Origin of the sequence: Marinobacterium sp. xm-d-579 (assembly GCF_013282935.1) — a bacterium.
Taxonomy (GTDB): Bacteria; Pseudomonadota; Gammaproteobacteria; order Pseudomonadales; family Balneatricaceae; genus Marinobacterium_E.
On the sequence record NZ_WBYP01000002.1, the window covers coordinates 57,672 to 115,342 of the forward strand.

Genomic DNA, 57,671 nt, shown 5'->3' on the forward strand with positions numbered 1-57,671 from the left:
CATCTCAACTGAGCCCAAACCAAATTGCGATAGGTACTGGCTTGATGAGTAGCTTGTCAGCCTATTGGCGATCACAGAGATAAGGTGTTGAAGGTATCGATCATAGTCGAGAACTTCATGCCCCTCTCTGTGTCGAATAATGTCCAATTTATCTGACATTAACTTTCAAACGCAGCCTGAGGTTTTTCTCCCATGACTGTTGTGCGATGCAGTTCACGACGGAATCCGTCGTAATCATTAAACGCGCGGTGAAGACAGATGCGGTTGTCCCAAATGGCGACAGTATCCTCTTCCCAGCGTAAACGACAACAGAAGAACTCCTGCGTTGCGTGCTCGTGTAGGAATTTAAGCAGAGGTTCTGACTCGCGGCGTTCCATGCCTTCGATATTGACCGAGTAAACCCCATCAACATAGAGTGACACTTGACCTGACTCTGGATGCTTGCGAACCATCGGATGGAAGTTTCCGCGCATCATCGCGTCGATATCAATTTCTAACTCGATATCGGTCATTGAAGTCATGTTCTTTGTCTGTTCAACCACTTTTTTCATAGAGCCTATAACGCGGTCAGCAGCCATATGAACCTTTAGCGGCGCTAGCATCTTTTTCATGCCAGCAGACAGGCTCTCATACGCCATCACTGAGTTGTACCAGATGGTGTCACCACCATAGGGTGGAATTTCGATGCCGTGAAGTACACTGATTGATGGTGGTCTTTCTAGAAAGGCTGAATCGGTATGGTGACCACCGCCAAAGATGATTTTAGATTTGGTATCAGCCTCTTTGATAACAGGTTGTACATCTGGGAAGCCAGGAAGACCTGTGGTGTAAGCATCGGTACCTAACTCGCCAAAGCGCTTTGTAAACTCCAACTGATCAGCAGGGGAGAGATTCTGCTTACGCAAGAAGATCATCTTGTGGTGCCAGAGTGCCTCTTTGAGCTCTTCAAAGGCTTCGTCATCAAGATCTTTTAACTGAACATCCAGTACCTCAGCACCCATTGATGAAGCCAGTGGTAGTGTTTTGATCTGTTTACCTTGATATGGATGGTTTTTGTAAGGCTGATCGTCATGAATTAGATCGGTATCCATTGAACTCATTGCTTCTCTCCGATGGTGTTATTTATTGTGAAATGAACAATAGATCCAAAAAGTTGATATGTCAACTTTTTGGTTTTTACATAATGAGGGCAGATAAAAGTGATCTCTTTTTTTGTGCATTGCGAAAGCTAAATTTAATTCCCCGCAGGATCCGTTATAATCCGCATCTGATTTTAAGATAGAGGCTTTGAATAATGTCGACTCAGGCACTTATTTCGCAGTTACAAACCATTGTTGGTAAGAAGTACGCAATAACCGAATCTGATCGTGTGGCGCCTTACGCTACCGGTTTTCGTCTGGGTGGTGGTAGTGCATTAGCTGTCGTTCGTCCTGGAACCTTGGTTGAGGTTTGGCACTGTCTGCAAGCCTGTGTCAAAGCGGATGTGATCGTCATTATGCAGGCCGCGAATACCGGTTTGACCGGTGGCTCTACCCCTAATGGTGACGATTACGATCGTCCTATCGTGATCATCAGTACCATGCGCATCGACTCTATTCACCTGATTGATCAGGGCAAACAGATTGTGGGTCTTGCGGGTTCTACGCTTTTTGGTCTGGAAGATCGCCTGCGTCCATACGGTCGTGAGCCTCACTCTGTCATCGGTTCCTCATGTATTGGTGCGTCTATTGTCGGTGGTATCTGTAACAACTCTGGCGGTGCGTTAGTTCAGCGTGGTCCTGCTTACACAGAGATGTCTATCTTTGCTCAGATCAATGCCGACGGTGAGTTGGAGTTGGTGAACAATCTAGGAATCAACTTGGGTGATACACCTGAGGAGATGCTCGAAAATCTTCAGTACGAGCGTTATCGCGCTGATGATGTCCAGTACCCAGATCTGCTGGGTTCCGATAACGAGTACAACGATCGTATTCGTGATATTGATGCTGAGACACCCTCTCGCTACAACAATGATGGTCGTCGTCTGCACGAAGCGTCTGGTTGTGCCGGTAAATTGGCCGTCTTTGCTGTGCGTATGGATACCTTCGAGATTCCAAAGAAACAGCAGGTGTTCTACGTTGGTACTAATGACCCTGCGGTTATGGAGCAGATGCGTCGCGATATCTTGTCGACCTTTAAGAATCTGCCTATCGCCGGTGAGTACATTCACCGTACCTGTTATGACGTCTCTAAGAAGTACGGTAAAGATTCGTTCATCGTGATCGACAAACTCGGTGCTTCCTACATGCCTAAGATGTTTGCGATTAAACGCACCGTTGATCGTTGGACCAATAAGCTAGGCTTTTTACCGAAAAACTTCTCGGACAAGATGCTGCAGTGGATGAGCTACCTATGGCCAAATCATCTACCCGCTAGCATGGAAGAGTATCGTGATCGCTTTGAACACCACTGGATTCTCGAAACAGGGAATGAGTGTGTCGATGAGATGCGCGCTTACCTTAATGAGTTCTTTAAAACGAACGAAGGTGAGTATTTCGAGTGTACTGAGCGCGAAGCAGAGCAGGCCATACTGCACCGTTTTGTTGCGGGTGGTGCGATTGGACGTAATAAAATCATGGAAGGCGATAAGCTAGGTGCGGTCATGACCATCGATGTGGCCTTTCCTCGTAATGAGCGCGACTGGTTTGAAACGCTGCCACAAGAGCTAGCGGATCAAATTGCCGTTAAGGTCTACTATGGTCACTTCTTCTGCCACGTCATGCACCAGAACTACATCATGAAACCAGGTGTTGATGCCAAAGCGGTTAAGAACCAGATTTTGGATACCTTTGATGCGCGTGGTGCTGAATACCCAGCGGAACATAACGTTGGTCATGAGTATGCTGCGAAAGAGGCGCTTAAAGAGTTCTACCGTAGTCTGGATCCAACCAATGGATTCAACGCAGGTATCGGTCAAACCAGTAAATTGAAATACTGGGGTGAGTCATCTTGTGGTTGTGGCAGCGATCATCACTGATCCGCTGAAATGAAAAAGGGAAGCGTAACCGCTTCCCTTTTTTGTATCCGATCGATGCTTATCGAGTTTTTAGAATCTCAGCAAGCTGATCATTCATCTCAATCAGTGAGCTTTCGGTCGTCTCCCAGTTGATACAGGCATCCGTCACCGATACACCGTATTTCAATTCACTGAGATCTGAAGGGATCGACTGGTTGCCCTCATTAATGTGCGACTCGATCATAAGACCGATGATTGAGCGGTTGCCCTGAACGATCTGATGCATTGCATCCTTAGCCACCAGTGGCTGGCGGTTGTGATCTTTGTTTGAGTTAGCATGGCTACAGTCGATCATAATGTTCTGTGGCAGCTTCGCTTTCTCTAACGCTTGCTCTGTTAGATTGACGCTGACGGTGTCGTAGTTGGCACGTCCCGCACCACCACGAAGTACGACATGACTGTATTGGTTACCACGAGTGCGGACGATGGATACCTGACCTTCTGAGTTGATCCCCAAGAAACTGTGAGGGTGGCTGACCGATTGCATCGCATTAATAGCAACATCTAAGCTTCCGTCAGTCCCGTTTTTAAAGCCAACGGCACAAGATAGGCCTGAGGACATTTCACGGTGGGTTTGCGATTCAGTGGTACGCGCGCCAATGGCTGACCAAGTAATAAGGTCCTGCATGTACTGTGGTGAGATTGGATCCAATGCTTCAGTCGCCAGAGGAAGGCCCATCTCAGCTAGATCAAGCAGTAACTTACGACCAATGCGAAGACCCTCTTCAATCTCAAAGCTGTCGTTCATATGAGGGTCGTTGATCAACCCTTTCCAACCGACGGTGGTACGTGGTTTTTCAAAGTAAACTCGCATCACTAGGTAGAGTGAATCTTTTACTTGCTCTTGCAGCTTCAATAGGCGACGACCATATTCGATCGCGGCTTCTGGATCGTGAATAGAGCAAGGGCCTACCACGATGAACAGGCGCTTATCTTCGCGCTTAAGAATCTGTTTGATGGTGTTGCGGCCGGCCATCACGCTCGCGGCAGCTTTATCAGACAGAGGTAACTCTTTTTTAAGCTGATTGGGTGTGACCAGTGGGTCATTTGATTCGACGTTTAAATCGTCAATACGAGTATCGGTCATGGGTTAAATCCGAATAATCCTTTGAAAGAAGAGCGTTTGTAACACAGTCAATGGTCTGGTTTAAGGGCTCTGTCAGTATAAAATACGAATTTTAGTGATCTATGACCGACAAAACGGAATAATAGCTCTAACTGTGTAATTTAAATCTTCGTTATTGCGATAGATAAGTTTTAATGCGAGGACTTTGTGCGTTCTATCAAATTCACACTCAGCCTGTTAATGGCGTTCATATTGTCACTGTCAGGCGCCAATGCGTCTCTGTTTGGTGGTAACAGTGATGAGCCGTTAGAGGTTGAACAGGCGTTTAAATTCAGTGCTCAGCAACTGGATGCTAACCGCTTTCTATTGGTATGGGATATTGAGCCTCGTTACTACCTCTACCAAGATCGAATCGAGTTAACCCTTCCAGAAGGGGTTAGCCAAGTTAGCCGATCCGATTCCGCGACTGATACTAAAGAGGATCCTGTCTTTGGTGTTGTAGAGGTGTTTCATGATCGCGCTGAGGTGACCGTTGAGCTGGCGCGTCAAACCACTGCAGCGGCTGACGGTCAATTTGATGTCAGCTACCAAGGTTGCTGGGAAGGGGGGATCTGTTATCCACCGGTGACCGGTGTGGTTGCCTATACTGGTCTAGCGGAGGCTTCACAGGCTGCAAAAACAGCTTCAGCTGACGCAACTACGACAGAGATTGTCAGTGAGCAGGATCAGTTCTTACAAACCCTATCAGGTAGCTCCTCTTGGACTTTGATTGGCGTCTTCTTTTTAGCGGGTTTGGCTCTGTCGTTGACGCCCTGTGTATTTCCGATGATTCCCATTCTGTCGGGCATTATTGCCGGTCATGGTCACAACACTAATGCTAAGCATGGATTAGCCCTGTCGATCATCTATGTGCTGGCTATGGCGGTGACCTACACAATCGCTGGGGTGCTGGCAGGAGTGTTTGGAGCGAATCTGCAAGCGGCACTTCAGGCTCCTGCCGTAATTGCTCTCTTCAGTCTTCTGTTTGTGCTGTTGGCAGGCTCTATGTTTGGCTTTTACGAGCTGCAGATGCCGTCCTCTGTTCAAACCTGGTTGAGTCGCAATTCTGATAAACAGAAAGGTGGCAGTTATGTTGGTGTGGCTGTAATGGGCTTCCTCTCTGCACTGATTGTGGGTCCCTGTATGGCTGCTCCGTTGGCGGGCGCTTTGATCTATATTGGTCAAACGGGTGATCCTGTTATTGGCGGGTTAGCACTCTTTTCACTGTCGATTGGTATGGGTATTCCTCTGATATTGATCGGCACCTCTGCAGCCAAGTACATGCCACGTGCGGGTCTTTGGATGGAGAGTGTCAAAGCCGGTTTTGGTGTCGTTCTTCTTTTGATGGCGGTTTGGATGTTAGATCGCATCGTGCCGGTTGAGGTGACGATGGGGTTAGTCGCGTTGATCCTTATCATCACCTCTGTCTTTATGGGGGTCTTTGAAAGTCACGCCTCGGAAGTTCATGGTGTTAAGAAGATCGCCAAAGGGGTAGGGGTTATCCTGCTCGTTTACGGTGCCTCTTTAACCCTAGGGCTTCTGTCCGGTGGTAAGAGTTTGATCTACCCATTGAAAGGCCTCGTATCGACAAGTGAAGCCACGACGGCAGCGAAGATTGAGTTTGTAACCGTGACCAATCCAACCGATTTAGACGCTCAATTGAGCCTGGCTAAATCGAGAGGACAGGCTGTTTTACTGGATTACTACGCGGATTGGTGTGTCTCCTGTAAGGAGCTGGATTACGTCACTTTCGCTGACTCAGCCGTTCAGAACAGGATGGCGCAAATGTTGCTGGTAAAAGTAGATGTGACGGCTAATGATGAAGCGTCGAAGCAGCTTACAAAGCGCTATGAAGTACTTGGTCCGCCAACGCTTATCTTTTATGATGGACTTGGTCAGTATCGAAAAGAGTTAACTCTGGTGGGTGTACCCTCGCCAGAACAGTTTTTACAAATGAGCAATCAACTTTAAGCAATAACTGAGCTTAGGCAAGACAATTGTCCTGCTCTTTGGAGTGATGAAAATGAAAAAAAGTACTCTGTTTGCAGCCCTTCTGTTGACCCCTGTCGTAGCACTTGCTGCCGACGCGGATAACGGCAAGGAGCTTTATGATGAAACCTATTTTGAGCGAGAGATTAACGGCGAAATGCGTGATGATGTGACCTGCGCAACCTGTCACGAACCTGCCTTTTACACTCGTTCAGACCGTATGGCTTCCAGCTATAAAAATCTTGAACAGGCCTGGGTTCAGGGCTGTAACGACAAGATGAATGTCGGCTGGTTCCCGGAAGAGGTTGCCGATGTTACGGCTTACCTCAACAAGACCTACTACAAGTTCCCACAAGAGTAGTCATTAATTTTAGTTGCTAAAGAGCCAGCAAATAGCTGGCTCTTCTGTTTCTAGCTATCTATCGAATGAACTCTCTACTGATCTCTTTAAACTTAGGATGATCGGCACGCTTTAACCACTCAAACATCACCATCTCTTTTGAAACCAGGGTCACTTGGTTTTGTTGCATTCGCTTAAGAGCCAGCACTTTATCCTCGGCCTTTCGTGAACTGACAGCGTCTTCGACCACAAAAACCTGAAATCCCATTTCACTAAGTTCTAAGACTGTTTGAAGAACACAGACATGTGTCTCCATGCCTGTAATGATGATCTGTTTGCGCTCCCACTGATTCAACGCGGTTTTTATCTGTGGTTCACTTACGCATGAAAAGCTCTGTTTTTCGAACCGCTCAGCCTTACCTTCAAGAAGCGATAGTAGCGACTCTTCAGTGGCTCCAAGACCTTGTGGATACTGTTCAGAGTAGGCGATGGGTATCTCAAGAAGTTGCGCCACCTCAACCAGTGCGACGGTATTAGCGAGGGTCTGTTCTGGTGATTGCACAGCCGGTAGCAACCTCCCCTGAACATCAATTACGAATAGCGTGCAGTTATCTCTGTCGATCAGTGCCATACTGGTTAACCTTTATAGAGTTCGGGCCAATATTGTTCGACGACAGGCGAGTCTTCAGCGTAGGTGTGGCAGCTGTTGAGTTGCGCGGAAACCGGTGATTCAGCCGTGCTTTTTGCTAATCGATGGCGCTCTTGAAAGGTGACTTGTATGGCCGTTGTCGCTACTGGACCTAATAGCTCAACCAGGTGTGTACAGCCTTGAATGCCGCCAAACAGATCTCTCACCTTTTTGGTAAAGCCGGGTCTAATCGACTCTCCCTCTAACTGTTTATATACCGGTGCGATACCTGGACACATTGTGTAGGGGGTGGCATCCATCGTGGTTTCAACGGCGTGTATGTTCAGATCAAGATCAACAGTCAGGCGGATCGCCATATCGTGCAGTGGGTCGCCCGCTTTTAAGATAAATTCACTTAATGGCATCTCATCAGCTTTGGTATCGACGAGATGGCCTTCAATATCCCAAAGCCCATCCTCACGCTTATAGCCAGTGCAGGTGACCTGTCGTGTATGGCGATGCGTCCTCGCAGCCGGTGTGGGTAGTGGCATGATAGGCTCCTAAACAATGCGTCGATTGAGATTAGCATCGGCCATGATGCGTGTACTGATCTCTTCAATCGAGAAGTTGGTGGTATTGATCGATTGCATATTGTTCTGGCGGAAATAGCGCTCAGCCGTGCGAGTCTCAAGATCGCATTGGTCGAGTGACGAGTATCGGCTGTTTGGGCGTCTCTCATTACGAATCGCGGCAAGCTGGAACGGATCGATGGTCAATCCATACAGCTTTTCACGGTGTTGCTTAAGAATATCGGGTAGATCTTCACCGCCCATATCCTCTTCGGTCAGTGGGTAGTTGGCGGCGCGAATACCGTACTGCAGTGCCATGTAGAGGCAGGTGGGTGTTTTACCGCAACGGGAGACACCGACTAGGATAATGTCAGCCTCTTTGTACTGCTGAGTTCTGGCGCCGTCATCGTTATCCAACGCAAAGTTAACCGAATCGATACGGGCCTTGTAGCGATCAATTTGGTTAATCGCGTGTGATTTACCAACCGTGTAGGTCGATGCGGTATCGAGCTCGGATTCAAGCGGTTTTAAAAAGGTCGAGAAGATGTCGATGTTGTAGGACTCAGCATCAGCGATCATTGCGCGGTACTCTGCATTAACAAAGGTATCGAACACAATTGGACGATGTCCGTCTTGTTTGCCTGTCTCGTTAATGCGTTGAATAACGGCTTCGACCTTTTCGGGTGTATCGATGTAGGGAAGGGTGATCTCTTCAAACTTTACCGACTCAAATTGGCTAAGCAGACTGTTACCAAGAACTTCAGCTGTGATGCCGGTTCCGTCCGATATAAAGAAAGCGGTGCGCTTCATTTTGGATACTCAATTCGACTAAATTCAATGCCCTATACTAGAGTTTTTGTAGCGAAATTACATTTTTAAAAAGGGGTTTTATTTCTCTTTTCTTCCTCTAGTATGGCGTGTATTGGGTAGTAAATACTCAGTTTAACGACCAAAGTTTAGGAGATAGTGCTTTGACAGAATACGTGATTCGTCTTGATCAGGCGCGCATGACCGATGTGGAAAAAGTAGGTGGTAAGAATGCCTCTCTTGGTGAAATGATCAGTCAATTGAGTGAAGCCGGAGTGCGTGTACCGGGTGGCTTTGCCACGACTGCCGAAGCGTATCGAGAGTTCCTAGCCTATGGTGGTTTGGCGGATCGTATTAATGCACGTCTTGATGAGCTGGATGCAGATGATACGCGTGCATTGGCGGAAACTGGCGGTCAGATTCGTCAGTGGATTATGGATGCGGATTTTCAACCTGAATTGGATGCTGCGATCGAAACAGCTTACGCAGAGATGTTGGATGGCCAAGCTGAGATCAGTGTCGCAGTGCGCTCATCGGCGACTGCAGAAGATTTGCCAGATGCCTCTTTTGCTGGCCAGCAAGAGACCTTCCTAAATATTAAAGGCCTAGATAATGTTAAACACGCGATCAAAGAGGTGTTTGCTTCCCTATATAACGATCGCGCCATCTCTTACCGAGTTCACAAAGGATTTACTCACGCTGAAGTAGCGCTATCTGCGGGTATTCAACGCATGGTTCGCAGTGAGACCGGCGCATCGGGCGTTCTCTTCTCATTGGACACAGAATCAGGTTTCCAGCACGTTGTCTTCATCACCGCCGCGTACGGTTTGGGCGAAACCGTTGTTCAGGGCGCAGTTAACCCTGATGAGTTCTACGTCTACAAACCCACTCTAAAGCAGAACGCTCCTGCGATTCTTCGTCGTACCATGGGCTCTAAAGCGATCAAGATGATCTACACGGATGAGCACAGTGCGGGTAAGGCGGTAGAGACGGTCGATGTCTCTTATGCGGATCGCAACCGTTTCTGTGTGACGGATGAAGAGGTAGAAGAGTTGGCGCGCATTGCCGTCATCATTGAGAACCACTACGGCCGTCCAATGGATGTCGAGTGGGCTCGTGATGGGGATGATGGTCAGCTTTACATCGTTCAGGCTCGTCCAGAAACGGTTCGCAGTCAGACACAAAAAACCGTGATCGAACGCTACCTGATGAAAGAGAAGGGTCAGGTCCTCGTTGAAGGTCGTTCGATTGGTCACCGAATTGGCGCCGGTGTTGTTCGTCTTGTTAAGTCACTTGATGAGATGCACACCGTTCAGGATGGTGATGTGTTGGTAACGGATATGACCGACCCAGATTGGGAGCCGGTTATGAAACGTGCATCAGCGATCGTAACGAACCGTGGTGGTCGTACCTGTCACGCGGCGATCATTGCACGTGAGTTAGGTATTCCTGCTATCGTGGGCTGTGGTGATGCAACCTCTGCACTGACTGACGGCCAAGAGGTGACTGTTAGCTGTGCAGAAGGTGATACAGGCTACGTCTACGCGGGTTGTCTAGACTTTGAACACACTACAAACAATGTTGAACAGATGCCATCGCTGCCGTTCGACATTATGATGAACGTGGGTAACCCAGACCGTGCCTTTGACTTCCAATCACTGCCGAATGCTGGTGTTGGTCTGGCGCGTTTAGAGTTCATTATCAACCGAATGATTGGTGTTCACCCGAAAGCGTTGATTAATCTAGAGGAGCAACCACGTGATGTGCGTCAGGTTATTGAACGCCGCATCGCAGGTTACAAATCGCCTGTTGATTTCTACGTTGATAAATTGACTGAGGGTATCTCAACGCTTGCGGCCGCTTTCTACCCTAAGAAAGTGATCGTTCGTATGTCGGACTTCAAATCTAATGAGTACGGTCACCTGATCGGTGGTCAATCGTTCGAACCGCATGAAGAGAACCCAATGCTAGGTTTCCGTGGTGCTGCTCGCTACATCTCTGAAGACTTCCGTGACTGTTTTGAGCTGGAGTGTCGTGCATTGAAACGTGTCCGTGATGAGATGCGTCTAACCAATGTTGAGATCATGGTGCCGTTCGTACGCACACCAGGCGAGGCAAAACAGGTCGTAGATCTGTTGGCGGAGAATGGGCTTCAGCGCGGACAGAACGGTCTTAAGTTGATCATGATGTGTGAAATCCCATCCAACGCACTACTCGCTGACCAGTTCCTTGAGTACTTTGACGGCTTCTCAATTGGTTCGAACGACCTGACTCAGCTGACACTCGGCTTGGACCGTGATTCGGGCCTTATTGCGCATCTGTTCGATGAGCGAAACGAAGCGGTTAAGCGTCTTCTTGAGATGGCGATTACCGCCTGTAAGGCGCAGGGTAAATATGTGGGTATCTGTGGACAAGGACCTTCGGACCACCCTGATCTTGCCCGTTGGTTGATGCAGCAGGGTATCGACAGTGTGTCACTCAACCCTGATTCAGTCATGGATACCTGGTTCTACTTGGCGAATGACAAAGTCTAAAAGAGGCTAAATCCTTAAAAACGGTCAGGATTCACTCCCTGGCCGTTTTTCGTTCTGGCCTAACCGGTTATCATAGGGTTTTTAATATTGGGAGAGAGGCGTGTTTGAACTCGGTAAGCGCAATCAATTAACGGTGTTGCGAGAGAGTCCATACGGTGTCTATTTAGAGACAGGTGATGGTGGCGGCATACTGCTCCCTCGAAGTGAAGTGCCTGAAGGTACTAAGCCTGGCGATAAGCTGCGTGTGTTTGTCTACCTTGACTCCCAAGATCAAGAGATCGCGACCTTGGCGCATCCCAAAGCGGAAGTGGGTCAATTCGCTCGACTGCGTGTTAAAGAGACCACGCCGATAGGTGCTTTCCTGGATTGGGGACTATCTAAAGATCTGCTGCTGCCTTTCTCAGAGCAGCAGCGTGATGTGACGGAAGGTCTGTGGGTGAATGTCTTCATCTACATTGATAACTCGAACCGTATCGCGGCCTCAATGAAAACGGATCGTTATCTTGAGTCCAACCCAACCGACCTAAACAAAGAGATGCTGGTTGAAATGCTGCCCTGGCGTATGACTGACTTAGGCATGCTCTGCATCATCAATGATCGCTATGAAGGCCTTATCCATCGTCAAGACCTCACTCAGCATTTGAAATTGGGTCAGCGTCTGACGGGCTATGTTAAGCAGGTTCGTGAGGATGGACAGATTGACCTTATGCTGACGCCACCTGGTTATAAACGAGTCGGGTCTGTTGCCGATAAGCTGTTGGCTGAGTTGGAGGCGAACAGCGGCTTCTGTCCACTGGGTGATAAGAGTCCGCCTGAAGCGATTAATGCCCGTTTTGGTTGCAGTAAAAAAGCCTACAAAATGGCGATTGGTCAGCTGTTGAAAGAGGGCAAGATCCAAATTGAAGCGGATGGCCTTCGTCTAAAATCTTAAAATCTATCAGGAGAAATCGATGGAAGATCTACTACCCGAACTGTGCGATCGCTATGAAGATGATGTGCGCATTCTTGAACCGATGTTTGGTAACTTTGGCGGTCGTGAACGCTTTAGCGGAAAGATCGTGACGATCAAAGCGTTTGAAGATAACTCCTTGGTTCGTGAACAAGTTGCGCTACCTGGTGAAGGTCGAGTGCTGGTAGTTGATAGCGGTGGCTCTATGCGTCGCGCGATGTTGGGTGACATGCTGGCTGAGAAAGCAGTCAAGAATGGCTGGTCGGGTATTGTTATCTACGGCTGTATCCGTGACGTGAATGCCATTGGTGATCTTGACCTAGGTGTTCAAGCGTTGGGCTGCCACCCGTTGAAGACCGAGAAAAAAGGGGCGGGGGAATTAAATGTCACGCTTCGTTTTGGCGGTGTTGATTTCATTCCGGGTGAATATCTCTACGCTGATAACAACGGTCTGCTGGTTAGCGAAAAAGAGTTAACGATTGATTGAAAATTGACCAGCATAGGTCTATTATCCACAGCCCGTTCTTAGTTGAGCGGCTGTAATTTTTTCTATTTTATAAGTTGTTGTTTTTAAACAGATTTAAAATTTTTTCAAAAAAAGTTACAGATTCACGGAACTAAAAGACTTCACAGAGGGTCTACTGTTCTACAAGCAGGGCATTTTTTAAGCCCTATTTGGTAAATCACCAGCTTGAAAGCCTCTAAATGAGCAGTTATTACTGCTGACCGCAGCCTGGAACTCCCCCTTTATCCGGCCTGCGGTTTTTTATTGCCTTAAAGAACCTTGTCGTAGCGTGCTTTAAGAATCATTACACGTTCGATGTAGCGCTCTGTCTCGGGATAGGGTGGTATGCCTTGGTAACGTTTTACAGCCGTTGGCCCTGCGTTGTAGGCTGCTAGGGCCAATTTTGTGTCACCAAACTGCTCTAGCTGCTCTTTTAGGTATTGGCTCCCGGCAAAGATGTTCGCGCTAGGATCCTGTCGGTTCTCGACACCTAGGGAGAGTGCTGTCTTTTTCATTAGCTGCATCAAACCCATTGCCCCTTGTGAAGAGAGCGCGTTGCTTTTGAATGCCGACTCCGCATGAATCACGGCGCGAATAAGAGATTCGTCAACCTTGACTTGGTTGGCGGCGATTTGTGTAATGCTGCGAAAGTCTCGAGTGTTTAGAGGCACAGTGTGCCAATCGATTGATGGGTTTGACCGGCAGGCATAACAGTCAAATTTGAGTATTTCATAATGAGTGGTCTGTTTAGGGCGTCGATCGCCGAACGAGAGCACGCCTGACTCGTTGCGAAATTTATAGATGGTCTGCGAACTCTCACTTTTCGCAGAGGTGCTGTAGACTGAGCTGACTATCAGCAGTGTCGACAGCAGTGTTAGACGCTTGTTTAAATACATAATGCTCAAACTTTGAGGTTTACGTGAAGTATAGGCTACTTATTTTCGATTGGGATGGAACTTTAATCGATTCTCAAGCGCGTATCGTATCCAGTTTTCAGGGCGCTACGCGTGAGCTAGGTCTAAGAATCCCCAGTGATGAGTCAGTGCGAGATATTATTGGCCTTGGCTTGCCAGAGGCTATTCTTAAAGTCATGCCTGAATGTGATGCCGCAACGCGAGAGCTCATTCGGCAGGGTTACAGTAAACACTATCTAGAGGTTGATCAGACACCCACGGCGCTATTTGACGGTGCATTTGATGGACTGGGGCTACTCAAACAGCATGGCTATCGACTCTCGGTCGCGACTGGAAAAAGCCGCCGTGGTTTGGATCGCGTCCTGTCTGATACAGAGTTGGCGGGCCATTTTGAACTGACCAAGTGTGCTGATGAGACGGCATCCAAGCCAGATCCTTTGATGCTGCATGAGATCCTAGAAGAGACAGGTTTGGATGCTAGCGAAGTCCTTATGATTGGTGACACCAGTTATGATTTGGAGATGGCGCGCAGTGCGGGTATTGATCGAGTGGCTATGAGCTATGGGGTGCATGAGGTGGATGATCTGCATGCCTTTGAACCGTTGCAGGTGTTTGATCATTTTAATGAGTTAGTGGATTGGTTAAGGAGTTAATGTGGAACACAATCCTTGGGGTGAAAAGCCTAGTGATTCAAAAGAGAGTATTGAGCAGGCTAGTGGAACGGTTGTGCAAACTAATGAGAAGAGTGATCAGCCTGCTGTAGACAGTACCGATTCAAAAAGCTGGCGCTTGCTTGAAAAGCTGGTTGATAACGTCAACCGTGAGCAGCGCCGATCTCGCCGTTGGGGCATCTTCTTCAAGTCTCTGACCTTTATCTATCTGTTTGGTATCGCAGGCTTTTTTCTGTGGAGTGAGAAGTTCGCCTCCATTGAGGAGATCTCTAAGCCACATGTGGCAGTGGTTCAAGTGCGTGGCGTTATTTCAGACAGCAGCGAAGCCAGTGCTGATCTGTTGATCACCTCTCTGCGCGATGCGTTTGAGGCATCTGACAGTCTCGGTGTTATTGTGCGTATTAACAGCCCGGGTGGTAGTCCTGTTCAAGCCGGTTACGTCTATGATGAGATTGTTCGACTCCGTGCACTCTATCCTGATAAGGCGGTGATGGCCGTTATTACCGATATTGGCGCCAGTGGCGGTTATTACCTAGCCAGTGCCGCGGACGCTATCTATGCGGATAAAGCCAGCCTGGTAGGTTCAATTGGGGTCATTTCAAGTGGATTTGGTTTTGTCGATTTGATGGAGAAGCTAGGGGTTGAACGCCGTGCTCTTACCGCAGGCGACAGCAAAGCACTGCTAGACCCTTTCCAGCCGCTCTCGGATCAACAGAAGCGCTTTTGGCAATCTGTGTTGGATACTACTCACCAACAGTTTATTGACGCTGTGAAGCAGGGTAGGGGTGATCGTCTTGCTGATAACCCTGAGCTGTTCTCTGGACTAATCTGGACAGGTGAACAGGCCGTTGAATTGGGTTTGATTGATGGGTTAGGCAGTGCTAGCTCTGTTGCTCGCGAACAGTTTAATACCGATCATCTAATTGATTACAGCTACCGTCCAAACGCGGTTGAACGCTTGGCAGAGCGTCTAGGTGTTGGGGTGGCCAGTCAGGTTATGAACACTCTCGGTATAACGAGCTCTATCCAGTTCAAATAGATCGCTAATAGCGTCTATTTTAGAAGCGGGTTGATGCCCGCTTCTAGTAATAGATGGTTTAACCGAATCAGTGGTAGGCCAATTAGAGTATTAGGGTCTCTGCTCTCAATCGACTCAAACAGAGTGATACCTAACCCCTCGCATTTAAAACTGCCTGCGCAGTCCAGCGGTTGCTCGCGATCAATGTAAGCTGTGATCTCTGCGTCTGACAGTTCTCTAAAGGTCACGACAACCTCTTCTAGATACTCTCTAGTCTCCTCAGTTTGGCTGTTGAAAAGCGCCAAAGAGGTTAGAAAGCTGACACGCCGACCGCTGCACAAAGAGAGCTGGGTAATCGCTCTCTCTTTGGTTAAAGGTTTGCCAAGAATCAGCTGGTCAAGCGTAGCCAGTTGATCAGACCCTATAATCCAGTGTGCAGGGAACTCTTTAGCTAACGCCTTGGCTTTCAGTTGGGCTAAACGAGCCGCACAAGCCTCTGGAGACTCACCGGCTATTGGCGTCTCATCGATGTCGGGAGAGGCGTGTTCAAACTCATTTAAAATGCGAGACAGTAGTTCGCGGCGATATTTTGAGCTTGAGGCTAAAACGATCGGTAATTGGTGGCTTTTCATCGATATTCCGCTGCGATTTTGTGCAGATTGGGCTTTTGTTAGCTAAAGAGGCTCTAACCTAACAAATATCCTCAATTAATGGCATATATTCCTTTACAGTTGGGCTTCAGATCCCTAGAATTGCGCGCTTATGTCGAACGGCCCTCTTCCGAAAAAAGTCGACCCTCGGAAACTTGCCGAGCGGGAAGCAGTTTTAACAGGCACTATTGCACTGCAATCTATGCCTCAGCTCTGCTCCTTGCTGGTCAGTCCCTGTGGTGATGTCAATGTAGAACTGGCTTTTGCCCTTGATGAGCAGAAGCTAAGAACTGTGACCGGACAAGCGAACGTTGAAGTTCAGCAACAGTGTCAACGTTGCTTGGAGCCAGTGACATTGCAATTGGAAGCAGAGTTCAGTTTAGCCGTTGTGTTAAACGAAGAGCAGGCCAAGAATTTGCCCCGTTACTATGATCCTCTACTGTTAGAGGATGATGTAAATCTTGCAGATTTGGTCGGAGAAGAGTTGATACTGAGTTTACCAGCCGTCTGTTATCATGATGACTGTTCAGTAAAAATGTCCTTCGGCGAAGATGAGATACCTGCGGAGCAGATTGAAAAACCGAATCCATTTAGTGTGCTAGCGAGCCTTAAGAAGTAGCGCTAGTAAAGTAAGATCCAGGAGTAAAAACCATGGCAGTACAGCAGAACAAAAAGTCTCGTTCACGTCGCGATATGCGCCGTTCACACGATGCACTTAGCAACCCAACTCTTTCAGTTGAACAGACTACTGGTGAGACTCACCGTCGTCACCACATGACAGCTGACGGTTTCTACCGCGGTCGTCAGGTTGTTGCAAAAGGCGACGAGTAAGTCTTAGCCGTGCAACACAGTTATTGCATCGCTGTTGATGCAATGGGCGGGGACTTCGGTCCCCGTATTACTGTTGAGGCCTCCCTCGCAGTTCTCAAAGATTACCCTGATCTATCGATTACCCTTGTGGGTGATCAAGAGCAGATCGCTCCCTATCTTCCTAAAGACGCTAATTCACAGTTAAGCCTTGTGCATGCTTCATCGGTTATTACGGCCGATATGAGGGTAATTTCCGCTCTGCGTGAAGGCTCGGACAGCTCAATGCAGTTAGCTCTGGATCAGCTCGCATCAGGTTCGGCCTGTGCCGTTGTGAGTGCTGGCAATACGGGGGCTTTGATGGCCCTTGCGAGACGCACCTTGGGAATGATTCAGGGGATCGATCGTCCCGCTATCTCTGCAGCTATGCCGACCTTGAAAGGCGAGTGTCAGGTCGTCGATTTGGGCGCTAACTTAGACTCTTCCCCAGAGATGCTAAAGCAGTTTGCTGTGTTGGGGCGCGCTTTGGTGCGGGTTACAACAGGTAGAGATCCAAAAATTGGTCTGCTTAACGTAGGCTCTGAAGAGACCAAGGGCAACGAGACGCTTCGTGAAGCGAGTGCTCAGATAGCGGAACTTCCAGAGGTGAACTACATCGGCTTTGTTGAAGGCGCTGATCTGTTTGTTGGTGAAGCGGATTTGATCGTCTGTGATGGTCTGGTCGGTAACGTGGCCCTAAAGAGTAGCGAAGGGGTCGCTAAGCTGTTAGCTCATCGACTGCGCCAGGTGTTTGCAGGTTCACTCTACAGTAAAGTCATCGCATGGCTGGCTAGCCCAATGCTGACAGCCCTGACTAAATCGCTCGATTCAGGTCAAAGAAATGGTGCACTGTTTTTAGGTTTGAATGGTCTGGTCGTTAAAAGTCATGGTGCTGCGAACGCTAATGACTTTAAGGCGGCTTTAGAAAACACTCTGAATATGCTTAAAGCCGATCTGCCTAACCAGTTAGCGGATCAGGTTGCTCGCGATCTAAACAGTTCCCCTTAAGGGTTCAGATATTCCTCATATGATGTAAACTCCGTACTAGGATTTTTTATGGAGTTAATCTCCGCTAGTTAATCGAGGACAACATGTCTCAATCACTTGCATTGGTCTTCCCAGGCCAAGGTTCACAATCACTCGGTATGTTGAGTGATCTAGCTGCACAGCACTCTATTATCACGGATACGTTTAAAGAGGCTTCTGAAGCCTTAGGTCAGGATCTTTGGGCTATTGCTCAAGAGGGGCCTGAAGCGGTTCTTAATAGCACTGAGAATACACAACCTGTTCTGCTGACTTCGAGTGTTGCTCTGTGGCGTCTATGGCAACAGCAGGGTGGTGAAGCTCCATCAGTAGTCGCAGGCCACTCGTTGGGTGAATACTCTGCACTAGTTTGTGCTGGTGCTATCTCTTTGGCTGACGGTGTGCGTTTAGTTCGCCTTCGTGGCGAATTGATGCAGGCTGCGGTTCCTGCTGGTACTGGGGCGATGGCGGCAATTCTTGGTCTTGATGACGCGGCTGTTGTGGCTGCTTGTGAGCAAGCCGCTCAAGGTGCAGTGGTCTCTGCAGTTAACTTTAACTGCCCAGGTCAGGTCGTAATTGCCGGTGAGAAAGCAGCGGTTGAGCGTGGTGTGGAAGCTTGTAAAGAGGCGGGTGCTAAACGTGCAGTAGAGCTGCCTGTATCGGTGCCTTCTCACTGTGCTTTGATGCAGCCAGCAGCTGAGAAGTTGGCTGAAGCATTGGCAAAGATTGAGATTACACTGCCAGCGATTAAACTCATTCACAACGTCAATGCATCGACCTGTGAAGATGTTGCTGAATTGCGTGATCTGTTGGTGCAGCAGCTGTACAGTCCAGTGCGTTGGACTGAGAGCGTACAAGCAATGTTAGCACTGGGTGTTGATCGCACCGTTGAGTGTGGTCCAGGTAAAGTTCTGTCGGGTCTGAATAAGAAAGTCGATCGCGCATTAACCGTTTTGAATATTGGTGATTCTGCGGGTCTAGACAAAGCCCTAGAAGCACAAAATAGCTAAGGATTAAAAGATGAGTTTAGAAAATAAAGTTGCGCTAGTAACAGGTGCTACCCGCGGTATCGGTAAAGCGATCGCAGAGAATCTCGCTGCACAGGGCGCTACCGTTCTAGGAACTGCGACCAGTGAAGGTGGTGCTAGTGCAATCACTGAATACTTAGCTGCAGCCGGTAATGCGGGTAAAGGTTATGTACTAAACGTCTCTGATAAAGAGTCGGTTGATGCGGTACTGGCACAGATCCAAGAGGAGTTCGGTGCGGTTACCATTCTGGTCAACAATGCTGGTATTACTAAAGACAACCTGATGATGCGTATGAAGGATGATGAGTGGGATTCTGTGCTGAATACCAATCTTTCGTCAGTCTACCGCATGGTTAAAGGTGTTCTACGCGGCATGACAAAAGCGCGCTGGGGTCGTGTGGTCAGCGTCAGCTCTGTTGTGGCCTCTATGGGTAACGCGGGTCAAGCAAACTACGCAGCAGCTAAAGCAGGTATGGAAGGTTTCTCACGTGCATTGGCTCGTGAATTAGGTAGTCGTAACGTGACGGTCAACTGTGTTGCGCCTGGTTTCATCGATACCGATATGACGGCTGATCTACCTGAAGCACATAAAGAGATGCTGCAGTCTCAGATATCACTGTCACGTCTAGGTAAGCCTGAAGAGATCGCAGCAGTCGTTGGTTTCTTATGCAGCGAATCTGGCGGTTATGTGACCGGTGAAACGATCCAGGTCAACGGTGGTATGTACATGGGTTAAAACCCCCGTTTAGGTGTGGTTTTTTACCGTATAAAAGGTTGTAATTTCCATCAGATAGCGGATAATTGCACCCAGTTAACAATTGTTGCTTATCTTTTATGTAAGCAGCGGTTTTCTAAAATTCCCAAAGTGTCAGAATAGATACAGTGGGCGTTGAAACATTATAGGAATCGATATGAGCAATATTGAAGATCGCGTTAAGAAAATTATCGCCGAGCAACTTGGTGTTAAAGAAGAAGAAGTGACTAACGAAGCTTCTTTCGTAGAAGACCTCGGTGCTGATTCACTTGACACTGTTGAACTAGTAATGGCTCTTGAAGAGGAATTCGAAACTGAAATTCCTGATGAAGAAGCTGAGAAAATCACTACAGTTCAGCTAGCAATCGACTACGTTAACGCTAACCAGTAATCGGTTCTACGTACGTTCGAAAAGCCGCACCTGCCTAGAGTAGTTGCGGCTTTTCTTTTATTAGCCCATCGGAGAGTTTTAGATGTCGCGCAATCGAGTTGTAGTCACAGGTCTTGGTCTATTAACACCTGTTGGTCAAACGGTCGATGACACTTGGTCAAATATTCTTGCGGGAAAGAGTGGTGCAGGCCCAATTGAGCATTTTGATGCTTCGGCTTTCAGCACACGTTTCTCATCATCTGTTAAAGATTTTCAACTAGAGCCTTACCTCAACCCTAAAGAGGCTCGTAAGATGGATCTGTTCATTCAATACGGCATGGTGGCTGCTATTCAAGCAGTTGAAGATTCCGGTATTGAAGTCTCAGAAGAGAATGCACCACGCATTGGTTGTGCCATTGGCTCCGGCATCGGTGGTCTACCAATGATTGAAAACACACACGACATACTGAATAAGTCAGGCCCTCGTCGAGTCTCTCCATTTTTCGTTCCTGGCAGTATCATCAATATGATCGCCGGTAACCTAGCCATTAAATATGGCTTCCGTGGACCGAATATTGCGATCACAACCGCCTGTACAACCGGTACCCACAACATTGGTCATGCGATGCGCATGATTCAATACGGTGATGCTGATGTGATGATCGCAGGTGGCTCTGAGATGGCGACAACGCCACTTGGTTTGGGTGGTTTTGCCGCTGCGCGTGCCTTGTCGAGTCGTAACGACGATCCACAAGCAGCAAGTCGTCCATGGGATCGTGATCGTGATGGGTTTGTGCTGGGTGATGGTGCCGGAATGTTGGTACTTGAGTCCTATGAGCATGCTAAAGCGCGTGGTGCGAAGATCTACTGTGAGTTGAGTGGCTTTGGTATGAGTGATGACGCCTACCACATGACTTCACCACCAGAGGATGGTGCCGGTGCTGCTCTGTCGATGACTAATGCGATTAAAGATTCCGGTCTGAACGTCGATCAAATCAACTACATCAATGCACACGGCACATCGACTCCGGCGGGTGATATTGCGGAATCCAATGCGGCTAAAGCGGTATTGGGAAGCGCTGCTTCAGATGTCCGTATGAGCTCGACTAAATCTATGATAGGTCACCTATTAGGGGCTGCAGGTGCTGTCGAAGCAGCCTTCTGTGTGCTGGCTCTTCGTGATCAAGTAGCGCCGCCTACGATCAACTTGGATAACCCAAGTGAAGGCTGTGACCTTAACTATGTGGCTCACACGGCCCAAGAGGCGAAGCTATTTGCCGCTATGTCCAACTCATTTGGCTTTGGTGGTACCAACGGTACACTCGTCTTTAACAAGATCTAGCGACCGTTGAGTCGGGTGCCTATCGGCCCCGACTCATACTGATTGCTAATACTCATTGGGTTTAGGTTTGTTAAAACGAACAGTCATAGTATTTGTTGCTTTTTTTATGGTGCTTGCCTCTGTTGGGTGGAGCCAATATCAGTCCGTTCTTGATCTTCCTAAACAGCGTCTAGCGCTCCAGCAACCAACCACCTTGACGGTTCCTACTGGCTATACGGCCTCACGCTTGGTTCAAGAGCTATCCGATCGTCACTGGTTGGATGAGCCGTTCAAACTTAAGTTACTGTTTAAGCTTCAGCCAGAACTCACCAAGTTGCGCAGCGGCGAGTATGAGGTAAGGGTGGGTGATACCCTAGAGACCCTGCTTGATCGTCTCATATCGGGTCGATCTGTGCAGTATCGAGTGACCCTTATTGAGGGGGCAACCGTTAAAGAGATGCTGGCCTCTCTTGCAGACAATGAACTGCTTGAGAAAACATTGAGTGCTACGGATGCCGCCAGTTTGTCGACTGAACTGGGCCTCAATGTCGATTCATCTGAAGGCCTATTTTTAGCCGAGACCTACTATTTTGAGCGGGGTACAACGGACAAAGAACTGCTGCTTCGTGCACACAGAATGCTTAATGATGTGTTAGATAAGCATTGGCAGAGTCGTGATATAACATTGCCGCTTGAGAGTTCCTACGAAGCCCTTATTCTGGCATCTATCATCGAGAAAGAGACGGGTTTGAGTAGTGAGCGGGGGCAGATCTCGGGTGTCTTCATTCGTCGTCTGAATCGGGGTATGCGACTGCAGACAGATCCAACCGTGATCTATGGCTTAGGTGAGCGTTATCAGGGCAATCTGACACGTAAGCATTTAAAAGAGTCGACACCCTATAACACTTATAGAATTCCAGCGCTCCCTCCTACGCCAATTGCATTGGTAGGGGAGGATGCGATTTTCGCAGCGCTTAATCCTGAGCCTGGTAAGGCGCTCTATTTTGTCGCCAAAGGTGACGGTTCGCACCAGTTTTCAGATACACTAGAGCAACACAATCGCGCCGTAAGAGAGTATCAATTGAAACGTCGCAAAGATTATCGTTCTACACCAGAGGCCAACTAATGCAAGGCAAGTTCATTACACTCGAAGGTGGTGAAGGGGTCGGTAAAACGACCAACTTAGACTACATTCAAGACTGTCTCGAATCGTCCGGTATCGATCTGGTCGTGACACGTGAACCGGGTGGAACTGAATTGGCTGAACAGGTTCGTGAGCTGCTTTTGACCCCGCGATCTGAATCGATGTCCGAGATGACAGAACTCCTTCTTGTCTTTGCTGCTCGAGCACAGCATGTTGAGACCCTCATTAAACCCGCTTTGGCTGAAGGTAAATGGGTGCTTTGTGATCGTTTTATCGATGCGACTCATGCTTATCAGGGTGGTGGCCGAGCGATGAATCAAACGACTATTGATCAGCTAGAGTCGTTGGTGTTGTCCGATCTTCAACCCGACTTAACCCTACTGCTAGACCTACCGGTTGAGGTAGGTATGAGCCGTGCGCGTGCACGAGCTGCGCTCGATCGCTTCGAGCAAGAGGAGATGAGCTTCTTTGGTCGGGTACGCGATCGTTACCTAGAGCGTGCAGCGGCTTCAAACGGACGCATTCGAATTATTGATGCAGAGCCTTCCATTCCTCAGGTTCAAGCCCAAATTGCGGCGGTGCTGCGTGAGTTTGGAGTTGCCTTGTGAGCATTCTTCCTTGGCAGGCAGAGTATTGGCAGCGTATTGATCAGTTGATCGCTGATAATAAATTACCTCATGCGCTGCTATTGGCTGGGCATAAAGGGGTGGGTAAACGTGCGTTTGCTGAGCACCTCGCTAAACGCTTGCTCTGTAATAACCCTAGGGGTTCAGAACCCTGTGGTCAGTGTAAAACCTGTGAGCTGATTCAGCACGAAACGCATCCGGATCTGCTTCACCTTTCACCTGAAGAGGCCGGCAAGGTGATCAAAGTTGATCAGGTGCGCGAAACCATTGATCGCTTGCACGGCACTGCGCAGCAGGGTGGTTATCGCGTCTTGATCATCGATCCTGCAGAAGAGATGAATATCTCTGCGGCCAATGCTCTGTTGAAAACCCTCGAAGAACCTGGCAATAACACACTCATTCTGTTGATTGTTCACCAGTTAGGTCAAGTGATGCCGACCATTCGTAGTCGTTGTCAAAGAGTTGAATTTAGCCTGCCTGAAGCCGGTTTGGCGACCGATTGGTTGGCCGAAAAGCTTCAGCTACCACCGGAAAAAGCCAAAGGTTACTTGGGGTTAGCGCAAGGAGCTCCATTAACAGCTTACGAATGGAAGTCCGGCGGTGCGATTGATCTTCGTGCCAATTTTCTGGGTGGCTTGGCCGATCTGTTACGTGCACGAGTCAGCCCAGTCGCCTTGGCAGAGAAATACCAAAAAGAGGATCTGCGTCTGCCTCTAATTTGGTGGCAATCTCTGTTGGGTGATATTGTTAGAATTCAGATGGCGCAGGATGAACAGCCTCGTATCAACTTGGATATGCGTAAGATGGTGGATTCAGTTGCAAAACAGGCGAATGCAAGCCGTGTACTGAAACTCTATGAGTCAGTTCAAGTTGAATTAAACGCGATCCAACGCCACCTAAACCCCAATAAGCAGCTACTATTAGAGAAACTGTTTTTTGATTGGAAAGAGTTGAGTGTTAAGTAATGGTTGAGACAGTTAAATCAGAAAATCACGGCATCCTCGGTCTCGTTATACATACGAAAGAGGATCTCTATCGTGCTTACATGCCGTTTTTAGAGCGTGGTGGTCTGTTTATACCAACCAAAGATCAGTACGAGCTAGGCGAAGAGATCTTTCTACTACTATCGTTAATGGGGGAGCCTGATAAGATCCCTGTCACCGGCAAAGTGGTTTGGCAAACACCCAAGAATGCGCAGGGCGGTAAAGTGCCGGGGATTGGCATTCAACTCTCATCTGACGAGACTGAGCTGCTTAAGAAGATTGATACCTACCTTGCGGGTGCACACGAATCGGGCCGTCAAACCCTTACCATTTAATTTTCATCGTTTTCAAAGTTTACAATCATGTTCATCGATTCTCATTGTCACTTAGACCGTTTAGATCTCTCCAAACATAACGATTCACTGACTGAGCTGCTTAATGATGCACGTCAACGCGGTGTCTCTAAAATGCTCTGTGTCGGTATCGATATGAATCTCTACCCTGCGATGTTAGAGGCAATAGAGGGGCAGTCTGATGTCTACGCTTCGGTTGGCATTCACCCATGCCACGTCGAAGAGAGTCCTTGGAATGAGGCTCAGATTCGCCAAGCGGTTGCGGCAAATCAGCGTGTCGTCGCCTTAGGTGAGACTGGACTCGATTTCTTCTATAAGACGGATACCAAAGAGCAGCAGGTAGAGAGTTTTGCTAACCACTTAAAGCTGGGAAGTGAGTTGGATCTCCCCGTCATCATTCACACACGTGAAGCGAGAGAAGAGACGCTTGAGGTGATGCAGGAGCATGCGGATCCAAAGACTGCTGGGGTGATGCACTGTTTTACAGAGACGATGGAGATGGCGATGCGCTCGATTGAGCTCGGCTTTATGATCTCTTTCTCAGGCATTATCACCTTTAAGAACGCCGCGGATCTTCGCGAGGTCGTTAAAGCGGTCCCACTGGATAAGTTCCTTATTGAGACCGATTCACCCTATCTAGCGCCTGTACCTTACCGAGGTAAACCGAACCAGCCAGGTTACGTCGCAGAGGTCGCACAGTGCGTTGCTGATCTTAAAGGGATTAGAGTAGAAGAGGTGGCTGAACGTTCAGCAGCTAACTTCCACCGCCTGTTCAAAAAAGCGGTTTAGATAACCTACAGACAGTTGTCCGGTTTAGGCAGTCCTGCAATCAGGGCAATACGCTTAACCGGGCTACCCTCGCCAGGAAAGAGCTGCATTAGGTAGATGCTTTTCCCCTTTTCAGGCCCCAGATGCAGTGTGGTGTATTTGATGAACGGACGCATTGCCGGAGAGAGATCAAACTCTTGATAGAACTGACGCATCAGGTCAATCAATTCCCAGTGAGCTTCTGTTAGCTCTAGATCAATGCTCTTTGAAAATGCCTCAGCCAGCTCAACATTCCACTGAGTTAAATTTTCTAGGTACCCTTCGGCATCCAATGGGTAGCTAACACCGTTAACCAGCAGATCACTCATTAGAACCAACTCACAGAGCGCGGATACTGAATCGTCAGATCGACAAACCCACCATCGCTACAGGTCGGTAATGAACTAAGGACCCCACGAGCCTGGCAATCGCACTCTAAAACCGTCGCGGGGCAGGGTAGTTCTTGTAATGAACGGCTTAAGCCTTCAGAAGCCCAGTAGACGCCATTTTCGATAAGAAGTAGATGATCATCAGCCTGCAGTAGCTCAAGGCATGCCTGAAGCTTGTTGGGGCTGTTAGGCGGTGTATTGACGATGTAGAGAGTGCCTCTGATCTTGTCGTTGGAGCTAGACATGGAAAATATGATCCTGTTGGCGAATGAGTAGTGCGATCTCAGAACGACTCAACGCTTTTGCCGGCAGAGCAAGCTTGTCTTGAGTAATGCCTCGCTCCTCTAAAGAGTCAGCACAATAGAACAGATCCTCTACATCGTAGAGCGGAAGCGCCTGCTGCATGGCGGAAAGGTTTTTCTGCTCTATCACTGCTGGGTTTTGATCCGGTAGCAGTTGGAACACGCCATCACCCTGAAACAGAAGAGAGACCTTCTGATCAAACAGAGCGGCAGCCAGTGCAAGGTCAGTTGCCTCTCGGGCTTGAGCGCTTCCATAAGGTGCTGAAGAGGTGATCACAAGAAACTGTTTCATGAACCAGCCCCAAAGGTAACGACACGGTCAGATTCCACCGCACTGGCGACTAGCTGCCCCAGACCCGATAGATCATAGCCGTCCGCTAAATTGTCACCCGTCTTGCTGTAGCGGCTACTCTCCGCTGAGTTAATAACCCCACGCCGTACCGCCGCCGCAATGCAGACAACAGCATCCAGTGAGTGTTGAGTAACAAACTGCTGCCACTGCTCAGGCAGGTTTAACTCATCTTGCGGAGCAACACTGTGACTCGTCGCATTGTGTACACCTGCACCATAAAAAAAGAGGCGCTCAATGCTATGACCCGCCTTCAAAAGCGTACGAGCAAAGCGCAAAGCGGTATGGCTGCTCTGATGATCGATCGGCGCGGATTGAATGATGAGGGTGTATTTCATGGTGAGAATTCTAACAACTTATTTTTGATAGGCACATCTTTGTGGTTGTTTTGTTATTGAAGATCAAAAGCGAATACCCAGCCTAAAGGCTGGCCATTGGCACTTTTTGGTCAGCAAAAAGTACCCAAAAACTGACCACGCTCACTCGGCCTGCGGCACGCTCCGTTCAATGATTTTTCACTGAAGTCCAATAGAACACTGCAAAGTCGGCTCCTGCCTCCGTTGCAGACTTCGGCCATCCGGGCCTCAGCCGATTGAACTCTTAACCGTGAAAAACCATCGTACTCACTCTCGATCGGACGTGGACGACTGGCACGTGATTCGAATCTTGCACCCTGTTCCCCGTCCGACTGAGAACGAGCACGGTGCTCTTTTTCGTTAAGACTTTGAAAGGATCGAGCCCCGGATGGGCGAGAGTTTCAGCGCCTGCACGGAGCAGGCTCTGAAATGTGCCTTTCGATGTTAGAAAAAGAGTATCGCGCGCAGTGTGCCGAAGGCCGAAGGAGCGGGGTGTGTTTTCTTGCTTCTTCTTTGCTCACACAAAGAAGAAGGCTAGCCGACGCCAGTCGGATAGAAGTGCTTTTAATTTAGCTTTTGCCTAGATCTTAAAGAAAAGACCGCCACATCTTCTATATAGCTCCAACAAAAAATCCCCGCAATTGCAGGGATTTTATAAAGACATTCAAACAACAAATTAGTCGTCGTTAAACGCACCCACTAGGCTCAGTAGGTGAACAAACAAGTTGTAGACGTTTAGGTAGAGACCCACCGTCGCCATGATGTAGTTAGTGTAGGTACCGTTGATGATGTTGCTTGTATCGTACAGAAGGAAACCTGCCATTAGGAATACAACCGCGGCAGAGAAAGCAAGCTGCATGCCTGATACATCCACACCGAACAGAGGCAGGATGAACATCGCAAGCATCGCTACGATCAGTACGATAGAGCCCGCAGCTAGGAATCCACCCATGAAACTGAAATCACGGCGGCTAGACATGACGTAGCCCGTTAGACCGAAGAAGGTTACAGCAGTCATACCCAGAGCCGTCGCTACAATTTGACCGCCATTCGGTAGTGCTAGGTAAGAGTTAAGGATAGGGCCTAGACCAAAACCCATTAGACCTGTGAATAGGAAGGTCAATGGAAGTGCAGCGGCTGTATTCTGCTTCTTGTTGATGACAAAAAGCATAATGAAGCTGACAATGATGCTTCCTAGGTAGACGATAAACGGTGGGTTGATCGCCATAGAGATAACGGCAGTGACGGTACTGAATACCATGGTCATCGCAAGCAACATGTATGTGTTGCGAATCATTTTATTGGTATCGCGTACGGCACCCTGTGCTTGTGTGTTGATACTGTCGTAAGTGGCCATAATGTCCTCTTCTCGTTGCTGGTTTGGTTCGGTTTATTTCAACCTGAACGCTTTAGTTTTATAGCTATCTATAATGTTGAGCATTTTACTCAAGATTTCAAGTTTTTAGTTATGATTTTTAACCTTAACCCCCAGTAAATATGGGGCTTTTAAGTAATATCGAATGGTTCGAAGTGGATGCTTAAATGCTTCAATGTCGGTACAATTCTGCAATAAATTTTATTAAAGGGTTGTTCGGTTTGGCACAAGCACACGAGAGTTTTCAATTTATCCGTTCAGAAATGATCAACTCGCTCGGTATCGAGATGAGTGAGTATGAGCACAAGGCGACAGGGGCTAAGCACTTCCACCTTGCAACTGACTATGATGAAAACGTCTTTTTAGTGGCCTTCAGAACCATGCCTGAAGATTCAACCGGGGTGGCTCATATCCTCGAACATACAGCGCTTTGTGGTAGTGAGCGTTTTCCTGTTCGTGATCCCTTCTTCATGATGACTCGCCGTTCACTGAATACCTTCATGAACGCGTTTACCAGCAGCGATTGGACTGCGTACCCCTTTGCCAGCCAGAACCGTAAAGACTTTTTCAATCTCTTGGATGTCTATCTTGATGCTGCATTTTTCCCGCGTCTCGACCCATTAGATTTTGCGCAAGAGGGACACCGTGTAGAACTAGCGGAAGCGGGTAATCCAGAGTCGGACCTGCTCTTTAAAGGAGTCGTATTCAACGAGATGAAGGGGGCCATGAGCTCAACCACATCGGTGCTGTGGCAAACCGTCTCTAAATACCTGTTTCCAACGACGACCTACCACTACAACTCGGGTGGTGAACCTGCGGATATTCCGGATCTGACCTACGATCAGTTAAAAGCCTTTCATGAGACCCACTATCACCCAAGTAATGCCATTGTCATGACCTTTGGTGATATTCCCGTTGACGAATTACAGCGTCGCTTTGAAGAGCAGGCGTTTAATCGTTTTGAACGACTCGATGCTGAATTGAGTGTGGCTGATGAGAAGCGTTACTTTGCCCCGATCAAGGTAGAAGAGGCCTACCCACTCGATCAGGGTGAGACAGAGGGTAAGACCCATCATGTCATTGGTTGGTTGACCAAACCGTCGATCGATCTTAAGGCAGAGCTTGAGGGGCAACTTCTGTCACGCGTTCTGTTGGATAATTCCAGTTCACCCCTGCGAGCCGCTCTAGAGTCAACAGATTTAGGAGCTGCACCTTCACCGCTTTGTGGTATCGAGGACTCTAATCGCGAAATGTCATTCCTCTGTGGTATCGAGGGGAGTGAGCCTGAGCGAGCGGCGCAGTTTGAGCAGCTGGTGTTGGATACGCTGCAAGAGGTGGTTGATCAGGGTGTTGATCCATCCGTTGTGGCCGCCCAACTGCACCAGTTGGAGCTTCAACAACGAGAAATTACTGGTGATCACTACCCCTTTGGTATGTCGCTAATCCTAGCCTCCCTATCAAATGCGATTCACCGTGGTGATGCCATTGCGAGCCTCAATATTGACTCTGTTCTGGATCAACTACGAGAGGAGATTAAAGACCCTCAGTTCATTCCGAATCTAGTAAAAACTTGGTTGCTCGATAACCCGCACCGTGTGCTACTCACTCTAAGGCCTGATACCGAATTGAGTCAGCGTAAAGATCAGGCTGAGGCGGATCGTCTGGCCCAATACAAACAGAGTTTGAGTCGTGAAGCGTTAGAGTCGATCGATGCGCTCGCTAAACAGCTCGAAGAGCGTCAAACCCAAGCCGATGACCCTTCACTGCTGCCAAAAGTGACTTTAGAGGATGTTCCTGTTGAATGTCACTTCCCGGTAGGTGATCAGGTCAATGATTCCACTACTTGGTTTACAGCCGGCACCAATGGCATCGTCTACCAACAGCTGCTGTTTGATCTGCCAGAACTAACGGCAAGGCAGCAGACCCTTCTACCACTCTACACTCAGTGTCTAACGGAATTGGGTAGTGCTGGCCGAACCTACAAAGAGCACCAGGCATTGGAGAGTGCCATCAGTGGTGGAATCTCAGCTTCTATCAATGCGCGAGCGGCGACCGATGATGCGACACAACTGCGCGCTATCCTGATCTTATCCGGCAAAGGGTTGGTTGTTAATCAAGCGGCACTCTCTGAGTTGATGGCCGATATGTTGGTTTCAGCACCTTTTAATGAGACGGCTCGTATTGCTGAGTTGCTAAACCAGAACGCGTCTCGAAAAGAGCAGTCTGTTACTGGGCAGGGTCACTCGTTAGCGATTTTGGCCGCCAGTGCAGGTCTAGCACCTGGGGCCGGTTTCTCACACGCCTCTAGAGGTTTGCCATCGATTAAATTGGCCCGTGAGTTGGCTGATCAATCCAGTGATGAAAGCCAGTTGAACGCCCTGGCTGAAGAGCTTAGAGGCATTCACCAAGCAATAATGGCCTCTAGCCCTAAAGCGCTGTTAGTGGCTGATTCAGAGCATAAAGAGAGCTGTCTGCGCCAGTTTGAAAAAGAGTTCGCGCGTCTATCCTCTGGTTCGGTCGATAAGCCTTTCCAAGTATCGGCTGAAGCGCCAGTGAAGCAGCAGGCTTGGATTGTTAATACACAGGTAAACTTCTGTGCCAAGGTCTTCAGGACCGTTACTGTTGCGCATCCAGATGCCGCCGCGTTGACCGTTGCTGGTGAGATTCTCCGCAACGGTTACCTGCATCGTGCCATTCGAGAGCAGGGTGGTGCTTACGGTTCGGGTGCTAGCCAAGACAGTGGTGACGGGCTATTCCGTTTCTACAGCTACCGTGATCCAAACAGCATCGAGACGATCAACCATTTCGATCAATCAGTGGCTTGGTTGCTTGACGGTGGTGCGGATTCTGAAAAGTTGGAAGAGGCAATCTTGGGTGTGATCAGTTCGATCGATAAACCGGGTTCACCGGCTGGCGAAGCTAAAGCGACTCACCTGAATGCGCTCTTTGGCCGTACACCGGAACAACGCATGGAGTATCGCTCAAGAGTGTTAGCTGTCACCTTAGGTGATATTGAGCGCGTCGTTAATCAGTATCTATCAAACCCTGAAGAGGGCTATGAAGCGATTGTGACCAGCGCTAAAACGGCAGAGACTCTCTCTGACGACTACCAGCGATTCTCGTTGTGAGTGAGCAGGGGGCGAACCAGCTCTTAAAAGGAGTTCTGTTAGTTATTTTTGCAGAAGCTGTCTTGGTGGCTACCGGTGTGTTAATTCGAACCGTTGCTGAGGCGCTCTCGGTTGCACAGTTGGTCTTCTTACGAAACGCCTTTGGTCTGCTCATTATGCTACCACTGGTGTTGGGTGCGAAGGGGATCTCGCTGAAAACCTCACGCATCAACCTTCATTTGGGTAGGGCTCTGGTTGGTGTCTCTGCTATGTCCTGTCTCTACTATGGCTGGACCCATCTTCCTCTGGGTACGGCAGCCCTATTAAAACAGACGGCACCGCTGTTCATGCCACTGCTGGCGCTCTGGTTCTTGAAAGAGAAGATCCACCCCATTCTTTTTTGGTCCCTACCGATCGGGTTTGTTGGGGTAGCACTAGTCCTTAATCCGGCCAATGCCGGTTTGCAACTGGCAGTATTGATAGGCCTTGCTGGTGCTGTGCTGGGGGCTCAAGCAAAAATTTTCGTGCGTAAAATGAAAGATACAGAACCCTCTCGCAGGGTGGTCTTCTACTTCTCGCTATTTGCGTCACTATTCAGTGCACCCTTTGCACTGCAGGGGTGGGTGGCACTGGGCTGGTTTGAGTTAGCGGGTGTTATTGGAATCGCTGCGCTATCGACCTTGGCGCAACTCTCAATGACTAAGGCATACCATAGCGCCCCCGCTGGTTATCTTGGGCCATTCACCTACAGCTCAGTCATCATAGCCAGTCTGGTCGGTTGGTTGTTGTGGGATGAGACTCTAGCAACCTTAACGATTGCCGGTATGGGGTTGATTGTGTTGGGTGGGGTGATGACGTTGAAAGCGAAAGCCTAGTTTGGGCAGATTGCCGGTGACTGGCTTTAGCCTGTCACCCGCTCTTTTAGTTTACTGCCAAGCTCTGCACGTAATTTAAAAGCGGATGACAGGCTAAAGCCTGTCACCAGTACGTTGGAGCCTTATCGAAGATGAGGCGATCTTTTTTCGCGACCTTTTCAAGATCGCTCCAACAAAAAAACCGCGGCAAGCCGCGGTTTTTTTATTCACGCTAACCCTTAGGCATCGATGATGCTGTTTAGAGTCTCACTTGGGCGCATAACCTTAGTTACAACGTCTAGCGGTGCATGGTAGTAACCCTGAAGATCCGCTGGGTTGCCTTGAACGGCTGCTAGCTCTTCTAGGATTTTCGCTTCGTTAGCGCTTAGATCTTCAGCAACTTTAGCGAAGGTTGCTGCTAGCTCTTTATCTTCTTCCTGCTGTGCAAGTTCCTGTGCCCAGTAAAGGCCTAGGTAGAAGTGGCTTCCGCGGTTGTCCAGTTCACCAGTACGACGAGAGGGTGACTTACCACGCTCAAGTAGTGTTTCAGTTGCACGATCGAGTGCTGCTGCAAGAACTTTAGCACGTGGTTTGTTCTCTTTGATGCCTAGCTCTTCTAGTGAGACACCGATTGCAAGGAATTCACCTAAAGAGTCCCAACGTAGGTGGTTCTCTTCGACAACCTGCTGTACGTGCTTAGGTGCAGAACCACCAGCGCCTGTTTCGTACATACCGCCGCCCGCAAGCATTGGAACAACGGATAGCATCTTAGCAGAAGTGCCTAGCTCCATGATTGGGAATAGGTCGGTTAGGTAGTCACGAAGTACGTTACCGGTAACAGAGATGGTATCCATGCCACGGATTAGACGCTCACAAGTAGAGCGCATCGCGCGTACGTAAGACATGATGCGAAGATCTAGACCTTCAGTGTCGTGTTCTTGTAGGTAGAGTTCTACCTTCTTACGAAGTTCACGGTCGTGGGCACGTTCAGCGTCTAGCCAGAAGATCGCAGGAGTGTCTGATTGACGTGAACGAGTCACAGCCAATTTAACCCAGTCACGGATCGCAGCATCTTTGGTCTGACACGCACGCCAGATATCACCTTTCTCAACTTTGTGGCCCATCAATACAGTGCCGTCTTCAGCAACGACGCGCATGATGCCATCCTCTTCCATTTCGAAGGTCTTATCGTGCGAACCGTACTCTTCCGCTTTCATCGCCATTAGACCGACGTTTGGAACGGTACCCATAGTCGTTGGATCGAATGCACCGTGAGTCTTACAGAAGTTGATCATCTCCTGGTAGATACGAGCGTAAGTCGATTCAGGCATGACCGCTTTAGTGTCTTTAGTCTTGCCGTCAGGGCCCCACATCTTACCTGAGTTACGGATCATCGCAGGCATAGAGGCGTCGACGATAACGTCTGAAGGTACGTGAAGGTTAGTGATGCCTTTAACGGAATCAACCATCGCCATTTCTGGGCGGTGCAGTGCTGCTGCGTGGATATCTTCTAGGATCTCTTCACGCTTAGAGTTAGGCAGTGTTTCAAGCTTATCAAGAATGTTACCCATACCGTTGTTAGGGTTAACACCTAGCTCTTCAAACAGCTCGCCCCACTTGTCCCATACCTCTTTGTAGAAGACAGTCACTGCGTGACCGAAAACGATTGGGTGAGAGACTTTCATCATGGTCGCTTTCACGTGCAGTGACCACATAACACCAGACTCTTTACAGTCTTGAAGTGTCTCTTCGAAGAAGTTGCGTAGCGCTTTAGCGCTCATGAACATGCCGTCAAGTACTTCGCCTTTCTGAAGGTCTAGCTCTTTCTTAACAGTGATGTTGCCATCGCCACAGATGAACTCGATACGGACCTTAGTGTCCTTCTCCATCGTTACAGACTGTTCGCTTGAGAAGAAGTCGCCGCCGTTCATGTAGTCAGCGTGCGTACGTGACGCTTTGCTCCATTGCCCCATGCTGTGTGGGTGCTTGCGTGCAAAGGCTTTAACAGCCGCTGGAGCACGACGGTCTGAGTTACCCTGACGTAGTACAGGGTTAACAGCGGAACCTAGAATCTTAGAGTAACGATCACGGATCTCGATCTCTTTGTCGTTACGTGGCTCATCTGGGAATTCAGGTACGTGGTAGCCCTGGCCCTGAAGTTCAGCAATTGCAGCTTTCAACTGAGGTACAGAGGCTGAGATGTTTGGTAGTTTGATCAGGTTAAGGTTTGGATCAGAGGTCATGTTACCTAGTTGTGCTAGACCGTCTTCAACCTTCTGTTGATCGTTAAGGTACTCGGGGAAAGAGGAGAGGATACGTCCTGCTAGTGAGATGTCGCAGAGTTCAACATTAATGTCTGCGGTTTTAGCAAACTTACGTACGATCGGTAGTAGTGATGCTGTCGCAAGTGCTGGTGCTTCGTCAGTGAGTGTGTAGACGATGGTACTTGGTTTTTTAGCCATTCTAGTCCCCAAATGTTAACGGTAGGATTCCATCAAATTGAAGTTTGTGACCTCAATTTATTTCCTTCGGAATCTGCGGTGATAGTTTCGCAGCGCGCATTATACTGGGGTGTGTAGTTATTTTACAGAGCGGGACTAAGACTTAAGGTGTAGGAGTGCTAGGTCGATTTGGATCAAGTTAAGTCGGGAAAGTTATAAGGTGGTTTGGCGTGGTTTATCCAGAGGTTTTGCTAAGACCGGGTGACTGGCTTTAGCCTGTCATCCGCTGTCTGGTGTTCGCAGAGGTTCTGGAAAACGCTGGTGATGCCGATGACAGGCTAAAGCCAGTCACGGGCACTTTGGTGTAAGTTCATCACAACGTTGAGAGGCCTTAGGTTCGCGGTTTCCCCTTCGGGGGATTCGATCCTACAATCGGGTTTTGTAGCAGATTATCTACAAGGCAGTGTTGTAGGAGCGAATTTGAGCGAAGCGAAAAACCGCGAATAATCATAATGGTGCCGATCAAGGTACGGGTGACAGGCCTTCAGCCTGTCACCGCATTCAAATCACGTGCTTTTACAACGACTCCGGCTCATACCCTAGATTCGGTGCCAACCAGCGCTCAGCTTCTGACAACTCCATCCCTTTACGATGAGCGTAGTCCTCTACCTGGTCTTCGCTGATCTTGGCAACACCAAAGTACTTCGCCTCAGGGTGGCTGAAGTACCATCCGCTGACAGCGGCGGTGGGTAGCATGGCAAAGCTATCAGTCAGCGTCATGCCGACCTGCTGCTCGACATCCAGAAGCTCCCACAGTAACCCTTTTTCGGTGTGGTCAGGGCAGGCTGGGTAGCCAGGTGCTGGGCGAATGCCAACATACTCTTCGCGAATCAACGCTTCGTTATCGAGAGACTCTTCAGAAGCATAGCCCCAATAATCCCTGCGGACATCTGCGTGGAGTTTCTCGGCAAGCGCTTCGGCGAGACGGTCAGCTAGAGCTTTAACCATAATTGATTGGTAGTCGTCATGGTCTTTTTCGAACTCGGCCACCATCTCGTCAACACCAATGCCCGCTGTGACAGCAAAGGCGCCTAGATAGTCCGGTGTACCACTCTCTTTACTCGCAATGTAGTCCGACAGACAGTGGTTGTATCGACCTTCAATCTTTTGCGTCTGCTGACGTAAGTGGTGAACCGTCGTTAATAGCTCAGTGCGACTCTCGTCCGTGTAGAGTTCGATGTCATCACCGACGCGGTTAGCTGGGAATAGCCCAACGACAGCACGTGCCTCTAACAGTTTTTCCGAAACAATCTTGTTAAGCATCGCTTTGGCATCTTCAAACAGTTTGGTTGCCTGTTCGCCAACGACTTCATCGGTCAGGATGCGAGGGTATTTGCCGGCCAGCTCCCAAGATTGGAAGAAGGGTGTCCAGTCAATGAACTCAAGCAGTGATTCCAGTGGAATATTATTGAGGGTGTGGATGCCAGGTTTGTTGGGTACTGGCGGTAGGTAGCCTTCCCAGTTTACCGGTTCTGCATTCGCACGAGCCGCATCGATGTTGACGCGACGCTGCTCATTTTGACGGGCCAGGTGACGCTCACGAACCGCCTGGTACTCTTCACGAGTGTCGGCAATGAACTGCTCTTTACGCTCTTTCGAGAGTAGGGCAGAGGCAACACCGACCGAACGTGATGCGTTGGTTACGTGCACCACTTGGTTGTTCTGGTAGCTAGGTTCAATCTTAACTGCAGTGTGTGCTTTTGACGTGGTTGCGCCACCGATCAACAGCGGTATGTCAAAGCCTTGGCGCTGCATCTCTTTAGCAACATGCACCATCTCATCCAGTGACGGTGTGATCAGTCCAGACAGACCTATAATATCGGCGTTCTCTTCGCGGGCTGTTTTCAGAATGGTCTCTGCAGGGACCATGACACCGAGGTCGATGATCTCAAAGTTGTTACACTGCAGTACCACCCCAACGATATTCTTACCGATGTCGTGCACGTCACCTTTTACGGTCGCCATGATCACTTTGCCGGCTGAACTCGACTCGCTGCCATCTTTCTCCGCCTCAATGTAAGGCATCAGATAGGCAACCGCTTTCTTCATAACGCGGGCCGATTTCACCACCTGAGGCAGGAACATCTTACCGGCGCCAAACAGATCACCTACAACGCCCATACCATCCATTAATGGACCTTCGATGACGTGCAGTGGACGATCGTACAGGTGACGACACTCTTCGGTATCTTCATCGATGTAATCGGCAATGCCTTTGACTAGGGCGTGCGATAGGCGCTCTTGGACAGGCAGTTCACGCCATGCCAAATCAGCCCCGTTCGCTTGAGTGGCCGCATCACCTCGATACTGTTCAGCGTGCTCGAGCATTCGCTCGGTACCGTCTTCGCGACGGTTAAGTACGATATCTTCAACATGCTCACGCAGCGCTTCAGGTAGGTCGTCATAGATCGCCAACTGACCCGCATTGACGATACCCATGTCCATGCCCTGTTTGATGGCGTGGTAGAGGAATACACAGTGGATCGCTTCGCGGACCTTGTCGTTACCACGGAACGAGAACGAGACGTTGGAGACACCGCCCGAGATCATAGCGTGCGGTAGGTTCTTTTTGATCCAACCAGTCGCCTCAATAAAGTCGACTGCGTAGTTGTCGTGCTCTTCGATGCCGGTAGCAATGGCAAAGATGTTCGGATCAAAAATGATATCTTCAGGTGGGAAGCCTACGGTATCGACCAGCACGCGATAAGAGCGCTCACAGATCTCAATCTTGCGCTCATAGGTGTCGGCTTGACCCACTTCATCAAAGGCCATCACGACCACCGCAGCACCGTAGCGACGAATCAGCTTGGCTTGAGCTATGAACTTCTCTTCACCCTCTTTGAGTGAGATGGAGTTAACAACGCCTTTACCTTGTATGCGTTTTAGACCCTCTTCGATGATCTCCCATTTAGAGGAGTCGAGCATGATCGGCACACGTGAGATATCTGGCTCGGATGCAATCAGATTGAGGAAGCGAATCATGGCCGCTTCGGCATCCAGCATCCCCTCATCCATATTGATGTCGATGATCTGTGCACCGTTATCTACCTGCTGACGAGCGACCTCTAGTGCTGTCTCGTAGTCACCCTCTTTAATGAGTCGGCGGAAACGAGCAGAGCCGGTGACGTTGGTCCGTTCACCGACGTTAACGAACAGAGTCTCAGCTCCAATGTTTAGAGGCTCTAGGCCGGCTAGGCGACACTCTATCGGTAGATCTGGAATCTGACGTGGCGCTTTAGAGATGATCCCTTCGCGAATGACGCGTATATGATCTGGGGTTGTGCCACAACAGCCACCCACCACATTGACGAAGCCAGAGTCGACCCATTCGGCAATTTCGCTCAGCATCTCTTCAGGAGATTCGTCATATTCACCAAAGGCGTTGGGTAGACCCGCGTTAGGGTGAACAGAGACATAGGTATCCGCTATACGAGAGAGCTCCTCAACGTACTGGCGTAACTCTTTAGGGCCTAGGGCACAGTTCAAACCGATGGTGAGTGGTTTAGCGTGACGAAGAGAGTTCCAGAACGCCTCGGTCGTTTGGCCAGAGAGCGTGCGGCCTGAAGCGTCAGTGATGGTGCCACTGATCATCAATGGGAGTCTTAGATTGTGATCGTCAAAGTACTGCTCACAGGCAAAAACGGCCGCTTTAGCGTTCAAGGTATCGAAGATGGTTTCGATCAGAATCAGGTCTGCACCACCGGTGATCAAACCATCAAGCGACTCGGTGTACGCTTCAACCAGTTGATCAAAGGTGATGTTACGAAAACCGGGATCGTTTACATCGGGTGAAATGGTAGCGGTGCGGTTGGTCGGGCCAAGTACACCTGCAACAAAACGAGGGCGGTCTGGTGTCTCGGCCGTCATGCGATCCGCAGCACGACGTGCCACTTTAGCCGCTTCGACATTGATCTCGTGGTTGATCGATTCCATCTCATAGTCGGCCATCGCGATGGTGGTCGCGTTGAATGAGTTGGTTTCAATAATGTCGGCGCCCGCTTTGAGGTACTCGTAGTGAATATCTTCGATGATCTTGGGTTGCGTTAACACCAATAGATCATTGTTACCTTTGACGTCACAGTGCCAATCTGCAAAGCGCTCACCACGGTAGTCGGCTTCTTCTAGCTTGTACCCCTGGATCATCGTACCCATGCCACCATCCAGAATAAGGATGCGCTCTTTGAGTAGCTGTTTTAGTAGTTGATCTGTTGCAGAATAGTCACGCACGCTGTCACGCCTTTTATCTAAACGAATTTTGAGGCGCATATTCTATAACAAGTTGATTGGAATGGTTTTGATTGCATTTCATCTTTGACTGAAATCAGCTCATGTTTAACCTGAATTGACTTTGAATATTGTTAGAACGATTACGCAGGTGCAAAATTTAGATGATAAGAGTAAAATCGCGACCTCGTTCGACTCAGGGATAGAATCCCCAACCAATTCATGGGTTATAGATATGCTACAAACTTTCTTAAAAGCGAAGCTGCACCGCGTGACAGCCACTCATGCTGAACTGCACTACGAAGGCTCTTGCGCCATTGATCAGGACCTTCTAGATGCTTCAGGTATTCATGAGTATGAGAAAATTGAGATCTATAACATCAATAACGGCGAACGTTTTTCGACCTACGTTATCAGTGCTGAGCGTGGCAGCGGTGTAATCTCTGTGAACGGTGCTGCGGCTCATAAAGCGAACAAGGGCGACCTGCTTATTATTGCCGCTTACGTCCAGCTAGATAGTTCAGAACTGGATGGCTTCCAACCAACGCTCTGCTATTTCGAAGGCGCTAAGTTTGATGAGGTAGACGGAGTCTCCGATGAAGAGATCCGCGCTCGTAACAAGTTGACCGGTGTGAAAAAAGCGATTCCTGTTCAGCCTGCTTCAATGTAAGTCGTTTCTAGAAGTAAAAAAAACCCGCCAAGTAGCGGGTTTTTTTGTGTTCAATGTTGGTGTTACTTGTTGGCGTAAGTGCCCGGAAGCGCTCGAGCGACTGCACCTGTTACGACCGCTGCAAGAACGACCTTCACTGCGTCACCTGGAATGTAGACCCACATGATCATCAGTGACTCAAGCCATGTACGTCCAGTGACCAGTTTGAATCCAGCAATACCAAATAGGTACATCACGACAATACCGCCCACCAGAGCACCAATGCCGGCTGCAATGGTGAGGGAGAATTTACCTGAGAGTGAGCGTGTCAGAAGACCCGCTGTGAACGCAGCAAATGGGAAGGCGAACAGGAAACCAGCAGTAGGGCCTGCAAAGACGCCAAGACCGCCACGACCACCGGCCAAGAGGTTAGCACCCAGAGCCACGACGACTAGGAACAGAATCATCGATAGAGCACCATTACGTGCGCCCAAAATCGTGCCCGCTAGCATAACGCCCAGCGATTGAGCTGAGATGGGAACACCCGTCGCAAATGGGATCGGTGGGATAAAGCCCAATGCAGCTAGCAGCGCTGCGAAGATTGCAATTTGAACAACCTGTTTGTCTTTCGTTATTTCACTCACAGTGACTCCTTTTGAGTTGCTTGAAGCCGAAATGGCTCTCTAGTTTTTAATTTTTGGTATGCCGCCACGAGCGGCGACCGCTTCAGCCACCTGGTCAGACATTCTAAGTGCCTGTACCACTAATGGGGCTATAATTTGCCAATAGCGACGCTGTCCACCTCGTGCTCGCCATGCCGCTAACAGAGCATGCATAAACGAGACCAACACAGGAACAAACCGTATCAGTAAAGAGAGTGCAAACGCGATTCGTTGGGTCTGAACACCCAGCCATCGAAGTGGCGTTAGCAAAAATTGAAAAACCGCGTTCATCTCATCCATTCGCGTAGTCATGCTGATGGCATTGGCCAGTAAGATTAGTACCAACATGCGACCCAGTAGTATCCAAGCCTCGGCAAGCCCCATGGTCCAATACTGTAAGGCAAAGATTGCCAGCATCATCCAGAACAGCGGTTTCAATAGTTTCAATTGCGCCAAGCCAGATCTGCCCAAGCTGGCGTAGATCCCCAACGTAACAGCAACGGCTAAAGAGATGATTCCTACCTCTTTTACTGGGTAGAGCAGCACCGTGGCGATGGCTAAACAGAAGAGCTTTAACCCGGCAGGTAGACGGTGCAGCCAGGATATTTGTGCAAGGTAGAGACTCATCATGACTCAGCGGTCTTAACAGCATGCTGTTTATAGTCAGTGATCACCTCTTCAGTGGGGCCGTCTTTTACGACCCCTTGATCACCTATCCATACCAGTCGATCAAACCCGTCAAAACCATCTAGCTCGTGACTGATCATAATGACCTGCTGGGACAGACTGCTGATCACTTTCTGAAGCTGATATCGAGTGGGTAGATCAAGTGCAGAGAAGGGTTCATCGAAGACAATAACTTTAGGCTTCAATAGGAGTACCGAGAAAATACAGATCAACTGCTTTTGTCCTTCAGAGAGGCTGTGGACCGGAAGATCTTTCCAATCCAGTCGATCGTGCTCTTTTAATAGTGCGAGTGCTTCGGCTTCTGACTCTGACTTGTCCTTGCCCTGGTTCTGCAGACCAAAGATCAACTCCTCAAGCACGGTAGGGAAGATCAGTTGGTGATCTGGATTTTGAAATACAAAACCGACTTCAGTCGACATGGCGGCAGGCCCTTTAGATGGGTCTTTACCGTTGATGCTGATGGTGCCGCTGTCGGCGGTAAGTAAACCGTTAAGCAGGCGAATCAGGCTGCTTTTGCCACTGCCATTAAACCCGATAATACCAATGCGTGACTCATTAAGTGACAGCGTCAGATCATCGAAGATGGTGCGTCCTTCTCTAGTCAGAGTGACGTGACTTAACTCTATGGATGGGGTGTGCATTGGTAAAAGGGTATGTAACTTTTCAAAATGTGGACGCAGAGTAGCCTATGCTTTCGAACAAATCCAACCCAAATAGGGCTGTAGTAGAACTACATGCTGGCGATAAAAGCGCCTTAAATCTACTTATCTGGTTATAAGGGTGGATAGGATTGTCGACAATATCGCCATAAGTCGTAAATAAATCCCCAATCTTTTCCGGTAAAGTGTCGACAATCTTATTTTAGAAAAGTGCTCATATCGAGCGTCTAAAAATAATCACATCTCGTCAGTTAATGAGGAATGAGTATGTCTTACCTTAGCGAATACACGAAGTCGATCGAGCAACCAGAAGCGTTTTGGGCTGAAAAAGCGGCTGATCTGCCATGGTTCAAAGCACCACAAACGATTCTTTCGAAAGATGAGAACGGTATTGACCGTTGGTTTGCTGATGGTGAGATGAACACCTCTTACATGGCTGTTGACTATCATGTCGAACAGGGTCGCGGTGACCAAGCAGCTCTACTTTATGATTCACCAGTAACTAACACTAAACGCACTGTGACCTACTCTGAACTGAAAGATCAGGTGTCACGCTTTGCGGGTGTTTTGAAATCTAAAGGGGTCGAGAAGGGCGATCGTGTCGTTATCTACATGCCAATGATCCCTGAAGCCGTGGTTGCTATGCTGGCGGTTGCACGCTTAGGTGCTATCCACTCAGTTGTATTTGGTGGCTTTGCGCCTAACGAGCTTGCTGTACGTATCGATGATGCACAACCTAAGGCGATTGTGACGGCTTCTTGCGGTGTCGAAGTTGCCAAGGTACTTCCTTACAAGCCGATGGTAGATGAAGGGATTAACCTGTCTGAGCATAAGCCGGAGTCTGTTATTGTCTTCCAGCGTGAAGAGGTGACGGCCGAGCTAACGGCTCCACGTGATTGTGACTGGGCTGAAGAGATGGCTAACGCGACGCCAGCAGAGCCAGTGGCGGTTAAAGGTACAGATCCTCTATACATTCTTTACACCTCAGGTACTACGGGCAAACCTAAGGGTGTCGTTCGTGATAATGGTGGTCATGCGACCGCACTGAACTACTCAATGAAAGCGATCTACAACGTGAAAGCGGGTGATGTTTACTGGGCCGCTTCGGATGTAGGTTGGGTTGTTGGTCACTCCTACATTGTTTACGGACCACTTCTGGCTGGCTGTAGTACGATTGTCTACGAAGGCAAGCCGGTTCGCACTCCGGACGCTGGCGCTTTCTGGCGTGTCTGTGAAGAGTACAAAGCTAAGATTCTATTTGCTGCACCAACCGCTTTCCGTGCAATTAAAAAAGAAGATCCTGAAGCTCAGGAAGTGGCTAAGTACGACCTGTCTGAACTGCAAACCATCTTCATGGCGGGTGAGCGTCTAGATCCACCAACCTATGATTGGACTGTTGAGAAAACCGGTAAACCCGTTATTGATCACTGGTGGCAGACAGAGACCGGTTGGGCGATCTGTGGCAACTTGATGGGTGTCGAGCCAATGCCACCAAAAGCCGGTTCAGCAACGCTGCCAAGCCCAGGCTTTAATGTGCAGATTGTTGACGAAGCGGGTAATGAATTGCCAGCAGGTCAGCAGGGTTCTATAGCTATCAAGCTGCCACTACCACCAAGTTGTCTGCCAACGGTTTGGGGTGACTTCGATCGCTTCAAGTCGGGTTACCTGTCAGATGTTGAAGGTTTCTATACCTCAGGTGACGGTGGTTATAAAGATGAAGATGGCTATGTCTTCATCATGGGTCGTACCGATGATGTAATTAACGTTGCCGGTCACCGTCTATCGACGGGTGAGATGGAAGAGATCGTAGCCGCGCACCCTGCTGTTGCGGAGTGTGCCGTGATCGGTATTTCTGAGCAGCTAAAAGGTCAGGAGCCTGTTGGTCTTGTCATTCTAAAAGACGGTGCTGATATTTCAGACGAGCAACTTTCAGCGGAATTGGTTGCTAACATTCGTAAAGAGATTGGCCCAATCGCTTGTTACAAGCGCACGGCTGTAGTTAAGCGTCTGCCTAAAACTCGTTCAGGCAAAATCCTGCGTAAGCTACTGCGTCAAATCGCTGATGGACAAGAGTATACAGTACCTTCAACCATCGATGATCCAGCAAGCTTGCCAGAGATTGAGGGCATCATGCGTGAGAATGGGATGATTGCTGGGTAATTGAATTTACCTTGTGAATGAAAAGCGAGCCTCAGGCTCGCTTTTTTGTTTATTGAGCGCAGGTGAATAGTTGGAGCGATCTTGAAAAGGTCGCGATGATGGATCGCCTCATCTTCGATAAGGCTCCTACAGTTCTTCTACCTTTTGTTGAACTAAACTCACCTATTCTGTGAAAAAGCATCTCTTGCTGACTGATACCTTGGTCGAATATATTAGCGCCAACTTAATTAAACAGTGGAGGATGACCTCATGTCACAGATCCTTGATCAAAAAACACTTCTAGAACTTCTAGACAGCAACGACCTAAGCGAGTCAGAAAAGATCGCTCTGGTTGAGTGGAATGCAAAACAGATTCGTCGCTCTGAATTGGCAGCGCTTATTGTTCAGGCTCAGAAAAAAGCGTCCCAATTGGCTGCACAGGTTGTTAATCATCGCGCTATTCAGCAGGTGTTTAGCTCACCGTTGATGCGTACACAGCACTAATTGATGTCTGGTGCTAGACAATAAAAAACCCCGCTACGGCGGGGTTTTTTTATGGGTCGCTAGTAGCGATTAAGCACGTGGGTGCTTGCGCTTAGGTTCACCAGTGTAAAGCTGGCGTGGACGACCGATCTTGTTCGGGCTTGAGTGGAACTCGTTCCAGTGTGAGATCCATCCAATCGTGCGTGACAGAGCGAAAATAACGGTAAACATAGAGGTAGGGATACCGATAGCTTTCAGGATGATGCCTGAGTAGAAGTCAACGTTAGGGTAGAGTTTACGGCTAACGAAGTATTCATCTTCTAGCGCGATGCGCTCAAGCTCTTTAGCGATATCTAGCATTGGATCATCCGTGATGCCCAGTTCAGCCAATACTTCATCACAGGTCTGTTTCATAACGCGCGAGCGTGGGTCAAAGTTGCGGTATACGCGGTGACCGAAGCCCATTAGACGGAATGGATCGTTTGGATCTTTTGCTTTCTCGATGAACGCAGGGATGTTCTCAACAGAACCAATCTCAGCAAGCATCTTCAGTACTGCTTCGTTTGCACCACCGTGTGCTGGGCCCCAAAGTGCCGCGATGCCCGCTGCGATACAAGCAAATGGGTTAGCACCTGATGAACCAGCAAGACGAACAGTCGATGTTGAAGCGTTCTGTTCATGGTCTGCGTGAAGCGTGAAGATCTTATCCATTGCGCGAGATAGCACAGGGTTGATTTTGTAATCCTCACAAGGTGTCGCAAACATCATGCGTAGGAAATTGTCAGCGTAGCCAAGGTCATTACGTGGGTAGATGAATGGCTGACCGATTGAGAATTTGTAACACATCGCAGCCAGCGTTGGCATTTTAGCGATCAGGCGGTAAGCGCAGACTTCACGGTGATGAGGGTCATTGATATCCAGTGAGTCGTGGTAGAAAGCTGATAGCGCACCTACGACACCACACATGATCGCCATAGGGTGAGCGTCACGGCGGAAACCGTTGTAGAAAGAGCGAAGCTGCTCATGAACCATAGTGTGTTGGTTCACAGTGTAGTCAAATTTAGCTTTCTGCTCTGGAGTAGGGAGTTCACCATTTAGAAGGAGGTAGCACACTTCTAAGTAGTCTGAGTGCTCGGCCAGTTCTTCGATTGGGTAACCGCGGTGAAGAAGAACACCATTAGCGCCGTCAATGTATGTGATTTTTGATTCACAAGAGGCTGTTGATACAAAACCTGGGTCGTAAGTAAACAGGCCTTCACCTGTTAGTGGGCGAACGTCAACAACATCTGGACCTTCTGTGCCGTGATAAACCGGCAGTTCGATCTCTTTATCTACACCGTCTACTACGAGACGAGCTTTCTTATCAGCCATGGTTGGCTCCTATCTATTTCCGTTACTGCTTAATATGGGTATTTAAGCATCTTAGAGGTCTTCTGAGGTTGGCTCAGAACTCTTTAAGGCCTGATCACTATAGTGAGCCCAAAGTGATTGTCAATCGTCAATTGTTGCAGTGCAAAAGCTATAAAGTAAGGACAAAAAGCTATAAGTCGAATTTATGCGCTCTGGCGTATGAATCGCGTCGGAACTGTACATGGCCCTATTAAACCATTGGCTAATAGGGCCTTAGATTGATTGTCAAAAGCCTATCAATTGTTATAATCAGCCTCCGAAAATTGCGCGCTGCAATATGTGAATATTCATATGAATATTTGTCATAAACGTGCAGTTTTAATCGTCGTCCTGAGTAGTTGACTCTGTCACTACCGAATCAGGTACTTACTAGTAAACGAGGCCCCGGAGAGGGCACATAAGTGTGAACTAGAGCCGTGAACAAAAAACGACCTGTAAATCTCGATTTGAGAACCATTAAGCAGCCTCTACCGGCTGTGACTTCAATTCTGCACCGTGTCACTGGTCTGATTCTATTTGTCGGTACCATTTTCATGATGTACGCACTGAGCCTTTCTCTTGAGTCTCAAGAGGGTTTTGATGCAGCAGCTGCACTTCTAACAGAATCATTCATTGCCAAGTTCATTGCTTGGGGTCTGTTGTCTGCACTTCTGTACCACTTCTTCGCAGGTATCAAGCACCTTGTTATGGATGCGGGTTACTGTGAAGAGATTGAATCTGGCAATGCGGCTGCGAAAGCAACGCTTGCGATTTCAGCTATCTCCATTGTGCTAGCAGGAGTTTGGGTATGGTAACTTCGGTAACAAGCTTTGGCCGTAGCGGCCTTTACGATTGGATGATGCAGCGCGTAACTGCGGTTGTCCTTGCAGCTTACACGATCTTCATGATCGGCTACATGCTGCTTAACCCTGAACTAGATTACAACCAGTGGTCAGCACTGTTTGAAGGTACTGCAATGCGTATCTTCACACTGTTAACACTGCTTTCATTGGTTGCGCATGCTTGGATCGGTATGTGGTCAATTTCTACCGACTACATTAAACCAACTGGCATTCGTTTCGTATTCCAATCTGCCTGTGGCCTGCTCGCGTTTGTTTACGTGGTGTGGGGTATTCAGATTCTTTGGGGGGGTTTAATAGATGTCTAAGCTACGTACGCTTACATTTGATGCAATTGTTGTCGGCGGTGGCGGTGCAGGTATGCGCGCAGCCCTTCAACTTGCACAGTCAGGTTTAAACACTGCGTGTGTTACAAAAGTTTTCCCAACACGTTCACACACAGTATCTGCACAGGGTGGTATTACTTGTGCAATTGCGAGTGCGGATCCAAACGATGATTGGCGCTGGCACATGTACGATACCGTTAAGGGTTCTGACTACATCGGTGACCAAGACGCGATCGAATACATGTGTTCTGTAGGTCCACGTGCGGTATTCGAACTTGACCACATGGGTCTTCCTTTCTCTCGTACAGAGACAGGTCGTATCTACCAGCGTCCATTTGGTGGTCAATCTAAGAACTTCGGTGAAGGTGGTCAGGCTGCTCGTACTTGTGCTGCGGCAGACCGTACAGGTCACGCACTGCTTCACACGCTATACCAAGCAAACATGAAGTCAGGTACAACTTTCCTAAACGAGTGGTTTGCAGTCGATCTTGTTAAAAATGCAGACGGCGCGGTTGTCGGTTGTATTGCGATCTGTATCGAAACAGGTGAAACCGTTTACATTAAAGCGAAAGCGACTGTATTGGCTACTGGCGGTGCAGGTCGTATCTACGCATCGACTACCAACGCTTTGATCAACACTGGTGACGGCATGGGTATGGCACTTCGTGCCGGCATTGCTGCGCAAGACATGGAGATGTGGCAGTTCCACCCAACCGGTATTGCGGGTGCAGGTACGCTGGTAACTGAAGGTTGTCGTGGTGAAGGTGGCTACCTAGTTAATAAAGACGGCGAGCGCTTCATGGAGCGTTACGCTCCTAATGCGAAAGACCTTGCCGGTCGTGACGTTGTTGCGCGTTCAATGATCCTAGAGATCCTTGAAGGCCGTGGCTGTGGTCCAGACGGCGATCACGTCTACTTGAAGCTTGATCACCTAGGTGAAGAGGTTCTTCACTCACGTCTACCAGGTATCTGTGAGCTTTCAATGACATTCGCAGCAGCTGATCCTGTGAAAGAGCCAATTCCAGTGGTGCCAACCTGTCACTACATGATGGGTGGTGTGACCACTAACATCGGTGGTCAGGTGATTAACCCAGATCCTGAATCAGGTGAAGATAAGATCGTTGAAGGTCTATTCGCTTGTGGTGAGGTTGCTTGTGTATCGGTACACGGTGCTAACCGTCTAGGTGGTAACTCACTACTAGACTTGGTTGTCTTCGGTCGTGCTGCAGGTCTTCAGATCGAACAGCAGATGCGCGAAGGCTACGAAGTTAAAGACGCTACTGAAGAAGAGATCGAGGCAGCAATGGCTCGTCTAAACCGTCTAAATAACTCGACTGGCGGTGAGAAGGTTGCGGATATTCGTAAAGATCTTCAGCAGTGCATGCAGCTCTACTTCGGTGTATTCCGCGACGGCGATGCGATGCAGGAAGGTTTGACTAAGCTTAAGGCAATCCGTGAGCGTGTTGCGAACGTATATCTTGAAGATAAGACTGGGTCATTCAACACTGCACGTCTTGAAGCGCTTGAGCTTGAGAACTTAATGGAAGTGGCTGAGGCAACTGCCATTGCTGCATACGAGCGTAAAGAGTCTCGTGGTGCGCATGCTCGTAACGACTTTACTGAGCGTGATGATGAAAACTGGTTGTGTCACTCAGTTTACTACCCACAAACGAAAACGCTGGGCAAACGTGCCGTGAACTTCGCTCCGAAGACCATGGAAGCGTTCCCACCTAAAGTTCGTACATATTAAGGAGTCGTTACGATGCTAGTAAGTGTTTATCGTTACAACCCTGAGATTGATGATGCTCCCTACATGCAGGATATCCAGATCGATATCCCTGGTGGCAAGGACATCATGGTGTTGGATCTTCTACACCTTCTCAAAGAGAAAGATACATCAATGACATTCCGTCGTTCTTGTCGTGAGGGCGTATGTGGCTCTGACGGTTTGAACATGAACGGTAAGAATGGTCTTGCGTGTATTACCCCTCTTTCTGAAGTGGTTAAGAACGACAAGCTGGTTCTTCGTCCACTTCCAGGTCTTCCGGTTATCCGTGACTTGGTTGTCGATATGGGTCAGTTCTACAAGCAGTACGAGAAGATCAAACCATTCTTGATCAACGATACTCCGGCTCCAGCGATCGAGCGCCTGCAGACTCCTGAAGAGCGTGCAGAGCTAGATGGTCTATACGAGTGTATCCTCTGTGCTTGTTGTTCAACCTCTTGTCCGTCGTTCTGGTGGAACCCAGATAAGTTTGTCGGCCCATCAGGCCTTCTACAGGCTTACCGTTTCCTAGCGGACAGCCGCGATACAGCGACTAACGAGCGTCTTGCAGAGCTAGATGATCCATTCAGCGTATTCCGCTGCCACGGCATCATGAACTGTGTGAATGTATGTCCTAAAGGTCTAAACCCAACCAGAGCGATTGGTAAGATCCGTAACATGCTGATATCACGCGCAACCTAAGATTAGGTTGAAGCTCAAAAAAAACCCGCCTTGGCGGGTTTTTTGTTTTCTGGAAATCGCTGTAAGGGTGGATGACAGGCTGAAGCCAGTCACCGTCACTCCGTAGCGAAAATAATACATTGGTGACTGGCTTCAGCCTGTCACCCGCTCTCCAATTACACTCCAATCTACTGGCGCAACACTCTAAAGCAAGAGATGTTGTCCCATTACGACTAAAGTGCAAAAAAACGTTTAAAAAGCTCTTACTTAATAGCCTAAAAGAACTAAAAACGGCTGTTAAAAGCCCGTAGAATTAACTTATTCCAAAACGCGATAAAACATTGATTACTTTAGTATTAAATCGCTAAAACTGCGGTGTTCAGGGTTGAATAAAAGGCGTAAACTACGCGAGTTTTATTTGGTTGCAACACCGAATAATGCGCTGAAAAATGGAAATTAGAAGCATAAGGGCGATGGATGAAGAGGCTTCACAAGAGCTTCGGAGGTCCCGTACCCCACAACGAGGGTAAATATATAATGCAAGACGGTCTGATGGAGCAGCTGTGGAAGAATGCTCATCTATACGGCGGCAACCTCTCTTACGTAGAACAGCTATACGAAACGTACCTTTTAGATCCAAACTCCGTTCCCCCAGAGTGGCGTGAAGAGTTTGATAAACTCCCTAAAGTCGGTGAAAACATTACTCCTGATGTTCCTCTTGCACCGATTCGTGAACATTTCCAATACATTGCTAAGAATCAAAAACGTGCACAGCCTGCAGCGGTATCGTCTGTTAGCTCTGAACACGAGCGTAAGCAAGTTCGCGCGCTGGCCCTTTTTGATGCTTATCGTATGCGTGGACACCAGATCGCTAAGATCGACCCACTGAATCTGCTAGAACGTGCAGAAGTGGCTGACCTTAATTTGCGCTACCACGAACTTTCAGAAGCGGATTTTGATACAACTTTCCAACTCGGTAGTCTGCAGTTTGGTCGCGAAGAGGCGACACTGCGTGAGATCCTTCAGGATCTTCAAGAGACGTACTGCAGTTCGGTAGGTTCTGAGTACATGCACATTGTGAACACTGAAGAGCGTCTGTGGCTTCAGTCTCGCATTGAGCCAACCCGTGCACACCCAACGGTTGAGCCTGAGAAGAAACTTATGGTCTTAGAGCGCCTCACGGCTGCTGAAGGTCTAGAGAAGTACCTAGGCTCCCGCTTTGCTGGTGCTAAACGATTTGGTCTTGAGGGTGGTGAATCTCTGATCGTCTCTTTGAATACTCTGATCCAGCGTGCTGGTAAGCAGGGTGCTAAAGAGGTTGTGATCGGCATGGCACACCGCGGTCGTCTTAATACACTGGTTAACATCTTCGGTAAAAACCCGGCTGACCTGTTCGGTGAGTTCGAAGGTAAGAAGCTGGTTGATTCATCGGGTGACGTTAAATACCACCAGGGCTTCTCATCTAACGTCAATACTGACGGTGGTGAGGTGCACATTGCGATGGCATTCAACCCATCTCACCTTGAGATCGTAGCGCCAGTGGTTGAAGGTTCAGTTCGTGCCCGTCAGGATCGTCGTGAAGATCCAGTCGGTAATACGGTAGTTCCTGTTAACATCCACGGTGATGCAGCCTTTGCTGGTCAGGGTGTTGTTATGGAGACATTCCAGATGTCTCAGACACGCGCTTACAAGACAGGTGGCACGATCCACATCGTGATCAACAACCAAGTTGGTTTCACGACCTCTAAGCAAGAAGATGCTCGCTCTACAGATTACTGTACCGACGTTGCTAAGATGATCGAAGCACCAATCTTCCACGTCAACGGTGACGACCCAGAAGCGGTTCGTTTCGTGACTCAGTTGGCGGTTGATTACCGTAACGAATTTAAGAAAGACGTTGTTATCGATCTAGTCTGTTACCGCCGTCGCGGTCACAACGAGGCGGATGAGCCAAGCGGTACTCAACCGTTGATGTACGATGTCATCAAAAAGCAGAAGACCACACGCGATCTATACGCAACTAAGCTGATCGAAGAGGGTGTGATCACTGCTGAACAGAGCAAAGAGATGGAAAAAGCTTACCGTGCGGCGCTAGAAAATGGCGAACACGTTGCTCACTCTCTTGTGCTTGAACCAAACACTAAGATGTTTGTCGATTGGGCGCCTTACCTTGGTCACCAATGGTCGTTTGAGTGTGATACTCGTGTCGACATCAAAGTGCTTCAAGAGCTTGCGGCGAACATTGCTGAAACCCCTGAGCACTTCAGCGTGCAGCGTCAGGTTTCTAAGATCTATGACGACCGTAAGCGTATGGCAGCCGGTGCAATGGCCGCTAACTGGGGCTTTGCAGAGACATTGGCCTACGCGTCAATTCTTGCAGAGGGTCACCCAGTCCGTTTGACCGGTCAGGATGTCGGTCGTGGTACCTTCTCACACCGTCACGCGGTTCTGCATGATCAGAAAGATGCGACGACTTACGTACCCCTTCAGAACATGGATAAGGATCAACCAAAATTCACGATCCACGATTCATACCTGTCTGAAGAGGCGGTATTGGCATTCGAATACGGTTACGCAACCACGACACCAAACTCGTTGGTGATCTGGGAAGCGCAGTTCGGTGATTTCGCCAATGGTGCTCAGGTCGTGATCGATCAGTTCATCACATCAGGCGAAGCGAAATGGCAGCGTCTATGTGGTCTGACTATGCTGTTGCCACACGGCTTTGAAGGTCAGGGTCCAGAGCACTCGTCTGCTCGTTTGGAACGCTACCTACAGCTCTGTGCTGAGCACAACATTCAGGTTGTTGTCCCTACAACTCCATCGCAGATCTTCCACCTACTGCGTCGTCAGGTGGTTCGCCCACTTCGCAAACCGTTGGTGGTCATGACGCCGAAGTCTCTGCTTCGTCACAAGCAGGCGATCTCTACTCTAGAAGAGCTGGCGGATGGCACCTTCCAACCGGTTATTGGTGAAGTGGATCAGCTTGATAAGTCGAAAGTGAATCGTGTTGTGATGTGTAGCGGTAAGGTTTACTACGACCTATACAACCGTCGCGAAGAGCTAGAGAAGCAGAATGTTGCGATCGTTCGTATTGAGCAACTCTACCCATTCCCAGAGGCGGATCTGGTAGATGAGTTGAGCCAATACCCTAATCTTGAATCGGTTGTTTGGTGTCAGGAAGAGCCAATGAACCAGGGCGCTTGGTACTGCAGTCAGCACCACATGCGCAACGCTCTACGTAAAGTGAAGCCAGAGATTCACCTAGACGGTGTGGGTCGTCCACACGCTGCAGCGCCTGCAGTAGGTTACATCTCTGTTCACGTTGAGCAGCAAGAGAAATTGGTTAACGACGCCCTAAACGGTTAATAAAGAATTCGTTCGTACGACGAGCAGAAGGCAAGAAAGGAAAAATCATGTCAATCGAAATTAAAGCACCTACGTTTCCAGAATCAGTAGCAGACGGAACTGTTGCAACTTGGCACAAGCAGCCAGGCGAAGCGGTTTCTGCCGATGAACTTATTGTCGACATCGAAACCGATAAAGTGGTTCTTGAAGTTGTCGCTCCAGCCGACGGTGTGATTACTGAAGTCCTAAAAGGCGAAGGTGAAACGGTTCTTAGCGAAGAGATTCTTGCTAAGTTTGAAGCGGGTGCAGCCGGTGCCGCAGCTCCAGCAGCAGAAGCAGCGACTGAGGCGGCCCCAGCGGGTGACGCTGAAAAAGTAGGCCCAGCTGCTCGTAAACTGATTGATGAGAACGGCCTTGATGCTAGCCAGATCCCTGGCACGGGTAAAAACGGTGGCATCACTAAAGAAGACGTTATGAACTTTATGGCGAACAAGCCGGCTTCCGCTCCTGCGGCAGCAGCACCTGCAGCCGCTCCTACTGCAGCCCAGCCAGCGGTATCAGTCAACGTACCAGCAGGTGAGCGTGTTGAGAAACGCGTTCCAATGACTCGTCTACGTGCAACCATCGCTAAGCGCCTAGTTGAAGCGCAACAGAATGCTGCGATGCTAACAACGTACAACGAAGTGAACATGAAGCCTGTCATGGAACTTCGTAAACAGTACAAAGATCTGTTTGAGAAGACTCACAACGGCACACGTCTAGGCTTTATGTCGTTCTTCGTGAAAGCGGCGACTGAAGCGCTAAAACGCTTCCCAGCGGTTAACGCATCCATCGACGGTAACGACATGGTCTACCACGGTTACCAAGATATTGGTGTCGCTGTATCGACTGATCGTGGCCTAATGGTGCCAGTATTGCGCGATACGGATGCGATGAGCCTTGCAGAAGTAGAAGGCACTATTGCAGACTTCGGTAAGCGCGGTCGTGAAGGTAAGCTTGGCATGGAAGACATGCAGGGCGGTACATTCACAATCACTAACGGCGGTGTATTCGGCTCATTGATGTCGACCCCAATCCTTAACCCACCACAGACAGCTATCTTGGGTATGCACAAGATCCAAGAGCGTCCAATGGCGGTGAATGGTCAGGTTGAAATCCTACCAATGATGTATCTAGCACTCTCTTACGACCACCGTATGATCGATGGTAAAGAGGCTGTACAGTTCCTTGTAACAATTAAGGACCTGCTGGAAGATCCAGCGCGCATGCTCCTAGACGTTTAATGCGAATCGCATTCTAGGAATCTTTAAAAAGTTACTGAGATAGGAAAGAGTAATGTCTGATAAGTTTGACGTAATTGTAATCGGTGCTGGCCCTGGCGGTTACGTAGCAGCGATTCGTGCAGCACAGCTTGGTTTGAAAACAGCCTGTGTTGAAAAGTGGATTGATGAGAAGGGCGGTACTGTCCTAGGTGGTACCTGTCTAAACGTAGGTTGTATCCCATCGAAAGCGATGCTTGAAACAACTCACAAACTTCACGAGGCTCAACACGGCTTCGCGGCTCAGGGTATCGTTGCTGAAAACGTATCGATCGACCCTAAAGCGATGGTTGCTCGTAAAAATGGCATTGTTAAGAACCTAACTGGCGGTATCGCAGGTCTGTTCAAAGCGAACGGTGTCACAACCCTTGCTGGTACAGGTAAACTGCTAGCGGGTAAGCAGGTTGAAGTGACCGCTGCTGACGGTTCTGTCTCTACTTACCAAGCTGACAACGTGATCCTTGCATCAGGTTCTGTCCCTGTAGAGATCCCACCAGCACCTCTGACAGAGGGTCTAATCCTAGACAACGCAGGTGCGCTGGATATCGATGAAACCCCTGAGCACCTTGGTATCATCGGTGCCGGTGTTATCGGACTAGAGATGGGTTCTATCTGGGCTCGTTGTGGCTCTAAAGTGACCGTTCTAGAAGCGATGGATGACTTCCTAGCCCTAGCGGACCAAGACCTAGCGAAAGAGGCTAAAAAGCTTCTAACCAAACAGGGTCTGGACATCAAGCTGGGTGCACGTTGTACTGGCACTGAGATCGTTGATGGTAAAGCAGTAAAAGTTAAATACACCGATTCAGAAGGCGATAAAGAGCTTGTTGTTGATAAGCTGATTGTTGCTGTCGGCCGCCGTCCACAAACCAACGGTCTTCTAGCTGAAGACTCAGGTGTCTCTTTGGATGAGCGCGGCTTCATCTTCGTTGACGAAAACTGTCGTACCGGTGCACCAGGCGTTTACGCAATTGGTGACTCAGTACGTGGCCCGATGCTTGCACACAAAGCATCAGAAGAGGGCATCATGGTTGCAGACATCATTGCAGGCCACAAAGCGGCAATGAACTACGACTGCATTCCTAACATCATCTACACTTTCCCTGAGTTGGCTTGGGTCGGTAAGACCGAACAGCAGCTTAAGGCGGAAGGTATCAAATACAAGAGTGGCAAATTCCCATTCGCAGCGTCTGGCCGTGCCATGGCAGCGAATGCGACAGAGGGCTTCGTTAAGATGCTCGCTGATGAAGCTACCGACCGTATTCTTGGTGTACACATCGTTGGTGGTATCGCCTCTGAGCTGATCGCTCAGGGTGTTATCGCAATGGAATTTGCATCAAGCGCGGAAGATCTGCAGTTGACCGTATTTGCTCACCCAACCGTGAGTGAAGCGATCCACGAAGCAGCTCTAGCTGTGGATAATCACGCTATCCACATTGCGAATCGCAAAAAGCGTTAATCGCAGAACAGGGAGCGCTTCAGGTCAAAAGCTTGAAGCGCTTTTGTTCAGATCGATGGCACGGGTAACCCCGTGTTCGTTTAACCGACCTAAATAACGGACTATAGAATGAATCTTCACGAGTATCAGGGCAAGCAGCTGTTTGCACAGTACGGTCTGCCAGTGTCACAAGGCATTGCAGTCGATACACCGGAAGCAGCCGCAGAAGCAGCCAAACAAATTGGCGGTGATAAGTGGGTTGTTAAAGCACAGGTACACGCAGGTGGCCGCGGTAAAGCGGGCGGCGTTAAACTAGTAGACTCTCCAGAAGAAGCAGCAGCTTTCGCAAAAGATAAGCTAGGTACTAATCTGGTAACTTACCAAACTGACGCGAACGGTCAGCCAGTCTCTAAAATTCTTGTTGAGACCTGCACAGACATCGCAAACGAACTATACCTAGGTGCGGTTGTTGACCGTTCATCACGTCGCATTGTCTTCATGGCATCGACTGAAGGTGGTGTAGAGATCGAGAAAGTCGCTCACGAAACACCTGAGAAGATTCTTAAAGCAACCATCGATCCTTTGACTGGCGCGCAGCCATACCAGGGTCGTGAGCTAGCATTCAAGTTGGGTCTTGAAGGCGTACAGATTAAACAGTTCGTCGCGATCTTCATGGGTCTTGCGAAGATGTTTGAAGAGAAAGATCTAGCTCTTCTAGAGATCAACCCGCTGGTGATCACTGACGAAGGCAACCTACATTGTCTAGATGCGAAAGTCGTGATCGATGGCAACTCGGTTTACCGTCACAAAGATATCCAAGCAATGGAAGATCCATCACAGGAAGACGAGCGTGAAGCACGCGCGGCTGAGTGGGATCTTAACTACGTAGCACTAACCGGCAACATCGGTTGTATGGTTAACGGTGCTGGCCTTGCAATGGGTACTATGGACATCGTCTCTCTACACGGCGGTTTCCCAGCAAACTTCCTTGACGTAGGTGGCGGCGCGACGAAAGAGCGTGTTACTGAAGCGTTCAAGATCATTCTTGAAGACAGCAAAGTTAAAGCGGTATTGGTTAACATCTTCGGTGGTATCGTACGTTGTGACCTAATCGCAGAAGGCATCATCGGTGCTGTTAAAGAAGTGGGCGTAGAAGTTCCAGTGGTTGTTCGCCTTGAAGGTAACAACGCAGACCTCGGCTCTAAACTGCTATCTGAATCTGGTTTGGATATCATCGCGGCTACCAGCTTGACTGACGCTGCACAGCAAGCAGTTAAAGCAGCAGGAGGCAACTAATCATGTCAGTACTAATTAACAAAGACACCAAAGTAATCTGTCAGGGTTTCACGGGTGGTCAGGGTACTTTCCACTCTGAACAAGCGATCGCCTACGGCACTAAAATGGTTGGCGGTGTGACTCCAGGTAAGGGTGGCACAACTCACCTAGGTCTTCCTGTATTCAACACCGTTGCTGAAGCAGTAGAGCAGACTGGCGCAGAAGCATCAGTTATCTACGTACCAGCGGCGTTCTGTAAAGATTCGATCCTTGAAGCGGCTAACGCTGGCATCAAGCTAATCGTTTGTATCACAGAGCACATCCCAGTCATGGACATGCTTCAGTGTAAAGTTAAGTGTGACGAGCTAGGCGTGCGTCTAATCGGTCCTAACTGTCCAGGTGTTATCACACCAGGCGAATGTAAGATCGGTATCATGCCAGGTCACATCCACCTACCAGGTAAAGTTGGTATCGTTTCACGCTCTGGTACGCTTACGTACGAAGCGGTTAAACAGACAACTGACGCGGGCTTCGGTCAGTCTACTTGTGTTGGTATCGGTGGTGACCCAATCCCTGGTTCTAACTTCATCGATATCCTAGAGATGTTCCAAAACGATCCACAGACTGAAGCGATTGTTATGATCGGTGAGATCGGTGGTTCAGCAGAAGAAGAAGCGGCTGCTTACATCAAAGCAAACGTAACGAAACCTGTTGTCTCTTACATCGCGGGTGTAACTGCGCCTCCAGGCAAGCGCATGGGCCACGCAGGTGCAATCATCTCTGGCGGTAAAGGCACTGCAGACGAGAAGTTCGCAGCACTAGAAGACGCAGGTGTTAAGACTGTACGTTCACTAGCAGATATCGGCGTAGCCCTATCTGAAGTAACTGGCTGGGCAATGAAGTAATTCGTTTTCTAGCTATAAAGAAAATCCCGCCTCGGCGGGTTTTTTTGTGTCTGTTGAATAAGCATGAAGTAGGAGCGTTCTTGAGCGAAGCGAAAGGTCGCGATTCACTTCCTAGATAATATCCAGCGAATTGCCCGATCAACATCCTCCGATCGAAACCGCGTATGTTCTCGATCCTCAAACCCCATAAACAGCTTCGGCTCTTCAGCAGCTTCAAAAAGCGTTACACCTTGCTCGTAGGGAATGGTGTCATCATCGGTTGAGTGCAAGATCACTAAAGGCTCATCCACCTGTTGAATCTTATCAATCGAATCAAATCGGTGTTTAAGCAGTAAGTTAACCGGTAACCAGGGATAGTCATCGGCTGCCATCTGAGCGATGGAAGTATAAGGAGCTGCCAGAATCATTCCTTTAAAATCGCGCTCAGTAGCCAGTTGAACCGCCACGCCAGTGCCCAGTGATTCGCCGTAGATGATCAGATCTGATGAATTCAGATTCTGTTCTATGGCTAACCAATTAAAGATCGCACGTGCGTCGTCGTAAAAGCTAACCTCGCTGGGTGTACCAGTACTTTGACCAAACCCGCCCCAGCTAAAGATCAATAGCCCTCGATCATCCTCTGATAAGATATTAATCAGTCGCC

54 protein-coding genes (2 of these 54 cut by a window edge) are annotated in these 57,671 nt (G+C 48.9%); 34 read left to right on the forward strand and 20 right to left on the reverse strand.

The window, feature by feature from the left end; all coding sequences use genetic code 11:
* Nucleotides 1-159, reverse strand: partial view of a MarR family winged helix-turn-helix transcriptional regulator gene (locus XMD579_RS03995; RefSeq protein ID WP_173505882.1) — the start only. 327 nt of this gene lie to the left of the window's left edge; only the first 159 of its 486 coding nucleotides appear in the window; it begins with the start codon at nt 157-159; the stop codon falls past the left edge of the window.
* Nucleotides 159-1,100, reverse strand: a complete 942-nt coding sequence (locus tag XMD579_RS04000) for a TauD/TfdA family dioxygenase (protein WP_173481617.1) — start codon at nt 1,098-1,100, stop codon at nt 159-161. The genes XMD579_RS03995 and XMD579_RS04000 overlap by 1 nt, the downstream gene beginning before the upstream one ends.
* Before the next feature lie 194 nt (nt 1,101-1,294).
* Between XMD579_RS04000 and dld the strand changes: the two genes are divergently transcribed.
* A complete protein-coding gene (gene dld, locus XMD579_RS04005; RefSeq protein WP_173481616.1) occupies nt 1,295-3,016 on the forward strand; it encodes a D-lactate dehydrogenase in 1,722 nt (573 codons plus the stop codon).
* Between the two features lie 58 nt (nt 3,017-3,074).
* Here dld and XMD579_RS04010 read toward each other — a convergent pair whose 3' ends face one another.
* Entirely contained in the window at nt 3,075-4,142 is a 1,068-nt protein-coding gene (locus tag XMD579_RS04010; RefSeq protein WP_173481615.1) for a 3-deoxy-7-phosphoheptulonate synthase, read from the reverse strand.
* Between the two features lie 186 nt (nt 4,143-4,328).
* Between XMD579_RS04010 and dsbD the strand changes: the two genes are divergently transcribed.
* Together dsbD and XMD579_RS04020 are read left to right on the forward strand one after the other, a co-directional pair.
* Entirely contained in the window at nt 4,329-6,131 is a 1,803-nt protein-coding gene (gene dsbD, locus XMD579_RS04015; RefSeq protein WP_371815177.1) for a protein-disulfide reductase DsbD, read from the forward strand.
* Nucleotides 6,132-6,183: 52 nt separating this feature from the next.
* Nucleotides 6,184-6,510, forward strand: coding sequence for a hypothetical protein (locus tag XMD579_RS04020; protein WP_173481614.1), 327 nt, complete (start codon nt 6,184-6,186; stop codon nt 6,508-6,510).
* 58 nt (nt 6,511-6,568) lie between these two features.
* Here the strand turns inward: XMD579_RS04020 and XMD579_RS04025 are convergent, their stop codons facing one another.
* The 3 genes from XMD579_RS04025 to XMD579_RS04035 are packed head-to-tail and all read right to left on the reverse strand — an operon-like array spanning nt 6,569 to nt 8,496.
* The gene (locus XMD579_RS04025) at nt 6,569-7,120 is read right to left on the reverse strand and encodes a hydrolase (protein ID WP_173505883.1); all 552 of its coding nucleotides are present in this window, start codon (nt 7,118-7,120) and stop codon (nt 6,569-6,571) included.
* Nucleotides 7,121-7,125: 5 nt separating this feature from the next.
* Nucleotides 7,126-7,668: a DUF2889 domain-containing protein gene (locus XMD579_RS04030; RefSeq protein ID WP_173505884.1), complete on the reverse strand. Its 543-nt coding sequence runs from the start codon at nt 7,666-7,668 to the stop codon at nt 7,126-7,128.
* A gap of 9 nt (nt 7,669-7,677) precedes the next feature.
* Nucleotides 7,678-8,496 carry a pyruvate, water dikinase regulatory protein gene (locus XMD579_RS04035; RefSeq protein ID WP_173505885.1) on the reverse strand — a complete coding sequence of 273 codons (819 nt, stop codon included), beginning with the start codon at nt 8,494-8,496 and terminating at the stop codon, nt 7,678-7,680.
* Between the two features lie 161 nt (nt 8,497-8,657).
* Between XMD579_RS04035 and ppsA the strand changes: the two genes are divergently transcribed.
* From ppsA to rraA, 3 genes are all read left to right on the forward strand, one after another.
* On the forward strand, nt 8,658-11,027 hold the full coding sequence (ppsA, locus tag XMD579_RS04040) for a phosphoenolpyruvate synthase (protein ID WP_173505886.1): 2,370 nt from the start codon (nt 8,658-8,660) through the stop codon (nt 11,025-11,027).
* Nucleotides 11,028-11,127: 100 nt separating this feature from the next.
* Complete coding sequence (locus XMD579_RS11490; protein WP_173481610.1) at nt 11,128-11,958, forward strand: S1-like domain-containing RNA-binding protein; 831 nt, start codon at nt 11,128-11,130, stop codon at nt 11,956-11,958.
* Between the two features lie 19 nt (nt 11,959-11,977).
* Nucleotides 11,978-12,463 (forward strand): ribonuclease E activity regulator RraA, encoded by a 486-nt coding sequence (gene rraA / locus XMD579_RS04050; protein ID WP_173481609.1) that lies wholly within the window; start codon nt 11,978-11,980, stop codon nt 12,461-12,463.
* Between the two features lie 287 nt (nt 12,464-12,750).
* On the opposite strand, the gene XMD579_RS04055 is transcribed toward rraA, so the two are convergent.
* On the reverse strand, nt 12,751-13,377 hold the full coding sequence (locus XMD579_RS04055; protein WP_173505887.1) for a lytic transglycosylase domain-containing protein: 627 nt from the start codon (nt 13,375-13,377) through the stop codon (nt 12,751-12,753).
* A gap of 23 nt (nt 13,378-13,400) precedes the next feature.
* Here XMD579_RS04055 and XMD579_RS04060 point away from each other — a divergent pair, with 23 nt between their 5' ends.
* Nucleotides 13,401-14,048, forward strand: coding sequence for an HAD-IA family hydrolase (locus XMD579_RS04060; RefSeq protein WP_173481607.1), 648 nt, complete (start codon nt 13,401-13,403; stop codon nt 14,046-14,048).
* 1 nt (nt 14,049) lies between these two features.
* The gene (locus XMD579_RS04065; RefSeq protein ID WP_173481606.1) at nt 14,050-15,105 is read left to right on the forward strand and encodes a S49 family peptidase; all 1,056 of its coding nucleotides are present in this window, start codon (nt 14,050-14,052) and stop codon (nt 15,103-15,105) included.
* Between the two features lie 14 nt (nt 15,106-15,119).
* On the opposite strand, the gene XMD579_RS04070 is transcribed toward XMD579_RS04065, so the two are convergent.
* Nucleotides 15,120-15,716 (reverse strand): nucleoside triphosphate pyrophosphatase, encoded by a 597-nt coding sequence (locus XMD579_RS04070; RefSeq protein ID WP_173505888.1) that lies wholly within the window; start codon nt 15,714-15,716, stop codon nt 15,120-15,122.
* Nucleotides 15,717-15,846: 130 nt separating this feature from the next.
* Between XMD579_RS04070 and XMD579_RS04075 the strand changes: the two genes are divergently transcribed.
* The 12 genes from XMD579_RS04075 to XMD579_RS04130 all read left to right on the forward strand — a co-directional run bounded on the left by XMD579_RS04075 (nt 15,847) and on the right by XMD579_RS04130 (nt 24,971).
* The gene (locus tag XMD579_RS04075; protein WP_173481604.1) at nt 15,847-16,353 is read left to right on the forward strand and encodes a YceD family protein; all 507 of its coding nucleotides are present in this window, start codon (nt 15,847-15,849) and stop codon (nt 16,351-16,353) included.
* A 32-nt stretch (nt 16,354-16,385) separates the two neighbouring features.
* Nucleotides 16,386-16,565 carry a 50S ribosomal protein L32 gene (gene rpmF, locus XMD579_RS04080; RefSeq protein WP_173481603.1) on the forward strand — a complete coding sequence of 60 codons (180 nt, stop codon included), beginning with the start codon at nt 16,386-16,388 and terminating at the stop codon, nt 16,563-16,565.
* A gap of 9 nt (nt 16,566-16,574) precedes the next feature.
* Nucleotides 16,575-17,588: a phosphate acyltransferase PlsX gene (gene plsX / locus XMD579_RS04085; protein WP_371815178.1), complete on the forward strand. Its 1,014-nt coding sequence runs from the start codon at nt 16,575-16,577 to the stop codon at nt 17,586-17,588.
* Between the two features lie 83 nt (nt 17,589-17,671).
* Nucleotides 17,672-18,613: an ACP S-malonyltransferase gene (fabD, locus tag XMD579_RS04090; protein ID WP_173498144.1), complete on the forward strand. Its 942-nt coding sequence runs from the start codon at nt 17,672-17,674 to the stop codon at nt 18,611-18,613.
* A 10-nt stretch (nt 18,614-18,623) separates the two neighbouring features.
* A complete protein-coding gene (gene fabG, locus XMD579_RS04095) occupies nt 18,624-19,367 on the forward strand; it encodes a 3-oxoacyl-ACP reductase FabG (RefSeq protein ID WP_173481600.1) in 744 nt (247 codons plus the stop codon).
* Nucleotides 19,368-19,542: 175 nt separating this feature from the next.
* On the forward strand, nt 19,543-19,776 hold the full coding sequence (acpP, locus tag XMD579_RS04100) for an acyl carrier protein (RefSeq protein ID WP_173481599.1): 234 nt from the start codon (nt 19,543-19,545) through the stop codon (nt 19,774-19,776).
* Nucleotides 19,777-19,858: 82 nt separating this feature from the next.
* A complete protein-coding gene (gene fabF, locus XMD579_RS04105) occupies nt 19,859-21,097 on the forward strand; it encodes a beta-ketoacyl-ACP synthase II (RefSeq protein ID WP_173481598.1) in 1,239 nt (412 codons plus the stop codon).
* Between the two features lie 67 nt (nt 21,098-21,164).
* Nucleotides 21,165-22,202, forward strand: coding sequence for an endolytic transglycosylase MltG (gene mltG, locus XMD579_RS04110; RefSeq protein ID WP_173505889.1), 1,038 nt, complete (start codon nt 21,165-21,167; stop codon nt 22,200-22,202).
* Nucleotides 22,202-22,828, forward strand: a complete 627-nt coding sequence (gene tmk, locus XMD579_RS04115; protein ID WP_173483197.1) for a dTMP kinase — start codon at nt 22,202-22,204, stop codon at nt 22,826-22,828. Before mltG ends, tmk begins: the two co-directional genes overlap by 1 nt.
* Nucleotides 22,825-23,811, forward strand: coding sequence for a DNA polymerase III subunit delta' (locus XMD579_RS04120; RefSeq protein ID WP_173483196.1), 987 nt, complete (start codon nt 22,825-22,827; stop codon nt 23,809-23,811). The genes tmk and XMD579_RS04120 overlap by 4 nt, the downstream gene beginning before the upstream one ends.
* Nucleotides 23,811-24,164, forward strand: a complete 354-nt coding sequence (locus XMD579_RS04125) for a PilZ domain-containing protein (RefSeq protein ID WP_173481594.1) — start codon at nt 23,811-23,813, stop codon at nt 24,162-24,164. Before XMD579_RS04120 ends, XMD579_RS04125 begins: the two co-directional genes overlap by 1 nt.
* A 27-nt stretch (nt 24,165-24,191) precedes the next feature.
* Nucleotides 24,192-24,971 (forward strand): TatD family hydrolase, encoded by a 780-nt coding sequence (locus tag XMD579_RS04130; RefSeq protein WP_173505890.1) that lies wholly within the window; start codon nt 24,192-24,194, stop codon nt 24,969-24,971.
* A gap of 5 nt (nt 24,972-24,976) precedes the next feature.
* On the opposite strand, the gene XMD579_RS04135 is transcribed toward XMD579_RS04130, so the two are convergent.
* From XMD579_RS04135 to XMD579_RS04155, 5 genes are all read right to left on the reverse strand, one after another.
* Nucleotides 24,977-25,318 (reverse strand): TusE/DsrC/DsvC family sulfur relay protein, encoded by a 342-nt coding sequence (locus XMD579_RS04135; protein WP_173505891.1) that lies wholly within the window; start codon nt 25,316-25,318, stop codon nt 24,977-24,979.
* Nucleotides 25,318-25,623: a sulfurtransferase complex subunit TusB gene (tusB, locus tag XMD579_RS04140; RefSeq protein ID WP_173481591.1), complete on the reverse strand. Its 306-nt coding sequence runs from the start codon at nt 25,621-25,623 to the stop codon at nt 25,318-25,320. Before tusB ends, XMD579_RS04135 begins: the two co-directional genes overlap by 1 nt.
* Nucleotides 25,616-25,972, reverse strand: a complete 357-nt coding sequence (tusC, locus tag XMD579_RS04145) for a sulfurtransferase complex subunit TusC (protein ID WP_173481590.1) — start codon at nt 25,970-25,972, stop codon at nt 25,616-25,618. The genes tusB and tusC overlap by 8 nt, the downstream gene beginning before the upstream one ends.
* On the reverse strand, nt 25,969-26,367 hold the full coding sequence (tusD, locus tag XMD579_RS04150) for a sulfurtransferase complex subunit TusD (protein ID WP_173481589.1): 399 nt from the start codon (nt 26,365-26,367) through the stop codon (nt 25,969-25,971). Before tusD ends, tusC begins: the two co-directional genes overlap by 4 nt.
* 694 nt (nt 26,368-27,061) lie before the next feature.
* Nucleotides 27,062-27,742, reverse strand: coding sequence for a Bax inhibitor-1/YccA family protein (locus XMD579_RS04155; protein WP_173481588.1), 681 nt, complete (start codon nt 27,740-27,742; stop codon nt 27,062-27,064).
* A 239-nt stretch (nt 27,743-27,981) separates the two neighbouring features.
* Between XMD579_RS04155 and XMD579_RS04160 the strand changes: the two genes are divergently transcribed.
* Both XMD579_RS04160 and XMD579_RS04165 read left to right on the forward strand, forming a co-directional pair.
* Nucleotides 27,982-30,888: an insulinase family protein gene (locus XMD579_RS04160; protein ID WP_371815179.1), complete on the forward strand. Its 2,907-nt coding sequence runs from the start codon at nt 27,982-27,984 to the stop codon at nt 30,886-30,888.
* Nucleotides 30,885-31,742, forward strand: coding sequence for a DMT family transporter (locus tag XMD579_RS04165; protein WP_173494334.1), 858 nt, complete (start codon nt 30,885-30,887; stop codon nt 31,740-31,742). The genes XMD579_RS04160 and XMD579_RS04165 overlap by 4 nt, the downstream gene beginning before the upstream one ends.
* Nucleotides 31,743-31,960: 218 nt before the next feature.
* Here XMD579_RS04165 and XMD579_RS04170 read toward each other — a convergent pair whose 3' ends face one another.
* Complete coding sequence (locus XMD579_RS04170; protein WP_173481586.1) at nt 31,961-34,183, reverse strand: NADP-dependent isocitrate dehydrogenase; 2,223 nt, start codon at nt 34,181-34,183, stop codon at nt 31,961-31,963.
* 555 nt (nt 34,184-34,738) lie between these two features.
* Entirely contained in the window at nt 34,739-38,449 is a 3,711-nt protein-coding gene (gene metH, locus XMD579_RS04175; protein ID WP_371815180.1) for a methionine synthase, read from the reverse strand.
* 232 nt (nt 38,450-38,681) lie between these two features.
* On the opposite strand from metH, the gene panD reads away from it, so the two are divergent.
* Nucleotides 38,682-39,116 (forward strand): aspartate 1-decarboxylase, encoded by a 435-nt coding sequence (gene panD, locus XMD579_RS04180; RefSeq protein ID WP_173481584.1) that lies wholly within the window; start codon nt 38,682-38,684, stop codon nt 39,114-39,116.
* A 62-nt stretch (nt 39,117-39,178) separates the two neighbouring features.
* Here the strand turns inward: panD and XMD579_RS04185 are convergent, their stop codons facing one another.
* The 3 genes from XMD579_RS04185 to XMD579_RS04195 are packed head-to-tail and all read right to left on the reverse strand — an operon-like array spanning nt 39,179 to nt 41,085.
* Nucleotides 39,179-39,739 carry a biotin transporter BioY gene (locus tag XMD579_RS04185; RefSeq protein ID WP_371731723.1) on the reverse strand — a complete coding sequence of 187 codons (561 nt, stop codon included), beginning with the start codon at nt 39,737-39,739 and terminating at the stop codon, nt 39,179-39,181.
* A gap of 39 nt (nt 39,740-39,778) precedes the next feature.
* Nucleotides 39,779-40,387, reverse strand: coding sequence for an energy-coupling factor transporter transmembrane protein EcfT (locus XMD579_RS04190; RefSeq protein ID WP_173484292.1), 609 nt, complete (start codon nt 40,385-40,387; stop codon nt 39,779-39,781).
* Nucleotides 40,384-41,085, reverse strand: coding sequence for an energy-coupling factor ABC transporter ATP-binding protein (locus XMD579_RS04195; RefSeq protein WP_173505894.1), 702 nt, complete (start codon nt 41,083-41,085; stop codon nt 40,384-40,386). The genes XMD579_RS04190 and XMD579_RS04195 overlap by 4 nt, the downstream gene beginning before the upstream one ends.
* 285 nt (nt 41,086-41,370) lie before the next feature.
* Here XMD579_RS04195 and XMD579_RS04200 point away from each other — a divergent pair, with 285 nt between their 5' ends.
* Together XMD579_RS04200 and XMD579_RS04205 are read left to right on the forward strand one after the other, a co-directional pair.
* Complete coding sequence (locus XMD579_RS04200; protein WP_173484291.1) at nt 41,371-43,263, forward strand: propionyl-CoA synthetase; 1,893 nt, start codon at nt 41,371-41,373, stop codon at nt 43,261-43,263.
* A gap of 249 nt (nt 43,264-43,512) precedes the next feature.
* Nucleotides 43,513-43,746: a hypothetical protein gene (locus tag XMD579_RS04205; protein ID WP_173505895.1), complete on the forward strand. Its 234-nt coding sequence runs from the start codon at nt 43,513-43,515 to the stop codon at nt 43,744-43,746.
* A gap of 69 nt (nt 43,747-43,815) precedes the next feature.
* On the opposite strand, the gene gltA is transcribed toward XMD579_RS04205, so the two are convergent.
* On the reverse strand, nt 43,816-45,096 hold the full coding sequence (gene gltA / locus XMD579_RS04210) for a citrate synthase (RefSeq protein ID WP_173494339.1): 1,281 nt from the start codon (nt 45,094-45,096) through the stop codon (nt 43,816-43,818).
* Nucleotides 45,097-45,551: 455 nt separating this feature from the next.
* Here gltA and sdhC point away from each other — a divergent pair, with 455 nt between their 5' ends.
* The 9 genes from sdhC to sucD all read left to right on the forward strand — a co-directional run bounded on the left by sdhC (nt 45,552) and on the right by sucD (nt 57,028).
* Complete coding sequence (gene sdhC, locus XMD579_RS04215; RefSeq protein ID WP_173481578.1) at nt 45,552-45,929, forward strand: succinate dehydrogenase, cytochrome b556 subunit; 378 nt, start codon at nt 45,552-45,554, stop codon at nt 45,927-45,929.
* Complete coding sequence (sdhD, locus tag XMD579_RS04220; RefSeq protein WP_173505896.1) at nt 45,923-46,282, forward strand: succinate dehydrogenase, hydrophobic membrane anchor protein; 360 nt, start codon at nt 45,923-45,925, stop codon at nt 46,280-46,282. The genes sdhC and sdhD overlap by 7 nt, the downstream gene beginning before the upstream one ends.
* Nucleotides 46,275-48,050 (forward strand): succinate dehydrogenase flavoprotein subunit, encoded by a 1,776-nt coding sequence (gene sdhA / locus XMD579_RS04225; RefSeq protein WP_173481576.1) that lies wholly within the window; start codon nt 46,275-46,277, stop codon nt 48,048-48,050. The genes sdhD and sdhA overlap by 8 nt, the downstream gene beginning before the upstream one ends.
* A gap of 12 nt (nt 48,051-48,062) precedes the next feature.
* Nucleotides 48,063-48,767: a succinate dehydrogenase iron-sulfur subunit gene (locus XMD579_RS04230; protein WP_173505897.1), complete on the forward strand. Its 705-nt coding sequence runs from the start codon at nt 48,063-48,065 to the stop codon at nt 48,765-48,767.
* Nucleotides 48,768-49,283: 516 nt separating this feature from the next.
* Nucleotides 49,284-52,115, forward strand: a complete 2,832-nt coding sequence (locus XMD579_RS04235) for a 2-oxoglutarate dehydrogenase E1 component (protein WP_173505898.1) — start codon at nt 49,284-49,286, stop codon at nt 52,113-52,115.
* Between the two features lie 47 nt (nt 52,116-52,162).
* On the forward strand, nt 52,163-53,377 hold the full coding sequence (gene odhB, locus XMD579_RS04240; protein WP_173505899.1) for a 2-oxoglutarate dehydrogenase complex dihydrolipoyllysine-residue succinyltransferase: 1,215 nt from the start codon (nt 52,163-52,165) through the stop codon (nt 53,375-53,377).
* A 52-nt stretch (nt 53,378-53,429) separates the two neighbouring features.
* Nucleotides 53,430-54,869: a dihydrolipoyl dehydrogenase gene (gene lpdA, locus XMD579_RS04245; RefSeq protein ID WP_173483186.1), complete on the forward strand. Its 1,440-nt coding sequence runs from the start codon at nt 53,430-53,432 to the stop codon at nt 54,867-54,869.
* A gap of 108 nt (nt 54,870-54,977) precedes the next feature.
* A complete protein-coding gene (gene sucC / locus XMD579_RS04250; RefSeq protein WP_173481571.1) occupies nt 54,978-56,144 on the forward strand; it encodes an ADP-forming succinate--CoA ligase subunit beta in 1,167 nt (388 codons plus the stop codon).
* A 2-nt stretch (nt 56,145-56,146) separates the two neighbouring features.
* Nucleotides 56,147-57,028 carry a succinate--CoA ligase subunit alpha gene (gene sucD / locus XMD579_RS04255; RefSeq protein WP_173481570.1) on the forward strand — a complete coding sequence of 294 codons (882 nt, stop codon included), beginning with the start codon at nt 56,147-56,149 and terminating at the stop codon, nt 57,026-57,028.
* Between the two features lie 104 nt (nt 57,029-57,132).
* Here the strand turns inward: sucD and XMD579_RS04260 are convergent, their stop codons facing one another.
* Nucleotides 57,133-57,671 carry the 3' portion of an alpha/beta hydrolase gene (locus XMD579_RS04260; RefSeq protein WP_173505900.1) on the reverse strand. The gene runs 262 nt beyond the window's last position, so the window shows 539 of its 801 coding nt (coding positions 263-801); its start codon lies beyond the right edge, outside the window — the gene reads right to left on this strand; it ends in the stop codon at nt 57,133-57,135.

Coding starts and splice junctions, on each gene's coding strand:
- XMD579_RS04205 (WP_173505895.1), top strand. CDS start 43,513: ATGTCACAGATCCTTGATCAAAAAACACTTCTAGAACTTCTAGACAGC.
- dld (WP_173481616.1), top strand. CDS start 1,295: ATGTCGACTCAGGCACTTATTTCGCAGTTACAAACCATTGTTGGTAAG.
- panD (WP_173481584.1), top strand. CDS start 38,682: ATGCTACAAACTTTCTTAAAAGCGAAGCTGCACCGCGTGACAGCCACT.
- tusC (WP_173481590.1), bottom strand. CDS start 25,972: ATGAAACAGTTTCTTGTGATCACCTCTTCAGCACCTTATGGAAGCGCT.
- XMD579_RS04195 (WP_173505894.1), bottom strand. CDS start 41,085: ATGCACACCCCATCCATAGAGTTAAGTCACGTCACTCTGACTAGAGAA.
- sucC (WP_173481571.1), top strand. CDS start 54,978: ATGAATCTTCACGAGTATCAGGGCAAGCAGCTGTTTGCACAGTACGGT.
- XMD579_RS04235 (WP_173505898.1), top strand. CDS start 49,284: ATGCAAGACGGTCTGATGGAGCAGCTGTGGAAGAATGCTCATCTATAC.
- XMD579_RS04135 (WP_173505891.1), bottom strand. CDS start 25,318: ATGAGTGATCTGCTGGTTAACGGTGTTAGCTACCCATTGGATGCCGAA.
- XMD579_RS04055 (WP_173505887.1), bottom strand. CDS start 13,377: ATGTATTTAAACAAGCGTCTAACACTGCTGTCGACACTGCTGATAGTC.
- XMD579_RS04010 (WP_173481615.1), bottom strand. CDS start 4,142: ATGACCGATACTCGTATTGACGATTTAAACGTCGAATCAAATGACCCA.
- tmk (WP_173483197.1), top strand. CDS start 22,202: ATGCAAGGCAAGTTCATTACACTCGAAGGTGGTGAAGGGGTCGGTAAA.
- XMD579_RS04075 (WP_173481604.1), top strand. CDS start 15,847: ATGTCGAACGGCCCTCTTCCGAAAAAAGTCGACCCTCGGAAACTTGCC.
- XMD579_RS04190 (WP_173484292.1), bottom strand. CDS start 40,387: ATGATGAGTCTCTACCTTGCACAAATATCCTGGCTGCACCGTCTACCT.
- acpP (WP_173481599.1), top strand. CDS start 19,543: ATGAGCAATATTGAAGATCGCGTTAAGAAAATTATCGCCGAGCAACTT.
- rpmF (WP_173481603.1), top strand. CDS start 16,386: ATGGCAGTACAGCAGAACAAAAAGTCTCGTTCACGTCGCGATATGCGC.
- sdhA (WP_173481576.1), top strand. CDS start 46,275: ATGTCTAAGCTACGTACGCTTACATTTGATGCAATTGTTGTCGGCGGT.
- XMD579_RS04200 (WP_173484291.1), top strand. CDS start 41,371: ATGTCTTACCTTAGCGAATACACGAAGTCGATCGAGCAACCAGAAGCG.
- fabG (WP_173481600.1), top strand. CDS start 18,624: ATGAGTTTAGAAAATAAAGTTGCGCTAGTAACAGGTGCTACCCGCGGT.
- XMD579_RS04130 (WP_173505890.1), top strand. CDS start 24,192: ATGTTCATCGATTCTCATTGTCACTTAGACCGTTTAGATCTCTCCAAA.
- lpdA (WP_173483186.1), top strand. CDS start 53,430: ATGTCTGATAAGTTTGACGTAATTGTAATCGGTGCTGGCCCTGGCGGT.
- sucD (WP_173481570.1), top strand. CDS start 56,147: ATGTCAGTACTAATTAACAAAGACACCAAAGTAATCTGTCAGGGTTTC.
- XMD579_RS04170 (WP_173481586.1), bottom strand. CDS start 34,183: ATGGCTAAAAAACCAAGTACCATCGTCTACACACTCACTGACGAAGCA.
- XMD579_RS04230 (WP_173505897.1), top strand. CDS start 48,063: ATGCTAGTAAGTGTTTATCGTTACAACCCTGAGATTGATGATGCTCCC.
- odhB (WP_173505899.1), top strand. CDS start 52,163: ATGTCAATCGAAATTAAAGCACCTACGTTTCCAGAATCAGTAGCAGAC.
- gltA (WP_173494339.1), bottom strand. CDS start 45,096: ATGGCTGATAAGAAAGCTCGTCTCGTAGTAGACGGTGTAGATAAAGAG.
- XMD579_RS04020 (WP_173481614.1), top strand. CDS start 6,184: ATGAAAAAAAGTACTCTGTTTGCAGCCCTTCTGTTGACCCCTGTCGTA.
- XMD579_RS04030 (WP_173505884.1), bottom strand. CDS start 7,668: ATGCCACTACCCACACCGGCTGCGAGGACGCATCGCCATACACGACAG.
- XMD579_RS04155 (WP_173481588.1), bottom strand. CDS start 27,742: ATGGCCACTTACGACAGTATCAACACACAAGCACAGGGTGCCGTACGC.
- XMD579_RS04000 (WP_173481617.1), bottom strand. CDS start 1,100: ATGAGTTCAATGGATACCGATCTAATTCATGACGATCAGCCTTACAAA.
- fabD (WP_173498144.1), top strand. CDS start 17,672: ATGTCTCAATCACTTGCATTGGTCTTCCCAGGCCAAGGTTCACAATCA.
- sdhD (WP_173505896.1), top strand. CDS start 45,923: ATGGTAACTTCGGTAACAAGCTTTGGCCGTAGCGGCCTTTACGATTGG.
- XMD579_RS04025 (WP_173505883.1), bottom strand. CDS start 7,120: ATGGCACTGATCGACAGAGATAACTGCACGCTATTCGTAATTGATGTT.
- fabF (WP_173481598.1), top strand. CDS start 19,859: ATGTCGCGCAATCGAGTTGTAGTCACAGGTCTTGGTCTATTAACACCT.
- tusD (WP_173481589.1), bottom strand. CDS start 26,367: ATGAAATACACCCTCATCATTCAATCCGCGCCGATCGATCATCAGAGC.
- XMD579_RS04070 (WP_173505888.1), bottom strand. CDS start 15,716: ATGAAAAGCCACCAATTACCGATCGTTTTAGCCTCAAGCTCAAAATAT.
- XMD579_RS04035 (WP_173505885.1), bottom strand. CDS start 8,496: ATGAAGCGCACCGCTTTCTTTATATCGGACGGAACCGGCATCACAGCT.
- tusB (WP_173481591.1), bottom strand. CDS start 25,623: ATGTCTAGCTCCAACGACAAGATCAGAGGCACTCTCTACATCGTCAAT.
- XMD579_RS04125 (WP_173481594.1), top strand. CDS start 23,811: ATGGTTGAGACAGTTAAATCAGAAAATCACGGCATCCTCGGTCTCGTT.
- rraA (WP_173481609.1), top strand. CDS start 11,978: ATGGAAGATCTACTACCCGAACTGTGCGATCGCTATGAAGATGATGTG.